The organism is Candidatus Omnitrophota bacterium (assembly GCA_028715965.1).
Taxonomy (GTDB): Bacteria; Omnitrophota; Gorgyraeia; order Tantalellales; family Tantalellaceae; genus JAQUQS01.
In genome coordinates this window covers 57,672-106,852 of sequence record JAQUQS010000007.1, presented here as the reverse complement: position 1 = coordinate 106,852, position 49,181 = coordinate 57,672, and the positions used below count along the sequence as shown (strand labels likewise).

Below are 49,181 nucleotides of genomic sequence, written 5' to 3'. Positions count from 1 at the left end.
ACGATGAGCGATACCGCCAGGATAGACGCGACGCACGACGCTATCCTTACGGTGGATAACGACATGACGATGAACAATACCGCCAAGGTAAAAGCTCTTAACCTGGCGGATGTGACGGTGACGAACGCGCTTGTAATGAACGACGCGAGTTCCATCGATCCGGTGGATGTGAACCTGAACCTCGGGACGTTCACGATGAACGACACGAGTAATGTACTCGCGACGAACAACATTAACGCCACCGTGGCGAACACCATGACGATGAATAATTCCAGCAGGATACAGGCGGGTAACGATGTTAATGTCGACGTGAACGCGGGTGACCTCACGATGAATGGCGACGGAGCCGGAGTTGCGGGCAGCTTGATAAAAGCCGACGCGGGCAAGGTTGACATAAACGTAGCCCTGGGAAATATGAGGATGACGGACGGGAGCACGGTGGACGCAACGGCTAAGAACGTAGTGCTTAGTGTGGCCAATAACGTTCTCCTTAAGAACACGAGCCTTATAAACGCGGGAACGACAGCGGTCATAAATGTCGGCAGGAACCTTACGATGCAGAACAAGAGCAAAGTGAACGCGGGAACAGATCTCACTATGACAGTCCTCAGGGATATGGATATGCAGAACAAAAGCAGCATTCTCTCCGGTGGGAATTCCAAGATAGACGTTACGAGGGACCTGACGATGAGGAAACAAACATCGATATCCGCGGGAAACAACGCAAACATAACGGCAGGCCGCGATATGACGATGAAAGGCGACAGCAGTATAACGGCGAACAATGACGTCACGGTCGCGGTAACGAGAGACATGTCAATGGACGGGGTCGGAGGAACAGGAAGTTCGATAACCGCAACTACCGGAAAAGTCGATATCAACGTAGCGACGGGCAACATGACGATGCAGGATGCCGCCAGGATAGAGGCGAGCCAGGGAGTGGATATAGACGTAACGACAGGCGATGTGGCGATGAGCGGTACCTCGAGCATCGAATCTCTGAACAAGGACGTGAACCTGGACGTAGTTGCCGGTGGTATGACGATGACAGGCTCAAGTTACATCAAGGCGAAGGTAGACGCGCTTGTGAATATAATGAAGAACCTCGTTATGGGGCAGAGCGGGATAGTCTCAACGAGCAACATAACGGGAGGACACGACGTCAAGCTGGACGTGAACGACAACATGACGATGTGGGGAGACACGAAGATAGACGCTGTGAACCTGGCGAAGGTGGACGTGGCGAACACGATCACGATGAACGATAACGCCCAGATCGACCCGACGACGGTGGACCTGGACGCTACGGACCTTGTGATGAACGACAACTCGAAGATACTAGCGACTAGCCTGGTGGACGCGAACGTGACCAATGATGTGACGATGAATGACAACAGCAAGATAAGCGCGGACGACACCATAGGCGGCGGGGATGTGACCATGATGGTCGGGAACGACATAACTATGAACGACGCAAGCAACATCAACGCGGGCAACGACGTCAATATAACCGGTTCTTCGGTCGCGAGCGACATGACGATGAACAATTCCAGCAACATCAACGCGGGTAAGGACGTAAGCATCAATGTTGGCAAAGATATGGAGATGTACAACACAAGCGTGATAAACGCCGGCAATGACGTTGACGTAACAGCTGGAAACAACATAGGCCTTTGCACTATAAACGCCGGTAACGACGTTACGCTTACGGCGACCGCAGGGGATATTACCGACAACAACGGTATCGCAATGAACATAAAAGCGAAGAACCTCTATATGACGGCCGGAGGATATATAGGAAAAGTAGCGGCAGCCACCTTGGGAGAACTCCTGCTCCTTGGGCCGGACCCTGATATGATAGATACGGATGTTGATTTTATACGTGCAGTAGCGAATAACGGAAACATCTTTATCAACGAAAAGGATGGAGTTACGATAGACAATACAGTTGCTACAAGTGCTATGCATACCGCTATAGGCATAATCGCCGGCGGGAACATGGTCCTGAACAATCTTACGGCAAATTCTACGACTCTTGGAGCGAATGATTCGGTAATAGCCATTTTCGCCGATGGAGGGTCCATAACCGATGTCCTGGGCAGCCTAGTGACGGCCAACTATATAAGGCTTGTCGCGCAGTTCGGGATAGGTACGGCGCTCGCGCCTCTTAACGTGGACGCGGATCAATTGGCGGCCATATCATACGGCACTGGGGATATATATGTTAAAGATATAGATGATGTCAAGCTTGGCATATATGTACCGTCCGTCAATCTTCTTGATCCTTGGGCTGTGGGGCCGGGTAACAACGAAATGGGCGTGTCAACAGCCGCAAACAATGGCCTTATCAACATAGTGGCCACCGACGATATGATAGTCAACTCTGTGGTAGCGCCTAACGGAGGCGTATACCTTGAAAGCACCGGCGGGTCGATATATACAGGTAACGGCTGGTGCCCGATGACGGATCTCGCGGGCTTTACCGCGTACATGTCGGGTGCCGGGATAGCCGCACCGACCACGGCCATGGTGCAGAACTGGCTCATGGATGTGTCGCTGGACCCGCAATGGGGCGCTCAGACGGATTATTTTGGGACCAAGACGGATTATTTCGCACCAGTTGTGATAGGAAAGGTTAAGTTGGCGGCTGGAGTGCCGACATTTGACCCACCATTTCTTCCGAGCGGACCGAACGTGATAGCGGGCGGGTACTCGTACTTCAACGCGCCGACAGGTACTATTGGCGTAGGTTCACCGGCAGGCCTTCCGGGCCCGTCGGGCGACCTTACCCCGGCGGCGTATAACCCGCTTAAAGTGAACATACAGGTACTTGCCGGGAACCTTGCCGGAAACAACTCGGCGCTGCCGAGCGGCGGAACGTCTTCGGCGGGACTTACGCTCAGGATGGGCGGAAGGGTCTCTTCTCCGTACGACGATGGTTTCGCGGGTACGCTGGGGATAAGCGGCGCGATACAGGGCATAGTGAGGCCGGGAGTGCCGAAGAACTATTATACGGCTCCGGTCACCCCGATTGTGGCTTCGTCCCCGGGATATGTGTTCTATGACGATGTATCCACGGGTTGCGGGGTGCCGTTCGCGAATTATCCTGTCAGTCAGCGCCCTGTGCCGTCGACCGGATATACGATAATAAACCAGATATATCCCGAGATACCGTTCCTTATGGACCTCAGCAGGCTGCTCTCCGAGCAGCTCAAGTTCAGGATCCCGGACCTTACGGTAGTCACGGGGAACCAGATAGCCCAGACGCAGGGACCGATATCACTGATATCGAACAAAGCGCAGCTCTTCTTCTATCATCCTCTTACCGAGATGACCATGTATGAGACCACGCCGCTTGGCACGGACATGTATGATTTCATCGACGGGAACCTGAACGCGGTCGATCCATCTCTCTTGCCGCTCGCGCTTCAGGAGGAAGAGGATAAAGGGCAGCCGCAGGCCTAAACGGGCGCTAGACGGTTACGGAAAGAGCCACTCCCCACAAGGAGTGGCTTTTTCTTTTCTTTTACGCCGAAAGCATTATAATTGATATAATAGAGATAATAACAAAGGAGGGATATATATGTGTGCTCTTAAAAAGATCCCTGTACGCGTCGCCTACGGGGTGTTCATACTTGTCGTAACGGCGGTCTTTTCCCTGGGCAGTGGATGTTCGTCCAAGCCATCGGGGGAAGAGGTGGTGGTCAGGATAAACGACTATCCGTTGTCTGCCGCGGAATTCACGGAGATGTTCTCCCAGGCCGGGTTCCCGGAAGATACGCCCGCAAGCCGCGAATCTTTCCTCGAAACGCTTATCAACCGTAAACTCATACTTCAGGAAGGGGTAAAAGAGAACCTTGATAAGCAAAAGCCTTTCCTGGACGCGATACAGAACTTCTGGGAACAATCACTGCTCAAGATAGTCATCGAGGCGAAAATGCGGGAAGTCGCTACCCAGCTCAGCGTGTCGGACCAGGAAGTCGAGGATTTCTACGCGAAATGGATCAAAGCCAATCCCGAGAACACGAAAACGCTGGATGAGCTCAGGGATGTTATAAGGTGGCAGCTCATGAGGGAAAAACAGTCCATACTCTTGGAAACATGGATACAGAGCCTTAAGAACAAAGCGAATATACAGGTTGACAGGAAAGCCATAGGGGTTGAATAGGCCCCGGGAGGTAAAATATGAACGATTCCACGCAGAACAGGAGAAAGAACTATTTCATTGATAAGAGTTTCCAGTCACGGTTTATAACGAAATTTTGCGTGATAATAGTCATTGCCAGCGTATTGATAGGGCTTTTCACGTATTTTCTGAACCAGCAAACCACTACCGTGGCCTTCGAGAACCTGAAGGTGGTCGTTAAAACGACGGCGGATTTCATACTGCCTACGGTCATTTGGATACTTATCATAGTTACCGTGTTCACGGCCGTAATGACCATAGCCGTTACCCTTTTTACCTCACACCGGATATCCGGCCCGCTTTTCAGGTTGCAGAAAGAACTGGAAAGGATAAAAAGCGGCGACCTGAGAGGCTCTATACATATCCGCGCCAAGGACCAGCTTAAGAAAACAGCCGCTGAATTCGATGAGCTGAGAGTGGAGCTACAAAGGTCGCTTGGGACCATAAAAAGCGATTGGGAAGAGGTCAAACGCGGGCTCGGATCCGCGGATACGGGAAAAATAAGCGACAACATCGGGAGGATAGACTCTGAGCTCTCAAAATACAAGATATAAAAGGCCCCTTAGCCGGGGTCTGGTCGTTATCGCGCTCATGGCAGTGCTTATGTCCGCCGGTGGGAACGCGTTCGCGGCTTCCATGAAGGTGAACGACGGGTTTAAGACCGCGAAAACGGTAAAAAGCCGGTACTTTACCATATATATCGAGAATGGCGTGGACCAGGAGACCTTGCTTATGCGGATATCCGTGCCGCAAAGCCTTAAAGCGCTTCTTCGGGAACCGGCGCCAAGCCCTTATTCCATGGGAGGCGAGTTTGACACCATGTTCCTGACCGTGTCCGAGATACTCGATATGAGGGTCCCGAGGTTCAATTGTGACGTAAAGATCTGCAAGGACTGGGAAAGTCTTGCGGGAATAGCGGAAAAACTGTTCGGGCGCAAAATACCGAAGACGGCCGGGTTCTATGTATCCATGCTTAATGCGCTTTATATTGACGGTGAGAACATCAACATAAATGTGCTGGGGCATGAGCTGGGACACGCGGTGCAGACAAATTATTTCGTGGTCCCGCCGCCCGAGAAGGTGCAGGAAGTATTGGCGGGATACGTGGAGTACGAGATGAGAAAGTATACTAATACGCTTCCGGCGAAACGGAAAGCCAAATGAGGACACGTATAACGCTAATTATCATTGCGTCGCTATTTCTGCCGGCTGTCGCGGATGGTCTTACGGTAGGCGGGTCACTTCAGCAATATACCGATAAGGTCAGGCAGTCTGAAGAAGAAAGGGAGTTCGCGAGTTCGCGCGCGGAAATACCGGCCATTGACGCGCCAGCACTAGAGATGGTCCCGGGAGAAAAGGTCTTTATAAAAGCGATCAAGCTTAACAAGGGTAAAGGGGTACGGCTGGATAAGGTGGTAGCTTTCGAGACAGCAAATATGTTGATGGGAAAAGCGGGCCGGGAAATGACGCTAGAGGATATGACCGGGATAGCGGCGGAGACGGAAAGCGTTATTAAGGATGGGCAAATGGACGCTTATGTCCCCGAGCAGGAGTTCCGGAAAGGCGTACTTTATATAAACATCGTTAAACAAACGAGATAACCCTTTACGGGTTTCCGCGACAATAAAACTACCAAAAGACAGTTACCCGCCCAGAAAGTACATTTACCTTGACAATATCCGGAAAAGATAGTACTATCCATAAAAGGATATCAGCCTTTAAACAGGTCCGGAGAGACCTAAAAGGAGTGATCAAAGATGGGAAAGAACTGTATTAGCCTGCTTGTCGGATGACAGGGAGGCTTTTTTTTTGAGATAGCGGGTTTCCGAGCTAGGCCACTATCGAGAACCCAGCACTAATTTTACGCAACAGGAACATAAGACTACACGCGGGACTTAAAGGAGAGAACATGGCATTAAAAGAAAGATCAAAAGTACTGGACCCGGCTGGGATAAAAAGGACCCTGCAAAGAATGGCCCACGAGATCCTGGAAAAGAACCAGGGGACGGCCGAGCTCGTGATCATTGGGATAAAAACAAGGGGAGAGTTCCTCGCCAGGAGGATAGCCTCGAACATCAAAAAGATAGAGAACGTGGATATCCCTGTAGGGGCGATAGATATAACTTTATACAGGGACGATCTTACCGAGGTGGCGGAACAACCGCAGCTACATTCCACGGAAATAGAGTTCGATATCACGGGCAGGAAAGTGGTCCTTGTGGATGACGTCCTTTCCACAGGAAGGACCGTAAGGTGCGCCCTTGACGAGCTTATAGATTTCGGCCGCCCGGCGGTCATACAACTAGCCGTTCTTGTGGACAGGGGGCACCGGGAACTTCCCATAAGGCCGGATTTTGTCGGGAAGAACATCCCCACGTCCAAGAAGGAAAGCGTAGAGGTGAGGCTTAAGGAAAGCGACGATGTTGAAGAAGTAGTGGTGCTGGGATAAAAGAGGAGCGGAGCATAATGAATAAAAGAAAAACCTTCAATTGGGAAAAGAAACACCTTCTCGGCATTGAGGACCTTTCCCGCGAAGAGATAGTTATTATCCTGGACCAGGCCAGGGGGTTCAAGGAGGTCCTGAGCCGGCCCATTCCCAAGGTGCCAACGCTTCGAGGGAAGACCATAGTCAACCTTTTCTGTGAGCCATCCACGAGGACCCGGGCATCTTTTGAGTTGGCCGCTAAAAGGCTTAGCGCGGACACTTTGAGCGTGGCCGCGGCTTCATCAAGCTTCCAGAAGGGGGAAACGCTCAAGGATACGGTAAGGAACCTGGAAGCCATGAAGATAGACATGATCATAATGCGGCACTCATGCCCCGGCGCGCCGCATTTCCTGGCAAGGGAGGTCTCGTCGTCGGTCATAAACGCGGGGGATGGTTCGCATGAGCACCCGACACAAGCCCTGCTGGACGCGTATACGCTCAGGGAAAAGTTCGGGACACTGGAAGGCAAGAGGGTAAGCATAATAGGGGATATCGCGCACTCGCGGGTGGCGCGGAGTAACATATGGGCGCTTTCAAAACTGGGAGCACAGGTAACAGTGTGTGGGCCCAAAACCCTGATGCCCGCTCAGATAGAGAAAATGGGGGCAAGGGTCACCTATGACCTTATCGACGCCATAAAGGACACGGACGCCATAAACGTGCTCAGGATACAGTTGGAAAGGCAAAAGAAGCAGTATTTTCCCAGTATCCGGGAATATATCAAAAGATTCGGGATAAATTCTGAATTGCTTGCCAGGTATGCCAAAAAAGACATGGTGATCATGCACCCCGGTCCCATAAACAGGGGGGTAGAATTGAGCCAGGATGTAGCGGACAGCGAATATTCGGTCATTCTGGACCAGGTAACCAATGGTGTGGCGATAAGAATGGCGGTAATGTATCTGTTAAGCCGCGCAAAGAGCGAGATGGTGGAGTGAAATACGCGAAATAACGTAAAATAAACTGTGTTTATCCAAAATATAACGGAGCAGACATGAAAATGTTGATAAAGAACGGCTGGGTTGTAGATCCTTCCTGCGGACGGAACGCGAAATACGATATTTTAATTGAAAAAGACAGGATATCCAAAATAGGTAAAGGGCTTGAGGATGAAGACGCCGTTCTTATCGACGCGAAAGGGAAGATCGTGGCGCCGGGATTCGTGGATATGCACACCCATCTAAGGGAACCCGGCAGGGAAGAAGCCGAGACCATAGCTACGGGGATGAATGCCGCTGTGAGCGGCGGGTATACTACGGTGTGCCCGATGCCCAATACCGAGCCCGCGTGCGATAGCCATGCGGACGTGACCTTTCTCCTGGAAAGGGCCAGGGACCTAAAAAAATGCAACCTGCTTCCCATCGGCGCAATAACGAAAAAACGTGAAGGGCTTGAACTCTCCGAAATGGCCGAACTCAAGGAGGCGGGATGTGTGGCGGTATCTGACGACGGGTCTTCCGTCCCTGACGCGTCGCTCATGAGGAGGGCGCTTGAGTACGCGTCCATGAACGGGCTTCTTGTAATATCGCATTGTGAGGATAAGGCCCTGGCCGGGGACGGGGTCATGAACGAAGGGTACTTCTCCACGCTTCTGGGGCTTGCTCCCATACCGAGGGAAGCGGAGATAACCGTGGTCGAGAGGGATATAAGGCTAGCGGAGCTTACGGGGGCCAGGCTCCATATCGCCCACGTATCGACCGCGGAAAGTATAGACATAATAAAAAAGGCGAAAAAACGCGGCGTGAACGTTACATGCGAAGTGACCCCGCACCACTTTACGTTGACTGACGGGGCCTTGAGGGGGTATGATACAGATCTAAAGGTCAACCCGCCCCTGCGAACGGCCGAGGACGTAAAGGCCATAAAGGAAGCCATCGAGGACGGCACGATAGATGTTATAGCGACAGATCACGCGCCGCATCCGGAGAACGAGAAGGAGAAAGAGTTCGATTACGCCCCCTTCGGCATGATAGGACTTGAGACGGCCCTTTCCCTGGGGATACAGGAGCTCGTGGATGGCGAATATCTTAACTGGGAGGGGCTTGTGGATAAGATGTCCACTACGCCTTCAAGGATACTGGGATATGATAGGGGGACCTTACAGGAAGGGGCGGTGGCTGATATCGTTATCGTAGACCCGGAGAAAGAATGGGTATACTCCGCCGACAAGATCCGGTCCAAGTCCAAGAATTCACCTTTCATCGGGAAAAAGATGAAGGGCGCCGCAGTATACACGATATGTGGAGGAAAAATAGTATATAAAGGGTAAAATGTGAGAATTAGCCCACAATTAAGCTATATATCAGTTAAAGTGGAAGACTTTTATGTGTGAAAACAAAAAACATGTGATACAGGGAAAGATCATACATAACAAGAACGTAGCCCCGGACCATTTCGAGATGAAAATAGCTTCGGATGTACTGCCGGACATATCGCGGCCCGGCCAATTCGTGAATGTTAAAATAAATAATGAGGCACAGCTTTTGCGCGTACCTTTGGGCATACACGACGCCGGCCCTGGATATATATGCCTTCTTTACAAGGTGGTCGGAGAGGCGACCCATGCCTTGAAATGTATGGGAAAGGACGACATGGTGGATGTGTTGGGGCCCCTTGGGAACAGCTTTAACATAGGCCCGGTCGAAGGAAGCGAAAGAGCGAAAGCGTTCCTGGTCGCCGGCGGGCACGGCATCGCCCCGTTATATTTCCTGGCCAGGGTACTGACGGGTAAGGGAATAGATACGGAAGTATTCATCGGGGCCAGGTCGGCATCCCATGTGGTCTGCGCGGACAAGACAAGGGATACGGGCGCAAAGGTCCACATCTCCACGGAGTCGGGTGACGCGGGGCACAAAGGATATGTTACCGGGCCCTTAACGGATAGCCTGAAAGCACGGGGAAAAGGGGCGACGACGATATTCGCCTGCGGGCCGCGGTCCATGCTGGCGGCGGTGTCCGGGATAGCTGATGAATATGGTATCCCCGCAGAGGTGTCGGTGGACGCGTACATGGCTTGTGGTATCGGCGCCTGTCTGGGTTGTGCCATAAGGACAAGGACGGGATATAAACTTGTATGCAAGGACGGGCCGGTATTCGACCATAGTATCATTGACTGGGCCCATGAAAAAGCGAATGGATAGGAGCATATGGAACTCAACACCAGGATAGCGGGTATCGATTTCAAGAACCCCGTATGGGTGGCGTCGGGCACATTCGGGAACGGGTGGGAGTTCGACGATATCATTGACCTGGAAAAGGTCGGGGCCATAATAACGAAGACGGTAACGCTCGCCGGTCGGGAGGGGAACCCTCCCCCCAGGATCGTGGAAACGGCTTCGGGTCTTCTTAATTCCATAGGGCTTGAGAATAAGGGGGTCAGGGCCTTTGTGGAGGATACCCTGAAAAAGCTCATAAAGCTTGATACGCGTGTTATCGTCAGCATCGCCGGGGACGCGAACGGGATAGCGGAGTGTGTCGCGGTCCTTTCCGGCGAATGTTCTCCGGACGCGCTGGAACTTAACCTGTCTTGCCCGAACGTGCGCCACAGTGGAACGAGCAGCCGGCTTGTCGCCCAGGACGCGAAGGCGACCGAAGAAATGGTAAGGATCGTTAAGAAGAAAGCGGGCTGTCCCGTCTTCGCCAAGCTCACACCGAACGTCACGGATATAAGCGAAATAGCGATGGCCGCCGAACAGGGCGGAGCGGATGGCGTGGTCCTGGTCAATACGTATCTGGGAATGGCCGTGGACGCGGCAAAAAGAAAACCGGTACTGGGTAACGTCTTCGGCGGGCTCAGCGGGCCAGCGATAAAACCTTTGGCCTTGAAAGCCGTATACGATACGCATAAGAGGGTCAAGATCCCGGTGATCGGTATAGGAGGGGTAATGACCGGGACCGACATAGCGGAATTCATGTTATGCGGGGCGGCCGCCGTGCAGACGGGTACCGCCAATCTCGCGGACCCGGTTTCTTATGAACGTATACTCGCCGAATTCAGGCACTATTTGTCCGAACATCATATCAAGAACGCTTCTGAACTCACGGGCGCGCTCGAGGCGGGGGAAAGGACCGGGGAAAGATGAAAGCCAGAGACAGGCTTATTGTGGCGCTGGATGTGGAAGATCATGACTCTGCCCGGAGGATGGTGGACCTCCTTGCCGGGGAAGTGGATATATTCAAGGTCGGGATAGCCCCGTTCACCGGGTACGGGGACGGGATACTTCGGCACCTTGAAGCGCTTGGCAAGAAGGTGTTCCTTGACCTCAAGTTCCACGACATCCCGAATACGGTCAGGAACGCGGCGCGTGAAGGGACGAAAAAACATGTTTTCATGATGAATTTTCATTGCCTGGGAGGCAAGGCAATGCTTGAGGCCGCGGTCCAAGGTGCCGGGACATCCAAGGACCGGCCCCTGCTGCTGGGGGTTACGATACTTACCAGCATGGGAGAGGCGGAATTTAAAGAGCTGGGGATGTCAGGCACGGTGACGGACAAGGTGCTGGAATTGGCAAGAATAGCCCGCGACGCCGGGCTTGATGGCGTTGTGGCGTCCGCGAAGGAAGCGGCCAGGATAAAAAAGGACATAGGCGGGGATTTTGTGGTGGTCACTCCCGGAGTAAGGCCCGAGTGGTCTGTTGCGGGAGATCAGAAAAGGGTGCTTACGCCCTCCGCGGCCATAAATGAAGGCGCGGACTATCTTGTCGTGGGCAGGCCTATACTGGAGGCAGAGGACCCGCGCGAAGCGGCGCGAAAAATATTAAACGAAATGGACAGCATATTATAACTATGCTAATATATATGGCTAAAAGGAGTTCAAGGAAAAATGCAAGAGAAAGAGATAATCGAGATATTTTCGGAGATAAACGCCTATCAAACCGGACATTTTCTGCTTTCCAGCGGACTACACTCCGGTTCATATCTTCAATGTGCCCTTGTTCTCCAGGACCCGATCATAGCGTCCAGGTTGTGCGCTCCTCTGGCCGAAAGGTTCAAGGATAAGGCCCCAGACCTTATCATAGGACCGGCCATGGGAGGGGTGGTGTTGGCGTACGAGATCGCCAGACATCTTAACGCGCGCGCTATTTTCACGGAAAGGAACGCCGAGGGGAAAATGACCCTGCGGCGCGGTTTCAGGGCCATTCCAGCGAACAGGATACTTATAGCCGAAGATGTCCTTACCACGGGAGGGTCTGTAAGGGAAGTGATATCTCTTCTGGCCGAGGATGGTATGGAGCCCGTCGGGATAATATCCCTGGTCGACAGGAGCGGTGGTACACTGGACTTCGGGGGCATAAAGTATGAAAGTCTTTTAAAATTGAACGTACCTACTTTTCGTCCGGAGGAATGCCCTTTGTGCAAGGAAGGGTTGCCGCTGGTCAAGCCGGGGTCACGGAAAAGCGCGAAATAACATAGGATACGGCACGGGGACCGAACACATTACCGAGAGCGGGAATGTTTTACTTGTATCTATTTTAACGTAGCGGGCTTGTCCGCGTTCACGGATTTAGCGTTGACGTAGCGTAAATAAATTTGGGGAGGAGTTATCATGGAGATGGACCTTCAGAATATAATAAGCAAGATCAAACAGGAAGGCGTGGACGAGGCGGAAAAACAGGCGCAGGACCTTATCGCCCAGGCCAGGAAAAAGGCCGCCGAGATAGAAGGGCGGGCGAAGAAAGACAGCGACGCTATGCTCCAGAAAGCCGCGCGGGAAGCCGAAAAGATAAAGGTAAGCGGAGAGGAAGCGGTAAGGCAGGCGGCAAGGGACGTTATCCTGACGCTAAAAGACAGTATAATAAGGCTTTTTGGCGAGGTGTTGAAGGCGAAAGTGTCCGAGAGCATGACTCCCGATGTCATGAAGGATGTTATAGTCAAACTTGCCGATACGGTAAGCCGGGACGGCGGCGCGCTGGAGGTCCTGGTGGGAGAAAAGGATGAAAAGCAGCTCGGAGAGGCCCTAAAGGCCGCGCTGAACGAAAAAATGGGCAGCGGGATGACCATCAAAGTGTCCAGGAACGTGGAAAGCGGGTTCCGTGTGGGGTTGAAGGGGAAAGAGGCGTATTATGATTTTACCGACGAGGCGGTCGCGGAAGCGCTCAAGACGTTCCTCAACCCAAAGATAAACGAGATGCTGAGCAAGGCCGTTGAGTGATCAACATGCCGCGGATGAATCATGGATAAATATTACTATCTGGTCGCATCATTGCCGTATTTGAAATTCGACGCTGAAGTCCCTATGTCTTCCGGGAGCTTTCTTGAGGAATGCGCCAAGTGGGTCCCTGAGGATGAAATGCGGGTCCTTACGGGGTTTGGCGATGGACAGGACGAGGCGGTCGCGGAAGGACGCGTGTTCGCCGGGGAATGGAGGGAGTTCGAAATGACCCTCAGGCGGGCTATCGTAAGAGCGAAAGAACCGGGAGCAAGCGAAAGGACCTATGTGCCGGACGCGGCTAAAGGGGTCCTTGGCGCGGAAAACCCCCTGGTCATGGAGGAGAGATATGAAAGGGCCAAGTGGGATTTCCTGGAAGGAAAGGCGGCGGACGGGTTTTTCAGTATCAACGCGCTCGCGATCTATTACCTGAAGTTAAGGATAAAAGAACGGCTGGCCGCGTTCAACAAGGATGAAGGCGAAAAATTTTTTTATAATCTATGTGAGGTAAAAGATGAACAGACAAACGGGTAAGGTCGTCGGGGTTAACGGCAACATGATGACGGTGCGTTTTACGGGAGACATCATACAGAACGAGGTCGCGTATGTGGTCACCGGAGATAAGAGGCTTAAATCCGAGGTAATAAAGATAAACGGCGACCGGGCTTTTCTTCAGGTATTCGAGTTCACCAAGGGCATAAAGGTGGGCGATGACGTCGAGTTCTCTGGCGAGATGCTGTCAGTCCAGCTCGGTCCGGGTATACTTACGCAGATATACGACGGGCTCCAGAACCCCCTACCGGAAATGGCCGAAAAATTCGGGTTCTTCCTCCCGATAGGAGAAGAGCTCCAGGCGATATCTTCCGACAAAGAATGGGAGTTCACTCCGACCGCGAAGAAAGGGGACAAGGTCACCGGAGGAATGGCGCTGGGGCATGTTCCCGAAGGCATCTTTGAGCACAAGATCATGGTCCCGTTCGACCTGACGGAAGAATACACGGTAGAAGAGGTCTCCCCGGCGGGCAAGTACAGGATCAAGGATACGGTCGCCAGGCTCAAGACAGATAAGGGGAAGGATATCAATGTCACAATGACGTTCAACTGGCCGGTCAAGATACCCGTGACCGCGTATAGGGAAAAGCTCCAGCCGGTGGACCCGCTGGAAACGAAGGTCCGTATCATCGATACGATGTTCCCCATAGCCAAGGGCGGGACATATTGCATCCCCGGCCCGTTCGGAGCGGGTAAGACCGTGCTCCAGCAGATCACCAGCCGGCACGCGCATGTGGATATAGTGATAATAGCGGCGTGTGGGGAGAGGGCCGGCGAAGTTGTGGAAACGCTAAAGGAATTCCCGGAGATAACTGACCCGCGTACCGGGAAGCCCCTTATGGAAAGAACGATAATCATATGCAATACATCTTCAATGCCGGTGGCGGCAAGAGAATCATCGGTCTATACCGCTACGACACTTGCCGAATATTACCGGCAAATGGGGCTTAACGTGCTGCTTCTGGCGGATTCAACGTCAAGGTGGGCCCAGGCCATGAGGGAAATATCCGGCAGGCTCGAGGAAATACCCGGGGAAGAAGCGTATCCCGCGTATCTGGAATCCAGAATAGCCAGTTTCTACGAAAGGGCCGGACTTATAAGGCTGCATGATGGCAGTACCGGGAGCCTTACGATAGGTGGGACCGTCAGCCCGGCGGGCGGGAACTTCGAGGAACCGGTCACCCAGGGGACGCTTAAAGTGGTAGGCGCGTTCCATGGCCTTTCAAGGGCCCGGGCCGATGCCAGGAAATTCCCCTCTATCGATCCGCTGGAAAGCTGGAGCAAGTATAAAAGCGTTATCCCTGACGAACAAAGGGAAACGGCAAAGAGGATCCTCTCCAAGGGAGAGGAAGTAAAACAGATGATGAAGGTCGTGGGAGAAGAGGGTATATCCATCGATGATTTTATCATCTCCCTGAAGAGTGATTTTCTCGACGGCGTATACCTGCAGCAGAACGGGTTCGATGATGTGGACGCCGCGACGTCCGGTGACCGCCAGCAGTATGTTTTCGGGAAGGTCATCGTGGTGCTCGAAAAGGAATTTGTTATCAAGGAAAAAGCCGATGCCAGGGACTTTTTCTATAATCTCAGGCACAAGTTCATAGACTGGAACTACAAGAAAATGGAAAGTGATGATTTTAAGAAGATCGAGAAGGAAATAGATAAAATACTGGAAGGTGACAATAATGAGGAAAGTATGCACAAAAATCCTTAATATCGCCGGCAACGTAATAACCGTCCGGACCGACGGGGTGGGATATGAGGAACTGGCCGAAATAACCAGTGTGCGGGGAAAGTCCCTCGCCCAGGTAATACGGCTTGACGGTGATCTGGTCTACCTGCAGGTCTTTGCCGGAGCGCGCGGTGTCTCTACCGGTGACGAGGTAAGGTTCCTTGGACACCCGATGCAGGTGGGATTCTCCGATAACATGATGGGACGCATATTCAACGGGAGCGGAGAACCTCGGGACAAGGGCCCGGCCATAACCGACAACCTGGTCGAGATAGCGGGTCCTTCGGCGAATCCGGCCAAAAGGGTCATACCGAAGAACATGGTACGTACGAATATCCCCATGATAGATATTTTCAATTCACTGGTCGAGTCACAGAAACTGCCGATCTTTTCCGTGTCAGGCGAGCCGTATAACGAGCTTTTGGCGCGTATTGCCATGCAGGCAGAGGTTGACATAATCATACTTGGCGGTATAGGCCTTAAGTACGACCAGTACATGTTCTTCAGGAATACCCTTGAGGAAGGCGGGGCTCTTTCCCGGGCCATATTTTTCGTTCATACCGCCGCTGACCCTACGGTCGAGGGTCTTATGGTGCCGGACCTTTCTCTCGCGGTGGCGGAGAACTTCGCCCTCCATGGGAAAAAGGTACTCGTGCTTTTGACGGATATGACGAATTTCGCCGATGCCATGAAAGAAATAGCGATAACCATGGAACAGGTCCCATCGAACAGGGGTTACCCCGGGGATCTTTACAGCCAGCTGGCCGCCAGATATGAAAAAGCGGTAGATTTTGAAGGGGCCGGGTCGATAACCATCTTGGCCGTGACAACAATGCCGGGTGATGACGTTACGCACCCCGTTCCCGATAACACCGGATACATAACGGAAGGGCAATTCTACCTTAGGAACGGGCGCATAGAGCCTTTCGGGTCGCTGAGCAGGCTTAAACAACAGGTCAATAAAGACACGAGAGAGGACCATAGGGCCATAATGGACGGCATGATACAGCTGTACGCGGATTACAGGGAAACGGAAGAAAAAAGGTCCATGGGGTTCAGGATGAGCGACTGGGACAAGAAAATGCTTAAGTACGGAGGACTTTTCGAGTCCCATATGATGGACCTCGGGGTCAACACCCCGCTTGAGGAGGCCCTGGACAACGGGTGGAAGATATTAGCGGACTGTTTCAAGCCGGAAGAGACGAATTTCAGGTCGGAACTCGTGGATAAATTCTGGCCGAAACAATAATTTGAGGCGGCGATGGGGAAGATACGGCTGACAAAGAATGAACTGAAAAAACAGAAGGACGCGCTGAAAAGGTTCCGGCAGTACCTGCCCACGCTCATACTCAAGAAACAGCAGCTGCAGACGGAGATACTTAAGATACATAATGAGCTGGAAAAGGTCAAACAGGAAAAGGCCTATGAGAAAGCGAATATATATAAGTGGGTGGACGTATTCGCGGAAAAGGCCGGGATAGAAGATCTGGTCTCGATTGAAAAGATAGAGACCCAGGAAGGGAACATCGCGGGTATAGATATCCCGGTCTTTGAAAAAGCGGTCTTTAAGGAGACGGGATACGACCCTATGAAAGTACCTCTCTGGATAAAGGACGGTATCGAGGCGGTCAAGCGGGTCATTGAACTGAACGCTAAAACGCTTATCCTGTTCAGGCAGGATGAACTTGTAAAAGAAGAACTGAGGATAACGACGCAACGGGTCAACCTTTTCGAGAAGGTCATGATCCCCAGCGCCAAAGATAACATACGGAAGATACAAATATACCTTGGTGATATGCAGACAGCCGCCGTGGTCACGGGCAAGATAGCCAAAGAAAAGATCCAGAAAAAACTGCAGGCGACGGGGCAATAAGACCCAAGTATGCTAACGGAGAACAGGGTGCCATGATCGAACGAATGAAAAAAATAACCATGCTCGTTTCAGCCCGGGCGCGAGACAGGTTCATCAAGGGTCTTCGCGAAGCCGGCGTATTGCATATACAGCATGTGCGTGAACCCCGGGGACACGAAGCGTCCTATCTTGAGGACCGGATAGACAAACTGGATAAAGCTATAGAGGCACTTTCGCGGTATGAGAAAAAAGCGCGGGCGGCAAACCTTGGCGGGCAAGCAAAGGGCGACCATGTCGAAAGCGCGGACCGGGTATTGGAGTATGCCAGGGAAAAGGGCGTCATAGCCGAAAAGATAAGTTCGTTGAAAGGTAAGCTTGGCTGGTTCTCTGTCTGGGGGGAAATAGATCCCGCGGACATCAGAAGTATCGCCGGGCGTGGGGTGAATATAAAACTGTATCGTGTGGACAAGGCCGGCCTGAAAACGCTGGAGGATGAAAAAGAATGTCACATAGTCGGGTACGACGGCAAACAGGCCCTGGTAGCTCTGATCACGCGAGACCAGGATAAAACACTTCCATTCGATGAGATCCCGGTACCCGAAGAGTCCCCGGATACGCTGAGAGAAGAACTGGCCCTTGCCATGTCGGAGCTTGACGCTAATGAGAAAGTGTTACTGGATGAAGCGGCCCATATGGGGAGGTTGAGGGAAGGAAGGGAAAAGATAAGGCAGGAACTCGAGTTCACCAGGGTACGTCTGGGCATGCAGGAAGAGGTCGGTTTCGCGTATGTCCAGGGATTCTGTCCGGCCAGTAAGATAGGCAGGATAAAGGAACTCGCTTCAGCCGCCGGAGCGGGTTATCTCATAAACGACCCGGATGACCCGGATGTTACCCCGACCCTTATAACCAATCCCGCGTGGATAAGGATAATAGACCCTGTGTTCAAGTTCATGAACACGCTGCCGGGATACGGGGAATACGATATAAGCGTATATTTTCTCCTGTTCTTCAGCCTGTTCTTCGCCATGCTCGTTGGGGACGCGGGATATGGCATATTATTCCTTATATTGACGGCGGTCGCCAGGCGGAAATTGAGGAACGCTCCACGTGAACCGTTCATACTGATGTACGTACTCAGTACGGCTACCGTTATCTGGGGCACTATTACGGGAACGTGGTTCGGATCGGAAAAACTGGCGAAACTCCCGCTTCTTCGGGACATGGTAGTGCCCGCGATAAGTAGTTTCGCCGGCGACAACCAGAACCTGATGATATTCATATGTTTCGTGATCGGGGCGATACATCTTACCATCGCCCACGCGCTAAAGGCCATTCGGGTCATAAATTCCCCTAAGGCCGTATCGGAAATAGGATGGATAGCCATCTTATGGAGCATGTTCTTTGCCGCCGGGAAATTCGTGCTTGGCAATGTTTTTCCGCCGTACGCGGGATGGATGTTCATCGCGGGGATCGTCTGTGTGCTGTTCTTCTCGAATACCGAGAGGGGTATAGTCAAGGGGGCCCTGGCCACCCTGGCGGACCTTCCCTTGAGCGTAATAAGTTCTTTCTCGGATGTCGTTTCTTATTTAAGGCTTTTCGCGGTGGGGTTCGCGACGGTAGTCGTCGCGGACAGTTTTAATAGCATGGCCCTGGGAGGGGCAAAGGGCATAGTGGGGTCCCTCATGGCCGCCATGATACTTTTTATGGGGCACGCGCTTAACATAATACTCGCTTGCATGGCGGTTATCGTGCACGGGATACGGCTCAACATGCTTGAGTTCTCGGGGCATCTTGGCATGCAGTGGTCCGGCAGGAAATATGACCCTTTCGGGGGAAGTGGAACGGAGCTTTAAAGTTCTTTGTATCATAAAAGGAGGTAAATATGGTTTCCGGGTTAGGTGACATGGGATTTTCGCTGTCTTTCGCCGCTATAGGATCGGCCCTTGGGACCGGCATAGCCGGGATGGCCGCCATAGGCGCGTGGAAAAAAGCTTTTATACAGAACAAAATGGCCCCGTTCATCCTTGTGGCCTTTGTGGGAGCGCCGCTTTCGCAGACCATATACGGGATGATACTCAGGAACGCTATACAGTCGGCGAACCTGGACCCGACCACATATCCGTACCAGATGGCGCTTGGACTAGCTTCCGGGCTCGCCCTGGGCGCTTCCGCCTGGATGCAGGGTAAGGCCGGAGCCAGCGCGGCGGACGCGCTTGGAGAAACGGGAAAAGGGTTCGGCAATTACATAATGGTGCTGGGTGTTATAGAAACAGTGGCTCTTTTTGTTATGGTATTCGCCATGACGGCATTGCCGAAATGAACCGGATACCGAAGGTCATATGGGCACATTATACGTGGTAAGTACACCGATCGGGAACCTTGAGGACATGAGCCTTAGGGCAATAAGGGTCCTCAAGGAAGTCGACCTCATCGCGGCGGAGGATACCCGGAGGGCTTCTATCCTGTGTGGGGAATACGCGATATCCACCAAACTTACCAGTTACCACTCTTATAATATAGGGAAAAGAACGCCTGAACTTGTCCGCATGCTCTCAGAAGGCATGAACATAGCTCTTATTTCGGATTCGGGGACCCCCGGGATCTCGGACCCGGGAAGCGTACTTATTTCCGAATGTATAAAAGCCGATGTGCCTGTAACGGCCATTCCGGGCCCATCGGCGGCCATTACCGCTTTAACTTTGTCGGGAAGACCCACCGCGAGTTTCGTGTTCGAAGGCTTCCTGTCAAGCAAACCTTCCAGGCGCCGAAAGCACCTTGAGAAGTTGAAAGACGAAGAAAGGACGGTCGTCCTGTACGAATCCCCCCACCGGCTCGTCAAATTCCTGGAGGATTGCCGGGATATCCTTGGAGAGAGGCAAATAGCCGTGGCAAGAGAGCTAACGAAAAAGTTCGAGGAAGTTAAAAGAGGGACGCCTGGAGAGCTTGCCGCGTATTTTGCCGAAAATAAGCCCCGGGGAGAGTTCATAATAGTGTTCTAATACGGTTCCCGCCTCTGGAACATCATGAATGTTGACTTTTCGCCGCTAGTTGCTAGAATATAAGTTTATCCGTCTTCGTAGAAACGTTACTTCGGCGGATTTCGTTATAAAATGAAATGGCGGATGATCCTCCGTAGCCGGATAATATAAATGTAAGTAGGCGAAGGAGGATAATTTAGGGACCACGGGCATGTCCGTGGGGCTCCATGATTGACCAGTTTTTTCACAATATTAAAGAGGGGCGGCGATATATGAACGAGCAGACATTGGTCCTGATCAAACCCGATGGGTTGGCGAAATCCCTTACGGGGAACGTACTTACGAGATTGTCGGAAACCAAATTGGAGATAGTAGGCGCGAAAATGGTACGGGTCAGCCGGGCCCTGGCCGCGGAACATTATAAGGAACTACAAGATAAGCCGTTCTTCGAGGACCTGGTCAAGTACATAATGGGGGAATATCACAAGAAAAAAGTTATGGCTCTTGTCTACTGGGGGGAGAACGCGATAAGCAAGGTCCGGGAAATATGCGGGAAGACCAACCCTGAAGAGGCTGATAGCGTTTCGATAAGAGGAGCTTACGGCAGGATCACCACAAAAGGCGTATATGAGAACGTTATACACGCTTCCGCCAACCAGGTAGACGCGGAACGCGAAATAAAACTATGGTTCAGTCCCGAGGAGATAATCGTGGATATATATCCGTCGTATGACAAAGAAGAGACCATTGCCAGGAAAGCCTGGTCTTAAGTGTCGCAATAAGGAGAAGAGTCGCATGATAAGGTCAATGACCGGGTTTGGAAAGGCCGTTGAGGATTCGCCTTACGGGAAGATAGATGTGGAAATAAAAACGCTGAACCATAAAGGTCTCAGCATAACGTGTAATCCGGTAAGCGGGTTCTTTTTCCTGGAGGAGAAAGTACAGAAGGTCTTTGAGGGCAAGATATACCGCGGGAAAGTGTTCGTCAAGATATCCAGGGAAAGCACCAGTAAAAGCAAGCCGCTCCAGAGCATAACCGTTAATGAGAATACGGCGAAAGAATACTTGAACAAGATCAGGAAGGCCCAGAAAGCGCTGGGTGTCGGCGGAGAGCTGGAGATACGGGATGTCCTTGCCCTTCCGGGAGTGGTGGAAGCCGCTTCCACGAAAAAAGAGGAAAAACTCTGGCCATATATAGAGAAAGCGCTCGACAAGGCCATTGTACATGTGGTGAACTACCGGAAAAAGGAAGGCCAGCATCTGGCCGTGGACTTCACGGGCAGGCTCAGCAGCATAGAAAAGAGCCTTAAGCTCATAAAAAAATACGAAAAACAATGTGCTTCGGATTACAGGGGGAAGCTCCTCAAGTCCATAAAAAAGATCTCCGGCGAAGCGGAGTTCGAAAAAGAAAAACTCGAGAACGAGGTCGCGGCTTTTGCCAAGAATTGTGATATAGCCGAGGAAATAACGCGTTTGAACGCTCACCTGAAGGAATATCGGCAGGCGCTCAAGGTAGTGGGAACGGACGCGGGGAAAAAACTGGATTTCATCGCGCAGGAAATGCAGAGAGAAGCCAACACGATAGGGGCCAAGTCCAGCGATTTCCGGATAGCTACCATGGTAATAGATGTTAAGAGCGAAGTGGAGCGTATCAGGGAACAAATAAGGAACGTGGAATAGGAAAATGGCGACAAGAGGACCAATAGTCGTGATAGTATCGGCTCCGTCAGGTAGCGGCAAGACGACCATCGTCAACGCGCTGATCAGCAGGATGCCCGAGGTCGGCCGGTCGATCTCCTACACAACACGTCCCAGGCGGGAAGGGGAGGTCGAGGGGGAGGATTATTATTTCGTGTCCCAGGAAGAATTCGAGGAGAGGAAGAACAACAAGGATTTCCTTGAATGGGAAGAGAACTTCGGCAACTATTACGGTACTTCCAGGGAACAGGTCGATAGTGTCCTTGGTGAAGGACGGGACATAATCCTCAGCATAGACGTTAAGGGGGCCAGGTCGGTCAAGGATATATACCAGGACGCCATAAGCGTGTTCATAATGCCGCCGTCACGTCAGGAACTGGCGGAGCGGCTGCGCAAACGGAATACGGACGAAGCTGCCCAGGTGTTAAGGCGGCTGCAGGAGTCTAAAAAAGAGATCGACGCGGCGGATGAATACGATTACCTTATCGTGAACAAGGACCTTACCCGGGCAGTGGAAGAACTGGCCGGTATCATAGAGAACGAGAGACGTAACCGTGAAAAAATCGACAAAAGGACAGGACAAAATGGAAAAGATATCCAGACAAGCGCTTATTGAGAGAACGGGCAGTTTATACAAGCTTTGTAATATGGCGGCCATAAGGGCCATGGAGCTTAACTCGGGCATGAAACCTCTGGTGGACGCAGACCCCAAGGAAAAGGTCACTACTACGGCCATACGCGAGATATCCGCCGGGAAAGTAAAACTAAAGAAAACGAGCGGCAAATGAACGAGGCCGGGAAGAAAGTCGTTCTCCTTGGCGTGACCGGGAGCATAGCGGCTTACAAGTCCTGTGAAATGATACGCCTCTTTAGGCATAAGGGGTATGAGGTGAGGTGTGTCATGTCCCGCGACGCGGACAAATTCATTACCCGGCTTACACTTGAGACCCTGAGCGGGAAAGAAGCCTTCTCCGACATGTTCCGCATGCCCGATAAAAGGAAGCCGGAACATATTTCCCTGGCGGAAGAAGCGGATATTATCCTGATCGCGCCTGCTACCGCGGATATAATAGCGAAAACAGCCGCCGGGCTTTGTGATGATCTTCTTTCGTGCGTAATATGCGCGTATAAGGGGCCGGTAGTGTTCGCCCCCGCTATGAACGACAACATGTTCGATAATCCTATAATACAGGACAAGATAGAATATCTGAGGAATAAGGGATATTACTTTGTTTCACCGGTAAAAGGCCCTCTGGCCTGCGGCAAGACCGGTATAGGGCACCTTGCCCCCGTAGAAACGATAGTCCTGGAAACCGAAAAGATACTGGCGTTATAGTGGTATCCGGGACCATGCTGACATGACCAGGAACATTAATACCAAACAGAGGATAATAATAACGGCCGGCCCTACGATCGAGGGCATTGACCCGGTGCGGTACCTCTCGAACCGTTCAACGGGTACGATGGGGTACTTGATGGCGGAAGAGGCGGTCAAGAGCGGATACGAAGTGGTCCTTATAACCGGGCCGGTGTCGATCCCTCTGCCGGAAGACGTAGAGGCTGTTAGCGTGGAAACGGCTTCGGAAATGGAAGAAGCGGTCAAGAAACGGATCAGGACGGGAGACTGTATAATAATGGCCGCGGCGGTCTGCGATTTCAGACCGGTAAAAAAAGAAGAGAAAAAGATCAAAAAAGCGGAGAAGATAACACTTGAACTGGAAAAAAACCCGGATATCCTGCTTTCAATAAAAGATATGAACGGACTTGTCAGGATAGGGTTCGCCTTGGAAACGGAAAATGCCCTTTCTAACGGGAAGGCAAAACTGGAGGGAAAAGGGCTCGATATGATCGTAATAAACGAAGTATCGGGATCCAGGACCCCTTTCGGGGAGAACGAGCGTCCCGGGGGGTATGATTATACTATATTGTCGAAACACGGGGAAGAACGCGAGTTCAGGGGTGTGACCAAAAGACAATTAGCCAGGACGGTGATCGAAATGGCCGGGCAAACGATGGGAAAAGGATGAAAAAAGGATTCACGATAAGCGAGCTCGTACTTGTGTTCGCCATAGTAATAGGCGTGGTTCTCCTTATAATGCCTGTAGTTATGAAAACAAATGAGCGTATGGACAGGATAGAGTGCGCCAATAACATGTACCAGATAGGACTGGCCCTTTATATATATGCCAGGGAACATGACGGTATGTTCCCAAAGGACCTCGACACATTGTACGCGGAAGAATACCTGTCCGACAAGGACCTGTTGGCTTGTCCCGCCTCCAAGAGGAAAGGGGCCGGTAAGGCGGACCAGGGGTACATATATACGGGCGGATTGTCCGTAAAGGACCCTTTCTCGATCCCGCTTTTACAGGATAAGCAGGATAACCATCCTAATGGGGGTAAGAACGTACTTTATGTGAGCGGTGAGGTCGAGTGGAAGAAGTGATGAACCGGCGAACACCATAGCAGATAATGCTATTTGACTTTTTAAAGGTATTGTGATAATTTAACTGTTTATTATAACGGCCGGCAGGCAAAATAGTTATAATATTAAGGCATAAAAGCGGGGCGCGGTGGCCGAGTAGATAGGCAGCGGTCTGCAAAACCGCGTACACCGGTGCGATTCCGGTCCGCGCCTCCAGTATTTGGTAATAAAGCCGCCCGGCAGTATCTGCCGGAGAAGAGGAGCGACGTTTACGGCGGGCGAGTGGCGGAACTGGCAGACGCAAAGGACTTAAAATCCTTCGGTCGCGAGACTGTGAGGGTTCAAATCCCTCCTCGCCCACCAGTATATAACTGTATCGGGTCGGGGATGCAGGTGTGAGAAAAGTATATACTGCCAAAAGGCTTTTATATATAATATATTGCGTACAGGCATGGGCGGTTAGCTCAGATGGTTAGAGCGCCACGTTGACATCGTGGAGGTCACTGGTTCGATCCCAGTATCGCCCACCATAAACCTGTCGCGGAAAGAAGCTGTAAAAGAGCTGCAGTTATGAGTGAGAAAGAGGGAAGACTGGAAAAAATAAGGCATAGCGCCGCGCATATAATGGCGGACGCTGTCAAAAAACTTTACCCGGGTGTAAAGCTGGGGATAGGTCCGTCCATATCGGACGGATTCTATTATGATTTCGATTTTTCCGGATGCGCGAAGAACGGGGATAACGGGAAAGATGGGAACATGCTTTCCTTGGAGGCCTTGCCGGCCATCGAGAAGGAGATGGAAAGGATAATAAAGGCCGACCTTCCTTTTTCCCGGGAAGAGATAGGGAAAGAGAAAGCCGTAGATCTTTTCAAGGCCGAAGGCGAGATATACAAACTTGAGATAATAGATGGCCTTGGGGACGAAAAGATAACCCTGTTCCGGCATGGGGATTTCGCTGACCTGTGCAGGGGCCCACATGTGGGGACTACGGGTGAGGTAAAAGCGTTCAAGCTTTTGTCGGTCGCCGGCGCCTACTGGAAAGGCAGCGAAGAGAATCCTATGCTCCAGCGGATATACGGTACCGCGTTCGAGACCAAAGAAGAGCTGGACAGATATCTTGAAGTGAGGGAAGAGGCCCAGAAGAGGGACCACAGGAAACTCGGGAAGGAGCTCGACCTTTTCAGTTTCAACGACGTGATGGGCGCGGGTCTGGTATTGTACCATCCCAAGGGAGCCATGCTCCGCCAGACGATAGTCGATTATATAACAAGGCAGCATATAAGGCGTGGATATGAATTGATATACAGTCCCCATGTCCTGAAAAGCGACATATGGGTGAAGTCAGGGCATTACGATTACTATAAAGAGAACATGTATATCTTTGACATCGAAGGCCAGGAGTTCGCGGTAAAACCCATGAATTGCCCTGGGCACATACTGGTGTATTCATCCAGGATGAGAAGCTATAAAGAGCTTCCAAAGAGGTATTTCGAGCTGGGGAACGTATACAGGCACGAGAAATCCGGAGTGCTTCACGGACTTCTTAGGGTCAGGGGATTTACCCAGGACGACGCTCACATTTTCTGTTTGAAAGAACAGGTGGAGGATGAGGTCCTGAAGGTCATAGATTTTGTGGAAGATACTCTTAAGGTGTTCGGTTTTTCCGAATTTGAAGTGGAACTGAGCACAAGGCCCGAAAAATCCATCGGTACGGACGAAGGTTGGGAAGAGGCCACAAAGGCGCTTACGAACGCTCTTGAGAAAAAAGGGCTTAAATATGACATAAACGAGGGTGACGGGGCGTTCTATGGCCCCAAGATAGATATCAAGCTTAAGGACGCCCTCGGCCGGGCCTGGCAATGCGCGACCATACAATGTGATTTTGCCCTTCCGGAGAGGTTCGACCTTAAGTATGTGGACAATGACGGCAGCGAAAAACGCCCGATCATGTTACACAGGGTGATACTGGGAAGCCTGGAGAGGTTCATGGGCGCGGTCATAGAGCATTACGGAGGGGAGTTTCCCGTATGGCTTGCCCCGGTACAGGCCAAGCTTATCCCGATAAGCGATGCCCACGTGGAATACGCGTCTGAGCTGGGAGCACAACTCATCGATAACGGGTTCAGGGTGGAGATCGATTCGAGGAACGAGAAGATGCAGCGTAAAATAAGGGACGCGGAGTTGGCAAAAGTACCATATATGGCTATACTTGGAAATAAAGAAATGCAGAACGGAACGGTGTCGGTAAGGTCCAAAAAGGAAGGAGACCTCGGCGTGATGAGCAAAGAGGATTTCCTGGGGCTTTTGTCCGCCAAGACCAGGGACAAAGCGTGACCTTACGACAAAAACAAGGAGGTAGTTATTTCATATCCGCAATCTTATAGTAGGGGCAGGGACAGTTCGAAGTTCAGGACCAGGGTCAACCAGTTCATAAGGGTACCGAAAGTGCGCCTGGTCGATGAGGAAGGGAACCAGTGGGGGGTGGTGCCCATAGATGAGGCTCTTCGTAAGGCGAAAGAAGCGGGACTTGACCGGGTGGAAGTAGCCCCGAACGTGGACCCGCCAGTATGCCGGATAATGGATTACAGCAAATACAAGTATGAACAGGAAAAGAAACAGAAGCTGGCCAAGAAGAAACAACATGTGACGCACATCAAGGAGATCAGGTTCAATCCCAAGATAGAAGAACATGATTACCAGGTCAAGGTCACCCATATAAAGGATTTCCTGGGGGAAAAGGATAAGGTCAAAGTATCCGTAAGGTTCAGGGGAAGAGAGAACGCGCATAAGGAGTTCGGGGTAGAACTCTTGAACAGGATAGCCGCGGATGTGGCTTCTCTGGGGGAGATGGAAGCGCCTCCCAAGGCCATGGGTCGCACTATTTTTATGACGCTGGTGCCTAAAGGCTGAAAAGAGATAAAATACAAGAGAGTATAAAAAGGAGAACGGTGAGGAAAAATGCCTAAAATGAAAACAAAAAAAGGTGTGGCAAAAAGGTTCTCGGTGACCAGTTCCGGGAAGATAAAAAGACAGAAAGAAGGGGCCAGGCACATATTGACCAAGAAGAACAGCAAACGGAAACGGGCGCTCAAAACGGCTACGACCGTGGACCCGACTTTCCAGAAGAAGATAAAAAAACTCCTGCCTTACGGATGATAAGGCAGAACAAACTATCTATGTTAGGAGTGAGGAGAAGACATGACCAAAGTTAAACACGCACCAAGTTCGCTTAGAAGAAGAAAGAAGATACTTAAACATACCAAGGGGCAGAGAGGGTCACGGTCAAAACTTTTCAGGATAGCCAAGGAGGCTACCCGGAAAAGCATGATATCCAGTTATATCAACAGGAAGAAAAAGAAACGTGATTACAGGTCACTCTGGATAACCCGTATCTCAGCGGCATGTAAGGCCGAAGGGATATCGTACAGTAAGTTCATAGCGGCGCTTAAGAAAGCCAATATAGAGCTTAACCGCAAGGTACTTGCCGACCTGGCGGCCAACGATATCCGCGCTTTCAAAGCGGTCGTCAAAAAAGCGAATATCTGACAATATCCTTAATATGGGAAGGTTAACACCTCCGCAGCTTTTGATATTAAGTTTTGTCTGCGCTATCCTGGTAGGCACGGCGGCTTTGTCCCTGCCTGCCGCGACGCGCGGGGAAAGCGGGATATCCCTGGTAGACGGGCTTTTTACGGCTACCAGCGCGGTATGTGTGACGGGCCTTGTCGTAAAGGACACCGCTACGAATTTTTCGGACTTCGGCAGATGGGTGATATTCGTTCTTTTCCAGGCCGGCGGACTCGGGATAATGACGCTTTCCACATTGTTCGCCGTAATGCTTGGCCGTAAGGTCGGGTTCAAGGAAACGGATGTGATCCGGAGCACCCTTGACAGGCAGAACAAGATACTCGGGCTTAGCAAGCTCATCTTTTATATAATCAGCATTACCTTTATCGCCGAGATGCTCGGGGCGCTGGCGTTGTTCCTAAGGTGGCGGGCTATAACCGACTGGAGCATAGGACAGCTTGCGGAGTATTCCATTTTTCACTCGGTCTCCGCTTTCTGTAACGCCGGATTTTCCCTGTTCTATGGTTACAGCTTTACGGGGTTCAAGGCCGACCCGTTCATAAATACCACGATGGTACTTCTTATATTTTTCGGCGGTATAGGGTTCATAGTGATAATGGACATGTTGGGACTTCTTTTCAGGAAGAACCGCCCGCGTATGATAAGTTTGCACACGAAGCTTGTCCTTACGGTTTCGTTGATCCTCGTGGTGGCGGGAGCGGTAATGCTGCTTTTCTTTGAAAAAGACGGGGTCATGAAAGGCCTGTCGTGGGGGGACAGGGTGCTGACGTCGCTCTTCCAGTCAGTAACGGCAAGGACGGCCGGGTTCAATACGCTTGATATCGGGCGGCTTTCGGTCCCGTCGCTTTTGGGGCTTATTTTCCTTATGTTCGTTGGGGCGTCTCCGGGATCGACCGGGGGTGGGATAAAGACCACGACATTCGCTCTCATAGTAATGACGGTCCTCACCGGCCTTAAGGATAAAAAGAAGGTCATGGCGTTCGGGAGGGCGGTGCCCGGGAAAATAATAAGGGAATCCATGGGGATATTTTTCCTGGCCCTTACCTGGGTATTCGTTTTCACGGTGGCTATGGTCTATCTGGGCAGGAACAATCCCGCCGGTAGCGGAAGCCTGATAAGGTCGCTTTTCGAGACGGTATCCGCTTTCGGGACCGTAGGGTTGTCCACAGGTATAACGGGAGACCTTGATACGGCCAGCAAGCTTTGTATCATCGCGACAATGTTCGCCGGAAGGGTGGGGCCGCTAACGCTGGCCCTGGCTATAGCGTTCCGTGAAAAGAAGGATAATTTTTCCTATCCCGAAGAGAACGTAATGGTGGGATAGGCGTATACTTGACGGGGGCCTTGAGCCTGTCCGCCAGGGAAGGGAGTGAACATGAAGTACTTCGCTGTTATTGGTCTTGGAAGGTTCGGGTCCAGTGTAGCTCGTACTTTGGCCGAAAAGGGGCAGCAGGTCATCGCTATCGACAAGAACGAGGAATTCGTACACGATATAATGGACAACGTGACCAAGGCCGTATGCCTTGACGCCACCGACGAGAAGGCCGTCAGATCCATAGGGCTGCAGAACGTGGATGTGGCCATATGCGGCATAGGCACTGATATGGATTCCAGCATACTGGTAACCCTCATGCTGAAGGACCTTGGCATACCCATGATAGTCTCCAAGGCGGATAGCGTAGCCCATAAGAAAGTGCTCGAGAAGATCGGGGCGACAAAGGTCATCCTGCCGGAAAAGGATACGGGAGAAAGGCTCGCGGAAACGCTTATCTCCGTGACGGACACCGTCCTTGACCACATAGGGCTTTCCGGCAATTCCAGCATAATCGAGGTAAGAGTGCCGGAGGAATTCGTGGGGAAGACCCTGAGGGACCTTGATATCAGGAGCGAGTACGGAGTGAACGTGATAGCGATAAAGAAAAATCTCACGACGTACCAGGGAGAGGAAGAGATCGTGGAGGAGCAGGTCAATGTCACCCCACAGGCGGATGACGTGATAGCGAAAGGCGATATACTCATAGTTTTCGGGGCTAATGATATGATAGAAGAGCTCAAGGCCAAGGAAGAATTCAAGAACAAGAGTTAAGGGAAAAGGTGCGCGTGCGATGGATGCATATAAAGAACTAGACAGGATAAGAGCTGATTTTGACGCCGAAACGGCCTCGTGCGCGGATATCGCGGCGCTGGAGGAGATAAGGACCAAATATGTCGGGCGGAAAGGAGCCCTGACGGGCATCTTGAGGTCTATCAGTTCCTTGTCTCCCGAAGACAAGAAAAAAATAGGCAGCGCGGCCAACGCCATGAAGAGCGAATTCACCGCCAGCATTGAGGGAATGAAGGATAAGTTCGTATCGAAGGGGCTGGAAGAGAAAAGCCAGAGTGTGGACATCACCATGCCCGGGATCTCCGGCAGGACGGGCTTTCTCCATCCGATAACACAGACCATGGACAGGATAAGCGAGATATTCGTTTCGCTCGGGTTCAGCATAGCCGACGGCCCCGAGATCGAAACGGAATTCTATAATTTCGAAGCGCTCAATATCCCCTTGGAACATCCGTCCCGGGACGGGTTCGATACGTTCTATGTGGGAGGGAAACATCTCCTCCGGAGCCACACTTCCAATGTCCAGATACATCTGATGCAGGGCAAAAAGCCGCCTATACAGGCGATAATGCCCGGCAGGGTCTATCGGCCGGACGCCGTGGACGCGACCCATTCTTTCATGTTCCACCAGGTAGAGGGGCTGATGGTGGACAAAGGCATAGCCTTCTCGGACCTTAAGGGTGTCCTGGAAGCGTTCTGCAAAAGCATGTTCGGGGATGCCATAAAAATGCGCATGCGCCCGTCATTTTTCCCTTTTACCGAACCCAGTACCGAGGTGGACATATCATGCATAATGTGTGGAGGCAAAGGGTGCAGGATATGTTCTTCGTCCGGATGGCTTGAAGTCCTGGGAGCCGGCATGGTGAACCCGAAGGTCTTCAAGGCTGTTGGATACGATCCATCCGAGGTGACAGGATTCGCGTTCGGCATAGGGGCTGAGCGCATAGCCATGCTTTTATATGGCATAGACGACATAAGACTATTTTTTGAGAACGATATAAGGTTCCTGGAACAGTTCAGGTAACCGCTGTGGAGAGGCGACATGAAACTGAGTTATAAATGGCTTAAGGAATACATTGATATAGACCTGTCGGCGGAAGAGCTTGCCGAGATCCTGACGATGTCAGGTTCCGCGGTGGAGACCATAACGGAAAAAGGCGGCGACAAGGTCCTTTCTCTGGAAATAACCTCCAATAGGCCCGATTGCCTGAGCGTGACCGGGATAGCCCGCGAGATATGCGCGCTTACCGGGAATAAGGTGAAATATCCGGATAGCAGGGTGACCGCCGCAGGGAAAAGTGGGAAGGCCATAAAATGCGAGATAAAGGCGCCGGGACTTTGCCCCAGATATACCGCGCGTGTTGTTACCGGAGTGAAAGTCAAAGGCCTTACTCCCGGGGTCAGTGAACATATCGTTTCCGTGGATATGAGGCCCGTGAACAATATCGTGGATATCACCAATTTTTGTCTTATGGAGCTTGGCCAGCCCATGCACGCGTTCGACCTGGACAAGATCGAAGGCGGGAAGGTGATCATAAGGGAAGCGGAGAAAGGCGAGAAGATACTGACGATAGATGGGGTGGAAAGGGAACTCGAGGCCGGCATGTTGGTGATCGCCGACCAGAAACAACCTATAGCCATAGCAGGTGTAATGGGCGGCAAAGAGACCGAGGTCACGGGAACGACCAAAAACATATTGCTGGAAAGCGCGTATTTTGATCCGGTCTCCGTAAGGCGTACCGCGCGAAAACTAGCGTTATCGTCGGATGCCAGCTACAGGTTTGAGCGGGGGGTCGATAAAGAAGGGATAGTTCCGGCATCGGACAGGGCCGCGGCCCTTATCGTCGAGAAGGCCGGAGGCACAATATGTGAGATGTATGATGTGGGGTCGCTTGCGCGATCCGTAACTGAGATCGAACTGGACGCTCAGGAGGTATCAAGTATCCTGGGTGCGACGATACCGGGGGAGAGGATCGAAGCCATTTTACGCGCTCTGGGCATGGATGTGGAGGTTCGGGAAAAAGGGCAATTCAAGATAAAGGTGCCATCTTCCCGTGAGGATATAACGGCGGAGATAGACCTGGTAGAGGAGATAGCCAGGATATACGGATATGACAATATCCCGGCGAGATGCGAGAAGATAACACCCGAGATCGAAAGGAAGGACCGCACCCGCAGGATAAAGGATAAGATAAAGGTCCTGCTTCCGGCAGCCGGGGTCTGCGAGATCATGACATATAGCCTTATCAGCGAGGAGGCCGCGGGAAGGTTCCCATGTGTTCTGGGTAGACAGGCGGCACTTACCAGGTATATGTCGGAAGAGCATAAGGTCCTTACGCCTCAGCTCGTCCACGGTATGGTCAGGGCTTTTTCCTGGAACGTAAGCCGCAAGAACAAGGACCTGGGTTTTTTTGAACTGGGAAAGCTGTATGCGCCGGAGGAAAAAGGCGCGGGATATATGGAGGTCCCGGCCCTGTGTATCGGTCTTACGGGTCTTTTGAGGCAGAACTGGAAAGAAGGCGCGAGGGAAGCTACATTGTTCGATCTTAAGGGCATAGTTGAGGAAATGTTACACGGCCTGGGGCTTGAAGTAGCGTTCGGACCTGCCGACAAAAAAGGATTCAGTGTATGTTCTTCACTTTCCATCCCCGGGCAGGAAGACGCGGGATTCATGGGGGAAATAGATGCCAGGATAGCCGATATGTATGATATCACCCAGCCTGTTCACATAGCGCAGATCAGGCTTGACGGTGTGTTCAAAACGGTATCTCTGGAAAAAAGGGTACGGCCTATACCAAGATTCCCGTTCTCCGTCAGGGACGTCTCGGTGTTGTGCGATAAGGATATCCCCGCCGCGCGCCTGTTCTCGGTCATCAGGTCCTCAGGAGGGGAGCTCCTGGTAGATGCCGGGCTTGTCGACATGTATGAGGGGGAACATATAGGGAGCGGGAAGAAAAGCCTGACTTTCAGCATAAAATATGGCCTGGGATCGCGTACACTTACGGAAGATGAGATAGAAGGCGCACACGCGAAAGTCAAAGAAGAGCTTGTCCGCGAACTTAATGTGACTTTCCGTTAAGAAAAAACACCACTTTTTGTTTGTGCCGGCCGCGCACAGTGCTATAATGAACTTAATGAACGTCTGTTGAGTGCGTGAAGCGGGAAAATGAATTGGGCCAACAGAAATAAAACGGGAGCTTAACTCTGATATTCCCTTGGGAGCGTCAGGAGAGCACCCACCTGGATTCCCAGGCCACCAATTCTCTCCTGTTAACGGCTTGATGGATTTGAGGGCCGGATCATTCCGGCCCTCTTTATTTTAAGGTAGGGCAATGGACCTTTTCCAAAACGAGAACGAAGGATATCAGGAGGCTCCTCTAGCCGCGCGTATGTGCCCGGTAAAGCTGGAAGATTTCGCGGGTCAGGAACACATCGTGGGCCCCGGCCGGCTTTTGAACAGGGCGATAGAAGCCGACAGGTTAAGTTCCGTTATTTTTTACGGTCCCCCGGGGGTCGGTAAAACGGCTCTTGCCATGGTCATCTCGAAAAAGACAGGTTCGGATTTTATCCGCAGGAACGCGGTGTCGAGCAACGTTACGGATGTAAGGAAGATAATAGATATAGCTAAAAAGAAAAGGTCCCTTACCGGTAAGCGGACCATACTGCTCCTGGATGAGATCCACAGGTTCAACAAGGCGCAGCAGGATATATTACTCCCGGAAGTGGAAGAGGGGCACCTTGTGCTTATCGGGACCACCACTGAGAACCCGTTCTTTTCGGTCAATCCGGCGCTTGTTTCACGCAGCCAGATCTTCGAGTTCAAACCGTTGAAAAAAGAGGATATAAAATGGCTCTTGAAAAGATCCCTGGATGATGGGGAAAAAGGTCTCGGTGACAGGGAAATAGACGCGGATGAAGATGCCCTGGACCTTTTGGCAAGGCTGTCGGATGGTGACGCGCGTAAGGCTTTGAGCGCCCTGGAAATAGCGGCTTTGACCACGAGACCGGGAACGGATGGCAGGGTCAGGATAACATCCGAGGTCGCGCAGGAATCCATACAGAAAAAAGCCGTTGTATATGATCGCGCCGGTGACGCGCATTATGACACGATAAGCGCTTTTATAAAAAGCCTGAGGGGGTCCGATCCCGATGCCGCGCTCTACTGGCTCGCGAAGATGATAACCGCTGGCGAGGACATCCGTTTTATAGCCAGAAGGCTTATAATATGCGCTTCGGAAGATGTTGGTAACGCGGATCCCCGGGCCTTACAGGTGGCGGTGGCCGCGATGCAGGCGGCGGATATGACGGGATATCCGGAAGCGCGTATCCCTCTGGCGCAAGCCACGGTTTATATCGCCTGCGCGCCCAAGAGCAACGCTTCGTATCTCGGGATAGACGCGGCGATGAAGGATGTCGAGAATGAACGCACCCAGGAAGTTCCGGACCACCTGAAGGACGCGCATTACAAAGGCGCGGCCCGTCTCGGAAGGGGCGAGGGATATAAATATGCCCATGCTTACGACGGCCATTATGTGGAACAGGAATACATGAGGACCGCCCGGAAATACTATATACCTACTGATATGGGTTACGAGAAGAAGATCAAAGAATGGATGGAGAGACTCACGCATGGAAAAAAAGGCGATAGCGCTGATATCCGGAGGACTTGACAGTCTTTTGGCGGCCCGTGTCGTCATGGACCAGGGGGTCGAAGTGCAGGGGGTCTGTTTTATCCTGCAGTTCGCTTCACGCGATACCGATAGTTTCATACGGAAGGTGCTATGCGCCTCCGAGGAAGCCGGTATCCAGGTAAAGTTCGTTGATATCTCCGAAAAATTCTTTAACGTGCTGAAAGACCCGGGTCATGGATATGGGTCGAACATGAACCCGTGTATAGATTGCAAAATTTTGATGCTTAAAGTGGCTAAAGATATGATGAAAGAACTGGGGGCCTCTTTTGTGGTCACAGGAGAAGTGCTGGGCGAAAGGCCTATGTCACAGCATAGGCGGGCACTCGACCGGATAGAGAAATGTTCCGGGCTAGAAGGTCTTTTGCTCCGGCCTCTTTCGGCCGGGTTCATGGAACAGACGCTTCCGGAAGAGAAAGGCGTCCTGGACCGGAAGAAGTTGTGGAAGATACATGGACGGGGCAGGGAAAAGCAGCTAAAGCTCGCGAAGGAATATGGGCTCACCAGATATTTCTCGCCCGGAGGAGGTTGTCTTTTGACCGATCCCATGTTCTCCCGGAAGCTGCGTGAATTGGCGAAAAAAGGTCCGCTGGACAAGGACAACGCGCTGCTTCTCAAGTACGGCAGGCATTTCCGGCTGGATGACGGAACTAAAGTGGTGGTAGGCAGGAACAAGGACGACAACGAGAGCCTTAAGGGGATGAAAAAGAAAAGCGATGTGGTCCTATGGTTCGGGGCTAAAACACCCGGGCCATATGCCATTTTAAGGGGAAAAGCGACCGAGGGGAATATAGAAAAAGCCGCCGGGCTTGTTGTGAGCCATTCCAGATATAGAAAAGAGCGGACGGCGAACGTGGAACTTCTTTCGGGAGTCGGGAGCCCCAGGCAGATATCCACCGTGGCTTTGTCCCGGGAAGAGATAGAAGACCTCAGGGTATGATGATCGCGCGGGAAAAGATGGTAGCCTCATGAAAAGGACCGGAAAAGTGGTCGAAATAGCAGGCGGAAAGGCCGTTCTTGAAGTGGGCCCGGAAGAAGCCTGTAGCAAATGTTGTAGCTGTGGATCGGGTAAGATGACCCGTATGACGGTGGACGTGCCGGGAGGAATGACCATACGGCCTGGAGATATCGTAGAGATCGGCATAGGGACCGGTCCGGTGCTCAAGGCTTACTCCCTGGTATACGGGCTTCCCTTGGCGGGTTTTTTTCTGGGTACGGTAAGCGTGTATATTATTACGGGGTCACCACTTGCGGGTTTTGCGGGAGGCATGGCGATCACGGTCCTGTCATTCTTCCTGGCAGGCGGATATATGAGGAAAAAAGGCTTTTTCTCCGAGGAGATAGAATTGAGAGTGGCCGGGAAGTGAAACTCGACAAGACATGGCATGTGTGCTAGAATCTACGCTTATTCCTGAATGAACAAAGGATCGGCGACATATTATGAAGAACTACCTGAGATTTATCAAGCTTATACTACCGCATAGCGGCGTTTTTGCCGCCGCGGTCGTCTGCATGATGTTGTCCACCATATTCAGCGCATCGCCGCTTGGACTTATCATACCCATGGTGGATAAGATCATATCCGGGCGCGAGATAACTATCCCGTCAGGGATAAAAGCACCGCAAATGTTGACGGATCTTGTCTCCCGGGTCAATGCTATGGATAACCTGGAACTACTGAATGTCCTAAGCCTTCTGGTGGTGATATTTTTCATATTGAAGGGGATATTCCTTTTTCTGCAGTCATACCTTATGACGGATGTGGGCCAGAGGGTCATAAGGGAAGTCAAGAACATGATATATGAAAAACTCCAGGAACTTTCCATGGATTTTTACAACAGGAATCCCACCGGCCAGCTGATGTCCCGCATAACCTATGATGCCGGTATTATCCGGGACGCCATCTCCACGGGGCTGGCGGATACATTTTATCAGCCCATACAGATCGTAGTTTATACCGTGCTTCTTATAGGTATCAAGCTGTTCTTCGGCATACCATGGAGCATCATACTGGTAAGCCTTATAATATTCCCGTTAATACTATATCCCGTAGTGCTTATCGGCAAGAAACTGAGGAAGATCAGCAAAAGGTCCCAGGAGAAGATCGGCGATATAAACAACATGCTTCTCGAGACCATATCCGGGGTGAAACTGGTACAGTCGTTCGGTATGGAAGATTACGAGCTCGGACGTTTCCGGGACGAGAACCATTCCTTCTACAAGCTGAACATGAAATCCGAAAAACGTATAAAAATAGTCAGCCCTCTTACCGAAGCCATGGGCGTGCTTTGTGTGGCGGTTATCATCTGGATGGCAGGCAAGAGCATAGTTACTGGCGTGCTTTCGGCGGGCGTTTTTACGGCATTCCTGGGAGCGGTCTTTTCGCTCATGAAACCGGTCAAGAGGCTCAGTAACGTATATGGCATAAACCAGCAGGCATTGGCCGCGACAGAGCGTATATTCGAGATATTGGATGAACCCGTTACTATACAGGATCCCGTAAATGCTGTTGAGTTAGAGAGTTTCAGCGGGGAGATAGAGTTCAAGGGCGTGTCGTTCAAATATGATGAGAAAAAGGAAGAGGTGCTCAAGGACATAGATCTTACCATAAAGAAGGGGGAGATCGTGGCGCTTGTGGGGCCGTCCGGAGGGGGAAAAAGTACCCTTGTGAACCTTATCCCCAGGTTCTATGACCCGAATGGAGGTACCATAAAGATAGACGGACATGCTCTTCGGACCGTGTCCCTTGCTTCACTTCGCAGCAAAATAGGCCTGGTCACCCAGGAGACCCTGCTTTTTAACGATACCGTGAAAGCAAATATAAGTTATGGCCATGAGGAGATAGACGAAGAACAGCTCGTTAAAGTGGCTAAAGCGGCGAACGCCCATATGTTCATCAAGGATTTCCCGGAAGGGTATGATACGATAATAGGTGAACGTGGCCTCAAGATCTCCGGGGGGCAAAGGCAAAGGATAGCCATTGCGAGGGCCATATACAAGAATCCCCCGATACTGATATTCGATGAAGCTACTTCCCAGCTGGATACGGAAAGCGAGCAGCTTGTACAGGAAGCTATTAACAACCTTATGAAGGGCCGTACGGTCATAGTTATTGCCCATAGGTTGAGCACGGTGAAACACGCGGACAAGATCATCGTAATAGACCGGGGGAGAATAACGGATTCCGGCAAGCACGAGGATCTTATTGCCAGAAGTGCTTTATATAAAAAGCTTTATGAAATGCAGTTTTCCAGCAAACAATCCTCCTGAACCCGGCCCACAAATATATCCCGCAAGCGGCAAGTGGCTGTAAATACTCTCTTTACGGGGAAACGGAATAAAATACTTGCATTTATGCATGAAATATATATAATAATCGTTCAAGTCTTTAGCGGAAGACTATTTATTAAGCCGCCTAACCGATGCGTGCGATGAGCCTGAGTTGGGTTTTATAATCGCACAAAGGCAGGTACCGGCGGGTAGCAAGGAGGAGAAAGTATATGACAGTCGCGACGGAAACATTGAAACAGCTTTTGGAGAACGGGGTACATTTCGGGCACCAGACCAATAAATGGAACCCCAAAATGAAGAAGTATATCTTCGGAGAAAAAAGCGGGATATACATCATCGACCTCAGGAAGACGGAAGAAGCACTTCAGAAAGCCGTTGACGCGGTAAGAGAACTTACCGCTTCGGGCAAAAAAGTACTTTTCGTAGGCACGAAAAAGCAGGCGCAGGATATCGTGAAAGAAGAAGCCCAGAAATGCGGCATGTATTATGTCGATGAACGCTGGTTGGGCGGATGTCTTACCAATTTCACTACCATACGTAAGAGTGTGGAAAGGTTGAACCTCATACAGGAACAGAAGACCAGTGGCGTGCTGGGAACGATGTCGAAAAAGGAAAAAGCACGTGTGGACCACGAGGAATACAAGCTGTTAAAGAACCTTGAGGGCATCAGGGAAATGAAGACGCTTCCCGATTGTCTGGTAGCTGTAGATGCCGAGGCGGAACACATAGCTATACGGGAAGCCAATAAAATAGGCATACCAATAGTGGCTCTTATAGACACGAATTCCGACCCGGATATGATAAATTTCCCTATACCCGGTAATGATGACGCTATCCGATCGATAAAGTGCGTAATATCCAAGGTAGCGGATGCCGCCCTGAAGGGAAGCCAGGAATTCGCGTCCAAACGCAAGGCAGCGGCCGCCAGCAAGGCCGAATCGTTGCCTAAGGCCGCGGGAACCGAAGCTCCTAAGGAAAAGCCGGCCAGGGTCGAGGTGAAAGAAGAGCCGAAAAAACCCGAGACCGAAAGTGTGCAGGAAAAGCAGGAAGAAAAGCCGGCTGAGAACGCCGTTGAAGGCGATATCAATCTTGAGGCAGGCAAATAAGTAACTACGGTCGCCGGTAAAAAGAGAAAATAAGATAAAGAGGAGAAAATATCATGGATTTCAAGGAAGCGGTAAAGAACCTCAGGTATAAGACATCAGCCGGTATGATGGAATGTAACAGCGCGCTTAAAGAAGCGAATGGCGATATGGACAAGGCTGTCGAGATACTCAGGAAAAAAGGCATAGCCAAGGCGGCAAAAAAATCCTCGAGAGTGGCCAGCCAGGGCGTGATAGAAAGCTACATACACACAGGAAATCGTATAGGCGTTATGGTCGAGGTCAACTGCGAGACGGATTTTGTGGCCAGGAACGAGAATTTCAGGAAAATGACCAATGATCTCGCTATGCAGGTAGCGGCCGCCAACCCTATGTATCTTTCCAGGGAGGATGTTCCGGAAGAGATCATCGAGAAGGAAAAAGAGATATTCCGTACTCAGATAGAAGGGAATAAGCCGGCCGAGGTGGTCGAGAAGATACTGAACGGGAAAATAGAGAAGTTCTTCGGGGAAGTTTGCCTTATGGAACAGCCGTTCATAAAGGACCCGAATATCTCGGTGAAAGACCTGGTAACGCAGACCATAGCGGCCATAGGAGAGAACATAGTGGTAAGGAGATACGCCCGGTTCGAAGTAGGCGAACAATTATAACTTAAAGACAGGGGATCTATGGCTAAGTCCCATAAGAAGAAAAGAAGGGTCCTGCTGAAGATAAGCGGCGAGGCCCTCATGGGGTCGACTGGATATGGGATAGATCCTAATGTCAACCGTTCTTTCGCACAGCAGATAAAAGAAGCTCACGCCGGTGGCGCGGAGATCGCGATAGTCATTGGAGGAGGGAATATCTTCAGGGGACTGAGCGCGGCCGCGTCGGGCATGGACAGGGCTAACGCTGATTACATGGGGATGCTCGCGACTATGCTCAACGGGATGGCCCTGCAGGACGCGCTCGAGAAGATCGATGTGCACACACGTGTCATGACGGCTATTGAGATGCACCAGCTGGCGGAACCGTATATACGCAGGCGAGCTATAAGACACCTTGAAAAAGGCAGGATAGTTATCTTTGTGTGCGGAACGGGCAATCCTTATTTTACGACCGATACCGCTGCCGCGTTGAGGGCCGTCGAGATCGGGGCCGACATGATACTTAAGGCGACCAAGGTCGATGGGGTATATTCCAAGGACCCGCTGAAGTTCAAGAACGCGAAAAAATTCGAAAAAATGGGATATTGGGAAGTCCTGGAAAAGCAGCTGAAAGTGATGGACGCGACCGCGATAAGCCTTTGCATGGACAACTCGCTGCCGATAGTGGTGTTCAGTATAAAGAAAAAAGGAAACATCAAAAAAGCGATAAACGGGCAAAAAATAGGCACTACAATAAGCTGAAAAGGTGGTGGACCATGCTTACTACTGAGACCGACAGGATAGTCAGGGTGACGGAAGAGAAAATGCAAGGTGCACTCGATGCGGTAAAGAAACATTTCGCCACGGTTCGTACAGGGCGCGCCCATCCAGGACTTGTAGAGCATATGAAGGTGGACTATTACGGTACGATGACGCCGCTTAAACAGCTGGCCAACATAAGCGTACCGGAGCCGCGTCTTATTGTGATACAGCCGTGGGATAAGGCGTCGATGTCCATGGTCGAGAAGGCCATACTTTCTTCCGACCTGGGGATCACGCCAATGAACGACGGCAGGGTAATAAGGCTTTCAATGCCGCAGCTTACGGAAGAACGACGGCAGGAGCTTGTAAAAGTGCTGCATAAGATGGAAGAAGAGGGTAAGGTCTCCATACGCAACGCTCGCCACAACGCCAACGACGAGGCCGCGAAGCTCGAAAAGGACAAGAAAATGACTGAAGACGATAAGTTCCTCACCAGGGACCGGGTGCAGAAGCTTACCGAACAATATTCGAAAAAGCTCGACGAACTTTTCGCTGAGAAACAAAAAGAAATAAAGGGATAAAGGAATAAGGGCCGCTAGCTCATCAGGTAGAGCACCACACTTTTAATGTGGTTGTGCTTGGTTCGAGTCCAAGGCGGCTCACCACTTATAAAAGCCTCGTAGCATGAAAATGTTACGGGGCTTTTTGCTTTCCTGGATATGTCGCATATCCCTACGTCCTAAAGACTTACGCGACTATTGCCCCCGCGTCACCGTCATTGCGAAGGGCCAAAGGCCCTAAAGCAATCCCATATGCGAACTTGGTTATCTCTTTATCTCTAAAAGGGCCTTTAGTCAACTATCCGTAGTCAATCCCGTATCCTTACTATAATGGGCATAAGTTGATAGAGATAATGAGGAACAATAGAGATAAAAGCGGATATTAACTAAAAACCGGCCATATATTTGGGCCTATTTATCTCTAGTTTATCTCTGTAGGTTGAGGGATTGACCTAAATACATTATAATTGATTCTAAGATGGAGGATGACCAAATGATTTTTAAGGACGAAGACATAAAACAAGCGATTGAGTATTGCTTGCAGAATGCAAGTAATCTTTTGATGGAGGCAAATCTTCTTTATGATGCAGGAAGATATCCCAGGGCATACTGTTTGGCTATTAGGGCAATTGCTGAATTGGGGAAACGGAATCTTTTAATCATTAATATGGGAGGAGTCCTTAATGATAACAAAATGCTTGAGCGGTTTCATAAGCGGTGGCTATCTACCGAACAGTGTCTTGTCCTTTCGCTTATGACGGGTAATATGGAACGATTTAGTAGGGAAGAATTATTGAATTTCATAAACCTTTCGAGGCTTTGGTCAATACAAAGCCAAGATGCGATGGGTGTTGAGGTATACGATAAAACAGGCTTTACATATCCGGATGACCGCATTGAAAAGAACCAAGTAAAAAGCTTGATTGATCTTGCCAAGGCAAGGATTGAAGTTGATAAATCTCATAAAGTTAGAAATACCGAAGATGGATTTCTTGAAATAAGAGATAGTGTTCAGTGGTTGTATGAGAACTCAGATGATAAAGATTTTTTAACATTCATTAATAGTAAGGAATCCATTGAAAAGTTTGCCGAATTAAAAGACTCTTTGGCCTGGATAAACTATATAAAAACAAAATGGGGAAAAATTTGTAAGCAAGATAAAACTAGAATAAAGGATGAAAAACTCATAGATAAGAGGTGGTACGTAGAATCGAAAATATTCTCATATTCGCATATATGGACTACAGAAGCCCTGGAATATTGGAATGACACTTGTGATTGTTTGAAAATGAAGAGGATAAGTGATCGCGAGGTCGAAATACGCCAAGCATTGCCAGAATTTCAAAAAGATGATGAGCTCTATGTAAAAGCCATGATGGTGACTATGATTCATGTTGTTGCGTTAAACGTGGGGACATTCGGTCATTTTTGGTGGACGCCTCCAGCATGGCCATTTAGATTTACGAAACTATATGATTTAAAAAACAAGCGGGATGTGAAAATTAAAATTAAAAGGTCAAAGGATGAGAGAATAGAAAATAGGGAATTAACGCGTGATGATATGCATAGAACTATGATGGTTTTTGGTGCAATGGGTAAATTGCATGAAAGATATTTTGAACTGTATATAAAGGCAACTACCTTAATGGGATCTGATACTTTCGAAAACAATTTTTATACAGAAGCTTTTTCAAATTATTTTCTGTTAATGGAACGATTTATTAAAGTTGAAATACTTAATAAACCAGACGGGAAAAAACTTGATGTCAAAAAAATGCAGAGTGAATTAAAAAAATTAGGTATAGATAATGAACTTGCTGAAGAGGTTAAAAATATTTATATTGTTCGTGGCCGGGATGCAATGCATTCAAGAGGTAATGAGCAGACGTTAAATTTCGAGGAAGCTGCTAAATGTAAAATAATGTGTGATTTAATGCTATTTAAATATTGTGAAAATAAGTTTAAATTGGAGATGTCGAAGAAGCGTGACATAAACTAAGCTTTGAAAATAATGATCTAAAACACCTGCCACATATCCCACTGCTTCTCCCAATTCTTTTCTTTAGTAATAACTCGGACCTTATGTTCAGGAATAGAATACAATTTCTTATCCTCAGACAACAAAATCTCTTCCTGTACCTCCGGACAAAGTAATGGCAAATTCAATATCTGCGATATCCGCGAAGGGGAAAGTCCCAGCCAGGACGCGATAGCGCTTGCGGTTTTATCAGGGTTTTCCTCCAGGTATTGCTTGATCTGATAAGCCAAGACCAAGTATTGTCTTATAACCGGCTCCTTCCTAATATGTTTACTTATAGCCGTATGCGATCTTTTCCGTGGTTGTTTAATGCCAATATTAAACTCTGATCTCATTTTCTTCTCCTTTCAGCTCTTCGTATAGTTCTTCAATACCTTTCTCATTAACCGTCATTCCAAGCGTGCCAGTCTCACCGTTATAATCAATCTCACTTAGAAGATGTTTCATTATGTGGTGCTTCTCATCCGCGGTTAATTCTTGCCATCTCTCTCGCGTTTTTTCTAAAACTGATCGGTATCTTTCCGAGAGGAGAGAATCCTTTATCTCTTGTTTCGGCAAAAGATCATATACCGCATCTTCCATCTCCTGCGCATTAACGCTCCTGGTAGGGCAGACAGCATAACCTTTCTTCTGCGCGTTCACACATACGTAATACCTATATTTTTTCACCTTATCCTTAACCGAATATGAATGGAACATGGGAGAGTTGCATGCTTGGCATCGAATGATCTGTGACAATAACCCGGCACACTGCGCGTTTTTCTTTATCTTCCGATTAACCCGGTTATATGTAATGCGTTCCTGCACCTTATCAAATAACTCTACCGAGATGATCGCTTCATGCTCCGCCGGATACATTTTCTTCTCATAAAACACCCGGCCCGTATAGATGGGATTATTAAGTGTCTGTTGTATGGTATTTTTTACGAATTGCTTACCACCGGTTATCCTGCCGGATTTGGCTACATATTTCTTTGTAGTAAATCCTTCCTCATTTAGAATGCTGGTTGTCTTAAGCATCGAATTCTCTCTGAGATATATGTCAAATATCTTTCTTACTAATTTGGCTTCCTGCTCGTTAATGATGATCCTTCGGTTTTCTCTATCAAGATCGTATCCAAGAAGAGGTTGCCCGCCAACCCACTTGCCTTTCTTCCTGGCAGCGCCCATTTTATCCTTTGTTCTTTCTGAGATCATCTCCCTTTCGAACTGGGCGAAAGAGAGGAGGATGTTGAGCGTTAATCTTCCCATGGACGACTGTGTATTAAAATGTTGAGTTACTGATACGAATGTCACATTATTTTGATCAAAGAATTCCAGGAGTTTAGTGAAGTCCAGGAGGGAACGGGAGAGCCTATCTACCTTATATACTACCACGCAGTTAATCTTTCCTCCCCGGATATCATCCAATAACCTTTTAAGAGCCGGCCGTTCAGTATTAGCTCCTGTAAAACCACCGTCATTATACTTCTCCCTTAAGACCGTCCACCCAGTAGATTTCTGACTTTTAATATAGTTCTCAGCCGACTCCCGCTGGGCGTCTAAGGTAGTAAAGTCCTTTTCAAGCCCCTCATTAGTAGATTTTCTGGTATAAATAGCGCAATAAATCTTCTTTTCCATTGAACTCTCCTCGTTTATAGACCGAAAAATAGGTAACCATTCCAATGTTGATCAGTTACCGCTCCGGCAATGGCACTTAATGAACGGTAAGCCTTACCGTCATACTCAAATCCCTTATCCAGCACCTTAACATCAATAGTAGTACCTTTATATACCTTAGATATGACCGTTCCGGGGATTGGCAGCCGCCTGTCTCGGATCCGTAATGCTCCAGTCCCATTTTGCCGTAAAGCCTTATTGTTAATGGGGTCATAGGCCTTAATAAACTCGTCCAGCCTGGCTTTGGCCTCGTCAGATAACCCTGTAGGGCCCTGCTTTTTCTCATTTTCCATCATAACTCCTTGTTTTTAAATATGTTATATCTCAAGCTAGTACACATATAGCCATAGAAAACGAGATATATCAAGGAAAAAAGCGATAAATATTTGTGTCTTAAATTGTTATATATAAAAGGCTTACATGCGGAAGCGAAAAAATGTTAAAAAAACTTATTGACAAAAACCTGAAAAAAGATATAATTTACATAAGCAAAAAAGAAAAGAGCTTATACAATAAGCCAACAGAAAAACAACTAATATAGGAGAGACTTATGGTGCAGACAAATTTGCCAAACTGGGTGAAGACAAGATATGAACTTTTATGGAAAGAGCTAGGAGATCGTGAATTTGGCATGGAGGATGTCGAGAAAATTCTCAAAGATAAAGATGTAGAGAAACAGAGCATGCAAGGGATACCTGTTCTTATTTCAGAATTAAAAAAGGCTGGCTGGTTGGAGGTAAAGCTAGATCCGGACGATTCCAGAAAAAGAATATATAACCTTAAATCTTTCGACCAGGTTATGGGGGAAGCCTTTCAGAAGATATCAAGAGGAGATCTCGAGGGGATATTAAAGAAAGCAGCTGATCTTATAAGAACCAGGGTGGATTATAAGTTTATTTTAATACTGTTGTTCCTCAAAAGAATAAGTGATAAATGGGAACTGGAATATGAAAAGGCGTATAAGGAAGCAATAGATGATGGGTTCAGCGAAGCCGAGGCCAAGAAAGAAGCAACCAACGAAACATATCACGACTTCGTAATACCGGAAAAGTATCTTTGGGAGAATATAAGGAAGGACGTAAATAGTTTGCCCGAGAATTTTTCAAAAGGGCTCAAAATCTTAGCAGAGAAGAACCCCGAGCTAAAAGATATTTTGGATACAACAGATTTCATACAGTTTACCAACAACCGTGAGAACGCTGAAATTTTGAGACAGCTGGTAGAGCTTTTCAGCGAAAGAAAACTTCATCACGTAGCGCCAGATATTCTGGGCGATGCATATGAATGGGTTTTAGGGTATTTTGCTCCGCAAAAAGCAAAAGAGGGGGAAGTGTACACCCCTAGAGAAGTTATCCGGTTATTGGTGGAGATATTAGACCCTAAGCCCAATGAAAGTGTTTATGATCCTGCGGTCGCATCGAGTGGAATGCTCATAATTGCGCATCAATATGTAGAAGAGAAATACGGAAGAGAGGACGCGGAAAAACTTTTTCTTTTTGGACAAGAGGCAAATCACAAAACTTTAGCTTTTGGGAAAATGAACCTGTACATGCATGAGATACGTAACGCTCAGTTAGCATATGGAGATACTCTTCTTTACCCGAAGTTTAAAGAAGAAGACATGGTTAATCAATTTGATATGGTCATTGCGAATCCACCCTGGAATCAGGATGGATATGATGAGAACGTTATAAAGAAAGGTGATTTTTGGAAGAAGCGCTTCACATATGGGTTTGCAACGAAGCAATCGGCTGACTGGATATGGATACAACATATGCTTGCATCATCAAAAGGAAAGGTGGGAGTTGTAATAGATAACGGGTGTTTGTTCCGTGGAGGAGCTGAAAAGATAATACGAACAAAGATTGTTGATGAAGATCTAATAGAGTGTGTAATGCTTCTTCCAGAAAAGCTTTTCTACAACACAGGGGCACCAGGGGCGATAATGATACTTAATAAAAAGAAATCCAAGGAACGCAAGGGAAAAGTACTTTTTATTAATGCAACAAATGAGTACGGACAGCATCCGGATGTACGAAAGCTTAAAATTTTGGGAAAAGAACATATTGGGAATATCGCTGAAGCTTATAAAGATTTCAAAGAAAAGGATGGGTTTGCTAGAAGTGTTGAACTCGTTGAAATAAAAGAAAATGAGTATAACCTAAATGTTTCTTTGTATGTTTTTCCAGAGGATGAAATCGAAGAAATAGATATTAAGGAAGAGTGGGGGAAATATAAAAAATTAAAATCCGAAATAGATGCTCTTGAAGAAGATATAGAGACAGTTATTAATAACATCAAATAAAGGAAGCCAATGAAGAGCCTTAGATTACCCGGAGAATGGAAAATAGATATTCTTGAAAACTATGCCTATATTAAAGGAAGGATAGGATGGCGAGGCCTAAAGGCTTCGGAATATACCAAAAAAGGGCCTAGTCTTGTTGCAAATAAACATCTAAATAACGGGAAAGTGCTTTGGCGAGAATGTGATCATATATCAAAGCAGCGTTATGATGAATCTCCTGAAATACAATTAAAAAAAGAAGACATTATTATGTCTAAGGACGGGACCATTGGGCAGCTTGCCTTTATTGATAACTTGCCGGAACAGGCGACAATAAATAGCACAATGATGCTAATAAGGAGTGAAAAAGAAGATCTTTTGCCAAAGTACTTATTCTATTTTTTTCAAGGTCCTTTCTTTAAAAGACTATTACGCCAAAAAGTGTCAGGGGGGCAGATCCCGCATATTTTCCAAAGAGATATGAATAAGCTACATATCATAATGCCTCCACTGAAAGAACAAGAGGAAATATCAAAAATTTTAACAATTCTTGATTTGGTAATTGAAAAAACAGATATGATTGTTCAGGAGTTGGAACATATAAAACAAGGGTTAGTGAATAAATATTTTTTGAAAAATGAGAAGCTTAAATTTGTCCCACTCATCAATATCTTTGAAGTTAAAAGCGGAAGTACGCCATCAACAAAAAATAAAAAGTACTGGAAAGATGGAAAAGTAAACTGGTTGACTCCTGCCGATCTTGGCCAGCTTGAGGGAGATGTCTATGTGGGAGAAAGCAAGAGAAAGGTATCTGATAAAGCCGTGAAGGATGCCAATCTAAATATTATGCCAGCAAATTCAATAGTAATGTCCACAAGGGCTCCGGTTGGTTATGTCGCACTGCTTCAAATTGAAAGTACTTTTAATCAAGGATGCAAAGGGTTATTGCCAAGAAAAGAGGAAGAGGTTAATCCTTTATTTTATTCCTATTATCTGAGTTCTAAAAGATATGCGCTCGAAAATAGAGCGGGACAAAGCACCTTTAAAGAGCTATCAAAAACTATGTTAGAAAAGTTCAATGTTCCACAAGTTGATATTGATTATCAAAATAAAGTTGCAGATCAAATAAGGCTTGTAGAACAGAAAATGAATTTAGAAAAAGATAGAAGAGACAAACTGAAGAGAATAAAGCAAGGACTTATGAACGATCTTTTAACGGGAAAGAAAAGAATAAAAGGTGATTAATATGGCCAGGTTTAACGAAAAAGAAACTTTAGAGAAGTATATTATAGAACAATTAATTGGCCCTGATGCAGGGTGGACATTTATTTCTGCTGATGATCTGGAGAGGGATAGTTTTGAAGAACCACTTTTATTAAGAAACCTCATGCGTAAAATTAAGGAAATTAATAAGGCTAGTTTAACCAATGAGGACCTTAACAGCGTAGTTAAGGCCCTTAAGTTTAAAGGAGCCACTCAGGATGGTATCAAAGAAATATTGAACTACCTTAAGAATGGAGTTTCGATAAAACTTGAAAGGGAGAGAACCCTCGAGCGAATTCAGCTCTTTGATTACGACAACATCAAGAACAATGAGTTTATCGTGACCAGGCAGATCCACTATATAAATGGGGAAGAACACAAGATCATGGACATAGTGCTTTATGTTAATGGTATTCCGCTTGTTAATATTGAATGCAAGAATCCAACTTCATTTTCCGAGGACTGGACTAATGCCTTTAAAGATGTAAAAGATTATGAGAATGCTGTGCCTGAATTATATAAATATGCTCAGATAGGGGTGGCTGCCGCTGAAGTAGCGCGATATTTTCCAATAGTGCCATGGCAGGATGATATTAGGCAATTAAAGGTTGGTGAATGGAAAGAGGAAGGTTTAGATTCGATAGACGCGACCGTAGGCATGCTTTCTTGCCAGAACTTACTTGATATTATCCGAAATTTTATTTTCTATCGTATCGAGTTCGGAAATGCGACCAAAGTCATTACCAGGTATATGCAGTTTAGAGCAGTTAACAAAATAGAGGAAAGGGTTAAGGCCTTCATTTCAAGCAAAGACGAAAAGCGAAGGGGGCTTATATGGCATTGGCAAGGGTCGGGTAAGACGCTGGAGATGATATTTGCTGCATATAAGCTGTACCACAACCCAGTCTTAGAAAACCCAACGATATTCTTTATTGTTGATAGAAAAGAGCTCGAAGAGCAGCTTAGTGACGAATTCAATGCCCTTGATATCACAAAGCCGGAAGTAATCAGTTCCATTGATGAGCTCAAAAAAATAGTTTCGCATGATGGCTATAAAGGCAGAAGAGGTTTGTTTATAACGCTTGTCCATAAATTCAGGCCGGAAGAATTGGCAGAACTTGACAAGTATCTTGCTGAGTTGTCAGAGAAACAAGAAACG

Annotated in this window: 49 protein-coding genes, 4 tRNA genes and 1 other RNA gene (1 of these 54 only partly in view); 52 read left to right on the top strand and 2 right to left on the bottom strand. The window is 49.1% G+C overall.

Annotation, left to right across the window (positions count from 1 at the left end):
• The 49 genes from PHH49_05265 to PHH49_05025 all read left to right on the top strand — a co-directional run.
• A partial coding sequence (locus tag PHH49_05265; protein ID MDD5488351.1) for a hypothetical protein occupies positions 1-3,465 on the top strand: 3,465 nt, incomplete at its 5' end.
• Positions 3,466-3,583: 118 nt separating this feature from the next.
• Complete coding sequence (locus PHH49_05260; GenBank protein MDD5488350.1) at positions 3,584-4,168, top strand: hypothetical protein; 585 nt, start codon at positions 3,584-3,586, stop codon at positions 4,166-4,168.
• Between the two features lie 17 nt (positions 4,169-4,185).
• Positions 4,186-4,740 carry a methyl-accepting chemotaxis protein gene (locus PHH49_05255; GenBank protein MDD5488349.1) on the top strand — a complete coding sequence of 185 codons (555 nt, stop codon included), beginning with the start codon at positions 4,186-4,188 and terminating at the stop codon, positions 4,738-4,740.
• Positions 4,741-4,777: 37 nt separating this feature from the next.
• Positions 4,778-5,350, top strand: a complete 573-nt coding sequence (locus PHH49_05250) for a hypothetical protein (protein MDD5488348.1) — start codon at positions 4,778-4,780, stop codon at positions 5,348-5,350.
• A complete protein-coding gene (locus PHH49_05245) occupies positions 5,347-5,787 on the top strand; it encodes a hypothetical protein (protein MDD5488347.1) in 441 nt (146 codons plus the stop codon). Before PHH49_05250 ends, PHH49_05245 begins: the two co-directional genes overlap by 4 nt.
• 308 nt (positions 5,788-6,095) lie before the next feature.
• On the top strand, positions 6,096-6,635 hold the full coding sequence (gene pyrR / locus PHH49_05240) for a bifunctional pyr operon transcriptional regulator/uracil phosphoribosyltransferase PyrR (protein MDD5488346.1): 540 nt from the start codon (positions 6,096-6,098) through the stop codon (positions 6,633-6,635).
• A 17-nt stretch (positions 6,636-6,652) separates the two neighbouring features.
• The gene (locus PHH49_05235; GenBank protein ID MDD5488345.1) at positions 6,653-7,609 is read left to right on the top strand and encodes an aspartate carbamoyltransferase catalytic subunit; all 957 of its coding nucleotides are present in this window, start codon (positions 6,653-6,655) and stop codon (positions 7,607-7,609) included.
• A 56-nt stretch (positions 7,610-7,665) separates the two neighbouring features.
• Complete coding sequence (locus PHH49_05230; GenBank protein ID MDD5488344.1) at positions 7,666-8,940, top strand: dihydroorotase; 1,275 nt, start codon at positions 7,666-7,668, stop codon at positions 8,938-8,940.
• Between the two features lie 55 nt (positions 8,941-8,995).
• Complete coding sequence (locus PHH49_05225) at positions 8,996-9,811, top strand: dihydroorotate dehydrogenase electron transfer subunit (protein ID MDD5488343.1); 816 nt, start codon at positions 8,996-8,998, stop codon at positions 9,809-9,811.
• A gap of 6 nt (positions 9,812-9,817) precedes the next feature.
• A complete protein-coding gene (locus tag PHH49_05220; protein ID MDD5488342.1) occupies positions 9,818-10,753 on the top strand; it encodes a dihydroorotate dehydrogenase in 936 nt (311 codons plus the stop codon).
• Positions 10,750-11,454 (top strand): orotidine-5'-phosphate decarboxylase, encoded by a 705-nt coding sequence (gene pyrF, locus PHH49_05215; protein MDD5488341.1) that lies wholly within the window; start codon positions 10,750-10,752, stop codon positions 11,452-11,454. Before PHH49_05220 ends, pyrF begins: the two co-directional genes overlap by 4 nt.
• A 39-nt stretch (positions 11,455-11,493) precedes the next feature.
• On the top strand, positions 11,494-12,078 hold the full coding sequence (gene pyrE, locus PHH49_05210) for an orotate phosphoribosyltransferase (GenBank protein ID MDD5488340.1): 585 nt from the start codon (positions 11,494-11,496) through the stop codon (positions 12,076-12,078).
• Between the two features lie 138 nt (positions 12,079-12,216).
• The gene (locus PHH49_05205) at positions 12,217-12,822 is read left to right on the top strand and encodes a hypothetical protein (GenBank protein MDD5488339.1); all 606 of its coding nucleotides are present in this window, start codon (positions 12,217-12,219) and stop codon (positions 12,820-12,822) included.
• A gap of 21 nt (positions 12,823-12,843) precedes the next feature.
• Positions 12,844-13,353, top strand: a complete 510-nt coding sequence (locus PHH49_05200) for a DUF2764 family protein (protein MDD5488338.1) — start codon at positions 12,844-12,846, stop codon at positions 13,351-13,353.
• The gene (locus PHH49_05195; GenBank protein MDD5488337.1) at positions 13,334-15,085 is read left to right on the top strand and encodes a V-type ATP synthase subunit A; all 1,752 of its coding nucleotides are present in this window, start codon (positions 13,334-13,336) and stop codon (positions 15,083-15,085) included. Before PHH49_05200 ends, PHH49_05195 begins: the two co-directional genes overlap by 20 nt.
• On the top strand, positions 15,057-16,352 hold the full coding sequence (locus PHH49_05190) for a V-type ATP synthase subunit B (protein MDD5488336.1): 1,296 nt from the start codon (positions 15,057-15,059) through the stop codon (positions 16,350-16,352). The genes PHH49_05195 and PHH49_05190 overlap by 29 nt, the downstream gene beginning before the upstream one ends.
• A 12-nt stretch (positions 16,353-16,364) precedes the next feature.
• A complete protein-coding gene (locus tag PHH49_05185; GenBank protein ID MDD5488335.1) occupies positions 16,365-16,976 on the top strand; it encodes a V-type ATP synthase subunit D in 612 nt (203 codons plus the stop codon).
• A 32-nt stretch (positions 16,977-17,008) separates the two neighbouring features.
• Positions 17,009-18,808 (top strand): hypothetical protein, encoded by a 1,800-nt coding sequence (locus tag PHH49_05180; GenBank protein MDD5488334.1) that lies wholly within the window; start codon positions 17,009-17,011, stop codon positions 18,806-18,808.
• A gap of 29 nt (positions 18,809-18,837) precedes the next feature.
• Positions 18,838-19,275, top strand: coding sequence for a V-type ATP synthase subunit K (locus PHH49_05175; protein ID MDD5488333.1), 438 nt, complete (start codon positions 18,838-18,840; stop codon positions 19,273-19,275).
• 19 nt (positions 19,276-19,294) lie between these two features.
• Positions 19,295-19,954: a 16S rRNA (cytidine(1402)-2'-O)-methyltransferase gene (rsmI, locus tag PHH49_05170; protein ID MDD5488332.1), complete on the top strand. Its 660-nt coding sequence runs from the start codon at positions 19,295-19,297 to the stop codon at positions 19,952-19,954.
• Between the two features lie 251 nt (positions 19,955-20,205).
• Positions 20,206-20,703: a nucleoside-diphosphate kinase gene (locus tag PHH49_05165; protein ID MDD5488331.1), complete on the top strand. Its 498-nt coding sequence runs from the start codon at positions 20,206-20,208 to the stop codon at positions 20,701-20,703.
• Positions 20,704-20,728: 25 nt separating this feature from the next.
• Positions 20,729-21,613 (top strand): YicC family protein, encoded by an 885-nt coding sequence (locus PHH49_05160; protein MDD5488330.1) that lies wholly within the window; start codon positions 20,729-20,731, stop codon positions 21,611-21,613.
• A 4-nt stretch (positions 21,614-21,617) separates the two neighbouring features.
• Positions 21,618-22,247, top strand: coding sequence for a guanylate kinase (gene gmk, locus PHH49_05155; protein ID MDD5488329.1), 630 nt, complete (start codon positions 21,618-21,620; stop codon positions 22,245-22,247).
• Entirely contained in the window at positions 22,216-22,419 is a 204-nt protein-coding gene (rpoZ, locus tag PHH49_05150; GenBank protein ID MDD5488328.1) for a DNA-directed RNA polymerase subunit omega, read from the top strand. Before gmk ends, rpoZ begins: the two co-directional genes overlap by 32 nt.
• The gene (locus PHH49_05145; GenBank protein MDD5488327.1) at positions 22,416-22,967 is read left to right on the top strand and encodes a flavoprotein; all 552 of its coding nucleotides are present in this window, start codon (positions 22,416-22,418) and stop codon (positions 22,965-22,967) included. Before rpoZ ends, PHH49_05145 begins: the two co-directional genes overlap by 4 nt.
• 22 nt (positions 22,968-22,989) lie before the next feature.
• Positions 22,990-23,658: a phosphopantothenoylcysteine decarboxylase gene (locus tag PHH49_05140; protein MDD5488326.1), complete on the top strand. Its 669-nt coding sequence runs from the start codon at positions 22,990-22,992 to the stop codon at positions 23,656-23,658.
• Positions 23,655-24,077: a type II secretion system protein gene (locus tag PHH49_05135; GenBank protein MDD5488325.1), complete on the top strand. Its 423-nt coding sequence runs from the start codon at positions 23,655-23,657 to the stop codon at positions 24,075-24,077. The genes PHH49_05140 and PHH49_05135 overlap by 4 nt, the downstream gene beginning before the upstream one ends.
• Positions 24,078-24,198: 121 nt before the next feature.
• Positions 24,199-24,272: transfer RNA gene (locus tag PHH49_05130), tRNA-Cys, on the top strand.
• A gap of 60 nt (positions 24,273-24,332) precedes the next feature.
• A tRNA-Leu gene (locus PHH49_05125) sits at positions 24,333-24,419 on the top strand.
• 90 nt (positions 24,420-24,509) lie between these two features.
• Positions 24,510-24,586 (top strand) — tRNA-Val (locus tag PHH49_05120).
• 40 nt (positions 24,587-24,626) lie between these two features.
• Complete coding sequence (gene thrS, locus PHH49_05115) at positions 24,627-26,390, top strand: threonine--tRNA ligase (protein ID MDD5488324.1); 1,764 nt, start codon at positions 24,627-24,629, stop codon at positions 26,388-26,390.
• A 27-nt stretch (positions 26,391-26,417) separates the two neighbouring features.
• Complete coding sequence (gene infC, locus PHH49_05110; GenBank protein MDD5488323.1) at positions 26,418-26,966, top strand: translation initiation factor IF-3; 549 nt, start codon at positions 26,418-26,420, stop codon at positions 26,964-26,966.
• Positions 26,967-27,014: 48 nt separating this feature from the next.
• Positions 27,015-27,212, top strand: coding sequence for a 50S ribosomal protein L35 (rpmI, locus tag PHH49_05105; protein ID MDD5488322.1), 198 nt, complete (start codon positions 27,015-27,017; stop codon positions 27,210-27,212).
• Between the two features lie 42 nt (positions 27,213-27,254).
• On the top strand, positions 27,255-27,602 hold the full coding sequence (rplT, locus tag PHH49_05100; GenBank protein ID MDD5488321.1) for a 50S ribosomal protein L20: 348 nt from the start codon (positions 27,255-27,257) through the stop codon (positions 27,600-27,602).
• Positions 27,603-27,615: 13 nt separating this feature from the next.
• Complete coding sequence (locus PHH49_05095; protein MDD5488320.1) at positions 27,616-28,968, top strand: potassium transporter TrkG; 1,353 nt, start codon at positions 27,616-27,618, stop codon at positions 28,966-28,968.
• Between the two features lie 51 nt (positions 28,969-29,019).
• Complete coding sequence (locus tag PHH49_05090) at positions 29,020-29,730, top strand: TrkA family potassium uptake protein (GenBank protein MDD5488319.1); 711 nt, start codon at positions 29,020-29,022, stop codon at positions 29,728-29,730.
• A 19-nt stretch (positions 29,731-29,749) separates the two neighbouring features.
• Positions 29,750-30,772, top strand: a complete 1,023-nt coding sequence (gene pheS / locus PHH49_05085; protein MDD5488318.1) for a phenylalanine--tRNA ligase subunit alpha — start codon at positions 29,750-29,752, stop codon at positions 30,770-30,772.
• Between the two features lie 18 nt (positions 30,773-30,790).
• Positions 30,791-32,827, top strand: a complete 2,037-nt coding sequence (gene pheT, locus PHH49_05080) for a phenylalanine--tRNA ligase subunit beta (GenBank protein ID MDD5488317.1) — start codon at positions 30,791-30,793, stop codon at positions 32,825-32,827.
• Positions 32,828-32,884: 57 nt separating this feature from the next.
• A non-coding RNA gene (gene ssrS, locus PHH49_05075) (6S RNA) lies at positions 32,885-33,039 on the top strand.
• A 41-nt stretch (positions 33,040-33,080) separates the two neighbouring features.
• On the top strand, positions 33,081-34,418 hold the full coding sequence (locus PHH49_05070) for a replication-associated recombination protein A (protein ID MDD5488316.1): 1,338 nt from the start codon (positions 33,081-33,083) through the stop codon (positions 34,416-34,418).
• A complete protein-coding gene (locus tag PHH49_05065) occupies positions 34,378-35,376 on the top strand; it encodes a hypothetical protein (GenBank protein MDD5488315.1) in 999 nt (332 codons plus the stop codon). Before PHH49_05070 ends, PHH49_05065 begins: the two co-directional genes overlap by 41 nt.
• A 28-nt stretch (positions 35,377-35,404) precedes the next feature.
• Positions 35,405-35,803, top strand: coding sequence for a SoxR reducing system RseC family protein (locus tag PHH49_05060; protein ID MDD5488314.1), 399 nt, complete (start codon positions 35,405-35,407; stop codon positions 35,801-35,803).
• 73 nt (positions 35,804-35,876) lie between these two features.
• The gene (locus PHH49_05055; protein ID MDD5488313.1) at positions 35,877-37,706 is read left to right on the top strand and encodes an ABC transporter ATP-binding protein; all 1,830 of its coding nucleotides are present in this window, start codon (positions 35,877-35,879) and stop codon (positions 37,704-37,706) included.
• Positions 37,707-37,936: 230 nt separating this feature from the next.
• Positions 37,937-38,833 (top strand): 30S ribosomal protein S2, encoded by an 897-nt coding sequence (gene rpsB, locus PHH49_05050; protein MDD5488312.1) that lies wholly within the window; start codon positions 37,937-37,939, stop codon positions 38,831-38,833.
• A 53-nt stretch (positions 38,834-38,886) separates the two neighbouring features.
• Positions 38,887-39,480, top strand: a complete 594-nt coding sequence (gene tsf / locus PHH49_05045; GenBank protein MDD5488311.1) for a translation elongation factor Ts — start codon at positions 38,887-38,889, stop codon at positions 39,478-39,480.
• A gap of 18 nt (positions 39,481-39,498) precedes the next feature.
• Positions 39,499-40,218: a UMP kinase gene (gene pyrH / locus PHH49_05040; GenBank protein ID MDD5488310.1), complete on the top strand. Its 720-nt coding sequence runs from the start codon at positions 39,499-39,501 to the stop codon at positions 40,216-40,218.
• Between the two features lie 14 nt (positions 40,219-40,232).
• Positions 40,233-40,799 (top strand): ribosome recycling factor, encoded by a 567-nt coding sequence (frr, locus tag PHH49_05035; GenBank protein ID MDD5488309.1) that lies wholly within the window; start codon positions 40,233-40,235, stop codon positions 40,797-40,799.
• Between the two features lie 8 nt (positions 40,800-40,807).
• Positions 40,808-40,883: transfer RNA gene (locus PHH49_05030), tRNA-Lys, on the top strand.
• Positions 40,884-41,271: 388 nt separating this feature from the next.
• Positions 41,272-42,777, top strand: coding sequence for an AbiV family abortive infection protein (locus PHH49_05025; GenBank protein ID MDD5488308.1), 1,506 nt, complete (start codon positions 41,272-41,274; stop codon positions 42,775-42,777).
• A gap of 357 nt (positions 42,778-43,134) precedes the next feature.
• Here PHH49_05025 and PHH49_05020 read toward each other — a convergent pair whose 3' ends face one another.
• Both PHH49_05020 and PHH49_05015 read right to left on the bottom strand, forming a co-directional pair.
• The gene (locus tag PHH49_05020) at positions 43,135-44,436 is read right to left on the bottom strand and encodes a recombinase family protein (protein ID MDD5488307.1); all 1,302 of its coding nucleotides are present in this window, start codon (positions 44,434-44,436) and stop codon (positions 43,135-43,137) included.
• A gap of 14 nt (positions 44,437-44,450) precedes the next feature.
• The gene (locus PHH49_05015; protein MDD5488306.1) at positions 44,451-44,771 is read right to left on the bottom strand and encodes a DUF2924 domain-containing protein; all 321 of its coding nucleotides are present in this window, start codon (positions 44,769-44,771) and stop codon (positions 44,451-44,453) included.
• A 254-nt stretch (positions 44,772-45,025) separates the two neighbouring features.
• On the opposite strand from PHH49_05015, the gene PHH49_05010 reads away from it, so the two are divergent.
• The 3 genes in view from PHH49_05010 to PHH49_05000 are tightly spaced (at most 9 nt apart) and all read left to right on the top strand, a layout consistent with a single transcriptional unit that may run on beyond the window.
• Positions 45,026-46,780 (top strand): class I SAM-dependent DNA methyltransferase, encoded by a 1,755-nt coding sequence (locus PHH49_05010; GenBank protein ID MDD5488305.1) that lies wholly within the window; start codon positions 45,026-45,028, stop codon positions 46,778-46,780.
• Positions 46,781-46,789: 9 nt separating this feature from the next.
• Positions 46,790-48,004 carry a restriction endonuclease subunit S gene (locus PHH49_05005; protein ID MDD5488304.1) on the top strand — a complete coding sequence of 405 codons (1,215 nt, stop codon included), beginning with the start codon at positions 46,790-46,792 and terminating at the stop codon, positions 48,002-48,004.
• Position 48,005: 1 nt separating this feature from the next.
• Positions 48,006-49,181: the beginning of an HsdR family type I site-specific deoxyribonuclease gene (locus tag PHH49_05000; protein MDD5488303.1), read on the top strand. It continues 1,887 nt past the right edge of the window; only the first 1,176 of its 3,063 coding nucleotides appear in the window; its start codon is at positions 48,006-48,008; the stop codon falls past the right edge of the window.

Coding starts and splice junctions, on each gene's coding strand:
- PHH49_05260 (MDD5488350.1), top strand. CDS start 3,584: ATGTGTGCTCTTAAAAAGATCCCTGTACGCGTCGCCTACGGGGTGTTC.
- PHH49_05255 (MDD5488349.1), top strand. CDS start 4,186: ATGAACGATTCCACGCAGAACAGGAGAAAGAACTATTTCATTGATAAG.
- PHH49_05250 (MDD5488348.1), top strand. CDS start 4,778: ATGGCAGTGCTTATGTCCGCCGGTGGGAACGCGTTCGCGGCTTCCATG.
- PHH49_05245 (MDD5488347.1), top strand. CDS start 5,347: ATGAGGACACGTATAACGCTAATTATCATTGCGTCGCTATTTCTGCCG.
- pyrR (MDD5488346.1), top strand. CDS start 6,096: ATGGCATTAAAAGAAAGATCAAAAGTACTGGACCCGGCTGGGATAAAA.
- PHH49_05235 (MDD5488345.1), top strand. CDS start 6,653: ATGAATAAAAGAAAAACCTTCAATTGGGAAAAGAAACACCTTCTCGGC.
- PHH49_05230 (MDD5488344.1), top strand. CDS start 7,666: ATGAAAATGTTGATAAAGAACGGCTGGGTTGTAGATCCTTCCTGCGGA.
- PHH49_05225 (MDD5488343.1), top strand. CDS start 8,996: ATGTGTGAAAACAAAAAACATGTGATACAGGGAAAGATCATACATAAC.
- PHH49_05220 (MDD5488342.1), top strand. CDS start 9,818: ATGGAACTCAACACCAGGATAGCGGGTATCGATTTCAAGAACCCCGTA.
- pyrF (MDD5488341.1), top strand. CDS start 10,750: ATGAAAGCCAGAGACAGGCTTATTGTGGCGCTGGATGTGGAAGATCAT.
- pyrE (MDD5488340.1), top strand. CDS start 11,494: ATGCAAGAGAAAGAGATAATCGAGATATTTTCGGAGATAAACGCCTAT.
- PHH49_05205 (MDD5488339.1), top strand. CDS start 12,217: ATGGAGATGGACCTTCAGAATATAATAAGCAAGATCAAACAGGAAGGC.
- PHH49_05200 (MDD5488338.1), top strand. CDS start 12,844: ATGGATAAATATTACTATCTGGTCGCATCATTGCCGTATTTGAAATTC.
- PHH49_05195 (MDD5488337.1), top strand. CDS start 13,334: ATGAACAGACAAACGGGTAAGGTCGTCGGGGTTAACGGCAACATGATG.
- PHH49_05190 (MDD5488336.1), top strand. CDS start 15,057: ATGAGGAAAGTATGCACAAAAATCCTTAATATCGCCGGCAACGTAATA.
- PHH49_05185 (MDD5488335.1), top strand. CDS start 16,365: ATGGGGAAGATACGGCTGACAAAGAATGAACTGAAAAAACAGAAGGAC.
- PHH49_05180 (MDD5488334.1), top strand. CDS start 17,009: ATGATCGAACGAATGAAAAAAATAACCATGCTCGTTTCAGCCCGGGCG.
- PHH49_05175 (MDD5488333.1), top strand. CDS start 18,838: ATGGTTTCCGGGTTAGGTGACATGGGATTTTCGCTGTCTTTCGCCGCT.
- rsmI (MDD5488332.1), top strand. CDS start 19,295: ATGGGCACATTATACGTGGTAAGTACACCGATCGGGAACCTTGAGGAC.
- PHH49_05165 (MDD5488331.1), top strand. CDS start 20,206: ATGAACGAGCAGACATTGGTCCTGATCAAACCCGATGGGTTGGCGAAA.
- PHH49_05160 (MDD5488330.1), top strand. CDS start 20,729: ATGATAAGGTCAATGACCGGGTTTGGAAAGGCCGTTGAGGATTCGCCT.
- gmk (MDD5488329.1), top strand. CDS start 21,618: ATGGCGACAAGAGGACCAATAGTCGTGATAGTATCGGCTCCGTCAGGT.
- rpoZ (MDD5488328.1), top strand. CDS start 22,216: ATGGAAAAGATATCCAGACAAGCGCTTATTGAGAGAACGGGCAGTTTA.
- PHH49_05145 (MDD5488327.1), top strand. CDS start 22,416: ATGAACGAGGCCGGGAAGAAAGTCGTTCTCCTTGGCGTGACCGGGAGC.
- PHH49_05140 (MDD5488326.1), top strand. CDS start 22,990: ATGACCAGGAACATTAATACCAAACAGAGGATAATAATAACGGCCGGC.
- PHH49_05135 (MDD5488325.1), top strand. CDS start 23,655: ATGAAAAAAGGATTCACGATAAGCGAGCTCGTACTTGTGTTCGCCATA.
- thrS (MDD5488324.1), top strand. CDS start 24,627: ATGAGTGAGAAAGAGGGAAGACTGGAAAAAATAAGGCATAGCGCCGCG.
- rpmI (MDD5488322.1), top strand. CDS start 27,015: ATGCCTAAAATGAAAACAAAAAAAGGTGTGGCAAAAAGGTTCTCGGTG.
- rplT (MDD5488321.1), top strand. CDS start 27,255: ATGACCAAAGTTAAACACGCACCAAGTTCGCTTAGAAGAAGAAAGAAG.
- PHH49_05095 (MDD5488320.1), top strand. CDS start 27,616: ATGGGAAGGTTAACACCTCCGCAGCTTTTGATATTAAGTTTTGTCTGC.
- PHH49_05090 (MDD5488319.1), top strand. CDS start 29,020: ATGAAGTACTTCGCTGTTATTGGTCTTGGAAGGTTCGGGTCCAGTGTA.
- pheS (MDD5488318.1), top strand. CDS start 29,750: ATGGATGCATATAAAGAACTAGACAGGATAAGAGCTGATTTTGACGCC.
- pheT (MDD5488317.1), top strand. CDS start 30,791: ATGAAACTGAGTTATAAATGGCTTAAGGAATACATTGATATAGACCTG.
- PHH49_05070 (MDD5488316.1), top strand. CDS start 33,081: ATGGACCTTTTCCAAAACGAGAACGAAGGATATCAGGAGGCTCCTCTA.
- PHH49_05065 (MDD5488315.1), top strand. CDS start 34,378: ATGGAAAAAAAGGCGATAGCGCTGATATCCGGAGGACTTGACAGTCTT.
- PHH49_05060 (MDD5488314.1), top strand. CDS start 35,405: ATGAAAAGGACCGGAAAAGTGGTCGAAATAGCAGGCGGAAAGGCCGTT.
- PHH49_05055 (MDD5488313.1), top strand. CDS start 35,877: ATGAAGAACTACCTGAGATTTATCAAGCTTATACTACCGCATAGCGGC.
- rpsB (MDD5488312.1), top strand. CDS start 37,937: ATGACAGTCGCGACGGAAACATTGAAACAGCTTTTGGAGAACGGGGTA.
- tsf (MDD5488311.1), top strand. CDS start 38,887: ATGGATTTCAAGGAAGCGGTAAAGAACCTCAGGTATAAGACATCAGCC.
- pyrH (MDD5488310.1), top strand. CDS start 39,499: ATGGCTAAGTCCCATAAGAAGAAAAGAAGGGTCCTGCTGAAGATAAGC.
- frr (MDD5488309.1), top strand. CDS start 40,233: ATGCTTACTACTGAGACCGACAGGATAGTCAGGGTGACGGAAGAGAAA.
- PHH49_05025 (MDD5488308.1), top strand. CDS start 41,272: ATGATTTTTAAGGACGAAGACATAAAACAAGCGATTGAGTATTGCTTG.
- PHH49_05020 (MDD5488307.1), bottom strand. CDS start 44,436: ATGGAAAAGAAGATTTATTGCGCTATTTATACCAGAAAATCTACTAAT.
- PHH49_05015 (MDD5488306.1), bottom strand. CDS start 44,771: ATGATGGAAAATGAGAAAAAGCAGGGCCCTACAGGGTTATCTGACGAG.
- PHH49_05010 (MDD5488305.1), top strand. CDS start 45,026: ATGGTGCAGACAAATTTGCCAAACTGGGTGAAGACAAGATATGAACTT.
- PHH49_05005 (MDD5488304.1), top strand. CDS start 46,790: ATGAAGAGCCTTAGATTACCCGGAGAATGGAAAATAGATATTCTTGAA.